This is a genomic window from Pseudomonas khavaziana (genome assembly GCF_019145205.1).
GTDB classification, from domain to species: domain Bacteria; phylum Pseudomonadota; class Gammaproteobacteria; order Pseudomonadales; family Pseudomonadaceae; genus Aquipseudomonas; species Aquipseudomonas khavaziana.
Genome location: NZ_JAHSTT010000006.1, coordinates 345,738 through 392,569 on the forward strand (window position 1 = coordinate 345,738; position 46,832 = coordinate 392,569).

Here is a 46,832-nt window from a genome sequence, read left to right on the forward strand (position 1 = left end):
ATCAACATGACCCAGTTCTTCGGCCACAACTACATCGGCGGCCAGCGCAGCGCCAACGGCAACGTCAAGCTGCAAAGCGTCGATGCCACCAGCGGTGAAGCCTTGCCGCAGGATTTCTACCAGGCCACACCGCAAGAGGTCGATGCCGCCGCCAAGGCCGCCGCCGCTGCGTATCCGGCGTTCCGTGCGCTGAGTGCCGCGCGCCGTGCGCAGTTCCTGGACGCGATAGCCGACGAGCTGGATGCCCTGAGCGATAACTTCATCGATTTGGTCTGCCGCGAAACCGCGCTGCCTGCCGCCCGCATCAAAGGCGAGCGCGGGCGCACCAGCGGCCAGATGCGCCTGTTCGCCACGGTGCTGCGCCGTGGCGATTTCTACGGGGCGCGTATCGATAAAGCCTTGCCGGATCGCCAGCCGCTGCCACGCCCGGACCTACGCCAATACCGTATCGGCCTGGGCCCGGTGGCGGTGTTCGGTGCCAGCAACTTCCCCCTGGCCTTTTCCACGGCCGGTGGCGATACCGCCGCTGCATTGGCCGCAGGCTGCCCCGTGGTGTTCAAGGCCCACAGCGGGCACATGGCGACGGCCGAGCAGGTGGCCGATGCGATCATCCGCGCGGCCGAGGCTACCGAGATGCCCGCGGGGGTATTTAACATGATCTTCGGCGGCGGCGTCGGCGAAGCCCTGGTCAAGCATCCGGCGATCCAGGCCGTGGGGTTCACCGGCTCGCTCAAGGGCGGTCGCGCCCTGTGCGACATGGCCGCGGCACGCCCGCAACCGATCCCGGTGTTCGCCGAGATGTCGAGCATCAACCCGGTGATCGTACTGCCCCAGGCCTTGCACGCCCGCGCCGAAAGCGTGGCCCGCGACCTGACCGCCTCCGTGGTGCAGGGCTGCGGCCAGTTCTGCACCAACCCCGGCCTGGTCATCGGTATCGCGTCGCCACAATTCACGGCGTTCACTCAACAGGTCGCGCAATTGATCGGCGCGCAACCGGCGCAGACCATGCTCAACGCCGGCACTTTGGGCAGCTATGGCAAGGGCCTGGAAAAACTGTTGGCTCACCCAGGCATCCAGCACCTGGCGGGTAACGCGCAATCGGGCAACCAGGCTCAACCGCAGCTGTTCAAGGCGGATGTACGCCTGTTGATCGACGGCGACGAAGTGCTACAGGAAGAAGTGTTCGGCCCCACCACGGTGTTCGTCGAAGTTGCCGACCAGGCTCAGCTCAGCACCGCCTTGCAGGGGTTGCACGGGCAATTGACCGCCACCATCATCGGCGAACCGGCTGACCTGCAACAGTTCGCCGAACTCACGCCGCTGCTGGAGCAGAAAGTCGGGCGCATCCTGCTCAACGGTTATCCCACTGGCGTCGAAGTCTGCGATTCGATGGTGCACGGCGGGCCGTATCCGGCAACGTCCGACGCCCGCGGCACGTCGGTCGGCACCCTGGCCATCGACCGCTTCCTGCGCCCGGTGTGCTTCCAGAACTACCCTGATAGCCTGCTGCCCGAGGCGTTGAAAAACGCCAACCCGTTGCGTATCCAGCGGCTGGTGGATGGCACGCCATCCCGCGATTCGCTGTAAGTCACCAGGAGGCTTCATGACAGTGAATGCAGTGACCCCACACCGTGCCCGGTTGGGCGAGGGGCCGTTCTGGGATGTTCGATCCCAGGCGCTTTATTGGGTGGATATCGCCGCCAAACAGGCCCTGCGCCTGATGGGCGGTGAGTTGCAGGTCTGGCAATTGCCCGAGCATGTCTCGGCATTCATCCCCTGTGAAAGCGGCGATGCGCTGGTGACCTTGAGCAGCGGCGTGTATCGCCTGGACCTGACCACCGAAGCGCTGACCCTGCTGTGCGTCGCCGACCCGCAACCCGGCAACCGCGGCAATGAAGCGCGCTGCGATGCCCAGGGCCGGCTGTGGCTGGGCACCATGCAGAACAATATCGGTGAGCAAGGCGAGGACCTGCCTATCACCCGGCGTTCCGGAGGATTGTTCCGCATCGATGCCGATGCCACGGTCACGCCGCTGCTCAGCGGCCTGGGTATTCCCAACACACTGCTCTGGAGTGAAGACGGTGGTCACGTGCATTTCGGCGACAGCATGGACGGCACGCTGTACCACCATGCAATTCAGCCTGACGGCCAACTCGATCCCGCGCGGGTGTGGTTCGGGCCACACGAGCGGGGCGGCCCGGACGGTTCGGCCATGGACGCCGAAGGCTACATCTGGAATGCCCGTTGGGACGGCAGTTGCCTGCTGCGCCTGACCTCCCTTGGCAAGGTGGACCGAATCATCGAACTGCCCGTCAGCCGTCCCACCAGTTGCGTGTTCGGTGGGCCCGACCTGACCACGTTGTATATCACCAGCGCCGCCAGCCCCTTGGGTCACCCCCTTGATGGTGCGGTATTGGCCATTGAGGTCGACGTGCCAGGTAAGCCCTGTCACCGCTTCGCCGGATAACCTGTAGGAGCGGGCTTGCCCGCGAAAAACGTCAACGATAACGCGGTCATGCTGGATGAACGCGTCGCCCTCGGGCTTTTCGCGAGCAAGCTCGCTCCTACAAAGTTCTACGTATGCCCCAAAACAACAACAAGGAGTCACCCGTATGAATCGTCGTCGTGGTTTGCGTTCCCTATGCTGCGCCGCTGTGGCGGTCTCGGCCATGAGCTTGAGCGGCCTGTTGCTTGCCGCTGAAGAAGTAAAGATCGGTTTTTTGGTCAAGCAGGCCGAGGAGCCCTGGTTCCAGACCGAATGGGCCTTCGCCGAAAAAGCCGGCAAGGAACACGGTTTCACCGTGATCAAGATCGCCGTGCCCGACGGCGAGAAAACCCTCTCGGCCATCGATAGTCTGGCCGCCAACGGCGCCAAGGGTTTTGTGATCTGCCCGCCGGACGTGTCCCTGGGCCCGGCCATCGTCGCCAAGGCCAAGGTCAATGACCTGAAAGTGATGGCCGTGGATGACCGCTTTGTCGACGCCAAGGGCAACTTCATGGAGGACGTGCCGTACCTGGGCATGGCCGCCTTTGAAGTGGGTCAGAAGCAGGGCGCCGCCATGGCCGCCGAGGCGAAGAAACGCGGTTGGGACTGGAAGGACACCTATGCGGTGATCAACACCTTCAACGAGCTCGACACCGGTAAAAAGCGCACCGACGGCTCGATCAAATCCCTGGAAGAAGCCGGCATTCCCAAGGATCACATCCTCACCGCCGCGCTTAAAACCCTCGACGTTCCCGGCAGCATGGACGCCACCAACTCGGCCCTGGTCAAGCTGCCCAGTGGCGCGAAAAACCTGATCATCGGCGGCATGAACGACAACACCGTGCTCGGCGGCGTGCGCGCCACTGAAAGCGCCGGCTTCAAGGCGGCCAACGTGATTGGCATCGGCATCAATGGCACCGATGCCATCGGCGAATTGAAGAAAGCCGACAGCGGTTTCTTCGGCTCCATGCTGCCGAGCCCGCATATCGAGGGCTACAACACCGCGCTGGCGATGTACGAATGGGTCACCAAAGGCAAGGAACCTGCTAAGTACACCGCCATGGACGAAGTCACCCTGATCACCCGCGAAAACTTCCAGGAAGAACTGACCAAGATCGGGCTGTGGAAATGACCGCTGCGGCCCTGCGTTTCGACGCGATCGGCAAAACCTTTCCCGGGGTCAAGGCGCTGGATGGCATCAGCTTCACCGCCCACCCGGGGCAGGTGCATGCCTTGATGGGCGAGAACGGTGCGGGCAAGTCGACGCTGCTGAAGATCCTCGGCGGCGCCTACATCCCCAGCAGCGGCAGCGTGCAGATCGGCGCGCAGGTCATGGCGTTCAAAAATGCCGCCGACAGCATCGCCAGCGGCGTCGCGGTGATCCACCAGGAACTGCACCTGGTGCCGGAAATGAGCGTCGCCGAGAACCTGTTCCTCGGGCACCTGCCGACGCGCCTGGGCGTGGTCAATCGCGGCTTGCTGCGCCAGCAGGCGCTGGCGTGCCTCAAGGGCCTGGCCGATGAGATCGACCCCGACGAGAAGCTCGGGCGCCTGTCCCTGGGCCAGCGCCAACTGGTGGAAATCGCCAAGGCGCTGTCCCGTGGTGCCAACGTGATCGCCTTCGATGAGCCCACCAGCAGCTTGTCGGCGCGGGAAATCGACCGGCTGATGGCGATCATCGCGCGCCTGCGGGATGAGGGCAAAGTGGTGCTTTACGTGTCGCACCGCATGGAAGAGGTGTTCCGTATCTGCGACGCGGTGACGGTGTTCAAGGACGGTCGCTATGTGCGCACCTTCGAAGACATGAGCAGCCTGACCCACGATCAGTTGGTGACCTGCATGGTCGGCCGCGATATCCAGGACATCTACGACTACCGCGCGCGGGAGCAGGGCGAGGTGGCGCTCAAGGTCGACGGCCTGCTCGGCCCGGGGCTGCGTGAGCCGATCAGTTTCCAGGTGCGCAAGGGCGAAATCCTGGGCCTGTTCGGGCTGGTGGGCGCGGGGCGCACCGAGCTGTTTCGTTTGCTCAGTGGCCTGGAGCGCGCCAGCGCCGGCAGCCTGGCGCTGTGCGGGCAAGCGCTGCAGTTGCGCTCACCCCGCGACGCCATCGCCGCCGGCGTGTTGCTGTGCCCGGAGGACCGCAAGAAAGAAGGCATCATCCCACTGGCCAGCGTTGCCGAAAACATCAACATCAGTGCCCGCGCGGCGCATTCCACCTTTGGCTGGCTGCTGCGCGACGGCTGGGAAAAAGGCAACGCCGACCGGCAGATCCAGGCGATGCGGGTCAAAACCCCGAACGCCGCCCAGAAGATCATGTACCTGTCCGGCGGCAACCAACAGAAGGCCATTCTTGGTCGCTGGCTGTCGATGCCGATGAAGGTGCTGCTGCTGGACGAACCCACCCGTGGCATCGATATCGGCGCCAAGTCAGAGATCTACCAGATCATCCATAACCTGGCGGCCAGCGGCATTGCGGTGATCGTGGTGTCCAGCGACCTGATGGAAGTGATGGGCATTTCCGACCGCATTCTGGTGCTGTGCGAAGGTGCCCTGCGTGGCGAACAACGGCGTGAACACGCCACCGAATCCAACCTGCTGCAACTGGCTTTGCCACGCGGCGCGGCGAACTGAGAGAAGACGATGACAACCCAACCCAACGCGTTGCCCTCGGCACGCAAACCCCTCGATATGCGCGCATTGCTCGACAACTGGGCGATGCTGTTGGCGGCAGTGGGCATCTTTGTGCTGTGCGCCTTGCTGATTGATAACTTCCTGTCGCCGCTGAACATGCGCGGCCTGGGCCTGGCGATTTCCACCGTCGGTATTGCCGCGTGCACCATGCTGTTCTGCCTGGCCTCGGGGCACTTCGACTTGTCGGTGGGCTCGGTGATCGCCTGTGCCGGTGTGGTCGCGGCGATTGTGATGCGCGATACCGACAGCGTGATGCTGGGCATTGGCGCGGCGTTGCTGATGGGCCTGATGGTGGGGCTGATCAATGGCATCGTGATCGCCAAGCTACGGGTCAATGCCTTGATCACCACCTTGGCGACCATGCAGATCGTGCGCGGCCTGGCGTACATTTTTGCCGACGGCAAGGCAGTAGGGGTGTCCGAGGAGCAGTTTTTCGTCTTCGGCAACGGCCAACTGTTCGGCGTGCCGGTGCCGATCCTGATCACCATCGTCTGCTTCCTGTTCTTCGGCTGGCTGCTCAACTACACCACCTACGGGCGCAACACCATGGCCATCGGCGGCAACCCGGAAGCGGCGCTGTTGGCCGGGGTCAACGTGGACCGCACCAAGATCCTGATCTTCGCCGTCCATGGCCTGATCGGCGCGCTGGCCGGGGTGATCCTCGCCTCGCGCATGACCTCCGGCCAACCGATGATCGGCCAGGGCTTCGAGCTGACGGTGATCTCTGCGTGCGTACTGGGCGGGGTATCGCTGAGCGGCGGCATCGGCATGATCCGCCATGTGATTGCGGGTGTGCTGATCCTGGCGATCATCGAGAACGCGATGAACCTTAAAAACATCGACACGTTTTACCAGTACGTAATTCGCGGCTCGATCCTGCTCCTGGCCGTCGTCATCGACCGCATGAAACAACGCTAACCCGAGCCATACGAAGATCCAATGTGGGAGGGGGCAAGTCGAATCGTCGCACCGCCCCTCCCACAGTTTTAATCGGCGGAGAACTTGAAGAGGGTGTGTTGGGTATAGGTCTGCCCAGGATTCAAACGAGTTGATGCAAAGCCTGGCTGATTAGGCGCATCCGGAAAATGCTGGGTCTCCAGGGTAAACCCGCTCCAGTGCTGATAGGTCTTGCCCGCCTTGCCCTTCACCGAGCCATCGAGGAAGTTGCTGGTATAGAACTGCACACCCGGTTCGCTGGTGTAGAGCTGCAAGCGCCGGCCCGACTCAGGGTCATGCACGTCCGCGGCGAGCTGCTTGATGTCACCCTTGGTGTCCAGCGCCCAGTTGAAATCGAACCCACCCTGTTTCGGTTCGGCGAACTTGAGCTGCGGATGGTCCGCCTTGATGTGCTGGCCGATAGGCGTGGGCTTCAGGAAGTCCATTGGCGTGCCCTTGACTGGCGCCAGTTCACCGGTGGGGATCAGGGTAGCGTTCACGGGGGTGTAGTGGCTGGCATGCAGGGTGGCGACCTGCTTGAGAATGTCGCCGTTACCCGCGCCGGCGAGGTTGAAGTAGCTGTGGTTGGTCAGGTTGAGCACCGTCGGTTTGTCGGTGGTGGCCTTGTAGTCGATGTGCAGTTCGTTGTTGTCGTTGAGGCGGTAAGTGACTTCGGTCTTCAGGTTACCGGGGAAGCCCATTTCACCGTCCTTGGACAGGTAGGTGAGGGTGACGCCCACCGAGTCCTTGTCCTTGACCGGCTGGGCTTGCCATACCTGCTTGTCGAAGCCTTGGGCGCCGCCATGCAGGGAGTTGGGACCGTCGTTGAGCGGCACCTGGTAGCGTTTGCCATCGAGTTCGAAGGCGCCGCCGGCCAGGCGGTTGCCGAAACGGCCGATGGTCGCGCCAAAAAATGCCGTGCCGGCCTGATAGCCCTGCACGTCATCGAAGCCCAGCACCACGTCGTCGACCTTGCCGTGTTTGTCCGGCACCTTCAACGACTGCAATACGCCGCCGTAGGTGATTACCGTGGCTTGCATGCCATGGCTGTTGCGCAATATGTACTGTTCGACGGCGGTGCCGTCATTGGTTTTGCCGAAGGGTTTGTGTTCGCTGGTCAGGCCGGCGGCCTGGGTGCCGCCGCTGGCGACCAGCATGGACAGCGCCAGACCGGACAGCAGGTAACGAGGGTGCTTCATGGTCGAACTTCCTTTTGTTGTTTTGGATGGAATAGTTCTACTAATTTGAGATATTTTGTCGTAATGACCCCGGATTTATAGCCTTTAACGGCGTGTTTGCAAAATAAAATAAGACTAATTAAGCAGAGCGATCACTGATATGACTACCCAGCAAGCGATTTATCCCGACCTCAAGGACAAAACCGTGCTGATTTCCGGCGGTGCCTCGGGGATTGGCGAGTTCATGGTGCGCGCCTTTGCTGCCCAAGGCGCCAAGGTGGGTTTCGTGGACCGTGCGCAAAGCCAGGGCGAACGCTTGGCCGCGCTGTTGAATTCCCAAGGGCTTACCGTGGAGTTCGAGTGCTGCGACATCACCGACGAAATTGGCTACCGCGCCGCCATCGGGCGCTTCGAGCAGTCGCTGGGGCCGATCACGGTGCTGGTGAACAATGCGGCCAATGACGTGCGCCACAGCCTGGAAGAAATCGACTCGCAAATGTTCGACCGGCTGATTGCGGTCAACCTCAAGCACGCTTTCTTCGCCGCCAAGGCGGTAGTACCGATGATGAAAGAGGCCGGTGGGGGCTCGATCATCAACCTGGGCTCGGTCGGCTGGATGATGGCCTCGGCCGGTTACCCGGTGTACGCCGCCAGCAAGGCCGCGGCCCACGGCATGACCCGCGGCCTGGCGCGGGAACTGGGGCCCAGCCATATCCGCGTCAATACGCTGGTGCCGGGCTGGGTGATGACGGAAAAGCAACTGGCCATGTGGGTTGACGATGCGGCCAGGGAACTCATTGCCCGCAGCCAATGCATGCCCGGCAGTGTGATGCCGGAACATATCGCCAATATGGCGTTGTTTTTGGCCTCGGACGCCTCGGCGATGTGTTCGGCGCAGAACTTCATCGTTGACGGCGGCTGGGTATAAAACGCGATTTTCAGAATGACGCACATCGAGTGTGGGAGCGGGCTTGCTCGCGAAGGCGGTGTGCCAGTGAACTTATTGGGTTCTGACACACCGCCTTCGCGAGCAAGCCCGCTCCCACATTTAAATTGTGGTGTTCACTCGATGGGGTAACGCCTGAACGCCGGGTGCTGCTCCAGGCGTTCAGCATGGCGCTTGAGGTTGGGGAATGCATCGGCCTTCACCACCGAGGTCACGGTGAACTGGCTGAACGACCAGGCGACCGCTGCGGTCAGGGAGGCCTGGGTCAGCGCTTCATTGCTCGCCAGTTGCTTGTCCAGTAACGCATAGGCCGCCAGCAATTGCCCGCTGACGCGCTCAAGCCACGGCGCATGCAGCTTTTCGGCTGGTCGCAGGTTGTGTTCATAGACGATCTGCACGCTTTTTTCACAGGCCGCCAGCGCCAGGCCGAGTAGTTGCAGGTCATGGGCGCGAGCGGCCGGTTGTTGGGGCAGCAGCTTCTTGTCAGCCGGCGCCAGCGCTTCCAGGTAATCGAGGATCAGGCTCGAATCCATCAACACTGTCCCGTCATCCAGCACCAGGGTAGGCGCCTTGACCACGGGGTTGACCTGGGAAAACTCCGCGAAGGTGCTGAACACCGACAGCGGCCCATGCACAAACTCCATCCCATACAGGTCCAGGGAAATCGCCACGCGGCGTACGTAGGGCGAGTCCAGCATTCCGACCAGTTTCATGCAGCCTCCATTGCTTTCGCGGTGTGAATGGCTGACGAGATTAAGGCTTCATGATCAGGGTGCGCAATACTTGAAGGGGCGGTTGCTACATTGAACTGCGGGCCGCTCCGGGCGGTTGCCCGGTGATGCGCTTGAAGGCACGGCTGAACGCCGCCTGGGAGGTGTAGCCGAGGCGTTGCGCGACGGTTTCGATGGGCATGCGCTCCAGCGTCAGCCACTGGCTGGCCAGGCGCATGCGCAGCTCCGTGGCGTAGCGTAATGGCGGTATGCCGAGGATCGCCTGGAAGCGATCGGCAAATACCGAGCGCGAGGTATGGCACTGCGCGGCCAGTTGCGCCACGCTCCAGTCGCGGCCCGGTTGCTGGTGCAGGGCGAGGAGGGCGCGGGCCAGGCGTGGGTCGCGTAGCGCCGCCACCAGGCCCGAGGTGTTGCCACAGGCGCATTCGACCCAGCCGCGTACGATCATCGCCGCCACCACATCGGCCAGGCGCGCCAGGATGCCGGCGAAGCCGATGCGGGCCGTGGAGACTTCCCGTTCCATCACCGCCAGGATCGGCATCAGGCCAGGGTAACGCTGGCCCCCGGCATCGATCAGCATCAGCGCCGGCATCAGGTTGCCGAGCCCCTGGATGCTGCCGAGTTCGAACTCCATGCAGGCACTGAACAGCAAAGTGTTGGGGACGGTCTCGGGTGACGCATCCACGGCGCAGACGGCGTCTCCCAGCGGTGCGCTGTCGAAATCGCCGATGTCTTGCACATCGATGCTCGCGTCGGATAACAGTGCATGCGCGCCGCCATGGGCGATGAACACCGCATTGCCCGCCGACAGTTCGAAAAGGTCGCCATCCTCGCCGCGCAAGGTCACGTGGCCGGCCGCGAGAAAGTGGAAATAGGCATGGCCGGGCTTGGCGCCAAATCCCATGCCGAAGGCCGGCCCGGCCTGGATGCGCCGGTACTGCACACCGCGCAGGCGCATACCACGCAACAGTTCATTGATCAGGTCGGAAGACAGGGTAAAAGCATCCGCGGCAGTCATGTTCGGGGTTTCGGTCAAAAACTCAAGGGTTTGCATCATAGATCATCCTGCCAGGCAAACCTAGACTGGCCGCCTTGCTAATGATCTGAGGATGACCTGTGATGAGTGAATATGCAGTCCAAGCCCCTGCCGGGGTGGTGACGGAGCCGGCGTGGCTTGCGGTATTTTCTTTGGCAATGGGGGTGTTCGGTTTGCTGACGGCGGAATACCTGCCGGCCAGTTTGTTGACCCCCATGGCCTTGGACCTGGGTGTTTCGGAAGCGCTGGCCGGCCAGGCGGTGACGGTGACGGCGGTGGTGGCGTTGTTTGCCGGCTTGCTGGTGCCCGGCCTGACCCGAAGCATCGACCGGCGCGTGGTGCTGCTGGGGTTCTCCACGCTGATGATCGCCTCCAACTTGCTGGTGGCGCTGTCTTCCAGCCTGACCGTGCTGTTGTTGATGCGCATCCTGTTGGGCATCGCCTTGGGCGGTTTCTGGAGCATGGCGGCGGCAGTGGCCATGCGCCTGGTGCCGGCGGCTTCCCTGCCGCGGGCGCTGTCGATCATCTTCAGCGGGATTGCGGCGGGCACGGTGGTCGCCGTGCCGCTGGGCAGCTACTTGGGTGGCCTGTACGGCTGGCGCAGTGCGTTTATCGCGGCGGCTGCCGTGGGTGGGGTGACCCTGGCGTTCCAGGCGTTCACCCTGCCGCGCCTGGTGCCCAACGGCACCGCGCGCCTGCGCACCGTGCTGGAGGTGTTGCTGCGCCCGGGCATCGCCATGGGCATGTTCGGCTGCGTACTGGTACATACCGCGCATTTCGCGCTGTTCACCTATATTCGTCCGTTCCTGGAAAGCACCACCGGCGTCGACACCCAAGGGCTGGCCCTGATGCTGCTGGGTTTTGGCGCGGCGAATTTTGTCGGCACCTTGCTCGCCGGTTGGCTGCTGGTGCGCCACCCGCGTGGGACGTTGGTGTTGATGCCGGTGCTGGTAGGCATTGCGGCACTGGCCCTGGTCTGGCTGCCGGTGTCACTGCCGGGCCAGGCGTTGCTCCTGGCGCTGTGGGGCATGGCGTTCGGCGGCGTACCGGTGGCATGGTCCAATTGGGTCGCCCGCGCCGTGCCGGACCAGGCCGAAAGTGCCGGCGGCATGGTGGTCGCCTCAGTGCAGTCGGCGATTGCCGCAGGGGCTGCCGGTGGCGGGTTGATGTTCAGCGTCAGCGGCATTGGTGGGGTATTTGTGGGCGCGGGCGTGTTGATGTTGCTCGCGGCCTTGCTTATTGCCCTGCGCGTACAGGTGCCTCGACGAGACGGGGAAGCCGGTGTGACGCACCACCCGTCTTTGGTTTAGTCTGGAACGCTTCGTTGATCACAATCCCTGAGGAGCAGTGGCATGGCTGACTATCTACCCCCAAAGGTCTGGACCTGGGACACCGAGAGCGGCGGCACCTTCGCCAGTATCAACCGGCCCATCGCCGGTGCTACCCACGATAAAGAGCTGCCGATCGGCAAGCATCCGCTGCAGCTGTATTCCCTGGCCACGCCCAACGGGCAGAAGGTCACGATCCTGCTCGAAGAGTTGCTGGCCCTCGGGCACACCGGCGCCGAATACGACGCCTGGCTGATCAAGATCGGCGACGGCGACCAGTTCGGCAGTGGCTTCGTGGCGGTGAATCCAAACTCGAAGATCCCGGCCCTGATGGACCACAGCGGTGCCACGCCGATTCGGGTATTCGAGTCCGGGGCGATCCTGCAGTACCTGGCCGAGAAATTCGGCGCGTTCTTGCCCAGCGAGCCTGCAGCCCGGGCTGAATGCCTGTCATGGTTGTTCTGGCAGATGGGCAGCGCGCCTTACCTGGGGGGTGGCTTCGGGCATTTCTATGCCTATGCGCCGAGCAAGATGGAGTACCCGATCAACCGCTTTGCCATGGAAGCCAAGCGCCAGCTGGATGTGCTGGACAAGCGCCTGGCGGTGAGCGAGTACATCGCCGGCGATGAGTACACCATTGCCGATATCGCCATCTGGCCCTGGTACGGCGGGCTGGTCAAGGGCCGTTTGTATGGCGACTCGGCGGAGTTTCTCTCGGTGCATGAATACAAGCACGTGCTGCGCTGGGCCGACGCAATTGACGCCCGGCCGGCGGTGCAGCGCGGGCGGCGGGTGAATCGGGTGTCGGGTGAGGAGCAGTTGCCTGAACGGCATGATGCGAGTGACCTGGACTGATTCAGATCCAGTATTGGAGGGTGCAAGCCCTAATGCCAGTCAGTTAAGGCTTTTTTGTAGGCGCGGGCTTGCTCGCGAAAAACTTACAGGCGCCGCGTGCATTCAGCAAACACGCGTTATCGTTGACGTTTTCGCGAGCAGGCTCGCTCCTACAGAAGGCGATGACCGCTTAACTGACTGGCATTAGGGCAAGCCCCCTCCCACATTTGGATATCCTTAGCCTCGGTTTACTTGTAGCGCTGTTCGAATACCGCCACCTGTTCGGGCTTGATCAGTTCAAACGGCACCCACACTTCGGCTTCAATCGGTTCGCCCTTGATCATCTTGATCGCCGCTTGTACCGCCTGGGTCGCCTGGGCCTTGGGGTCCTGGAACACTGAGGCAGCAAGCAGCCCACGCTTGATCGCCGCCAAACCGTCGGGCAAACCGTCGATGCCGACGATCGCAATCTCGCCCTTGGCCTTGCCCGCCTGCTGCAACGCCATGGCCGCACCGATTGCCATTTCATCGTTGTTGGCCACGATCGCATCGAACTGCGTGCCTGCCAGCAGCCAGTTGCTGGTCAGGTCCATGCCTTTGTTGCGTTGCCACTCGGCGCTTTGCTGCTCGACGATCTTGATACCGGGAAAGTCCTTTAGCACCTGCCTGGCGCCTTCGGTGCGGTCATGGGTGGCGTTCTGCGCAAGGTCGCCCATGATGATCGCCACGCTGCCCTGGCCGCCGAGTTTTTCCGCGAGGTAGCGCATCTGCAGTTGCCCGGCCTCGATGTCGTTGGACGCCACCGTAACCACGCCCTTGGGCAGCGTGCGTTCATCCGGGTGGCGGTTGACGTACACCAGTGGCGTCTTGGCCGCCACGGCGGCGCGGGTGATGTTGGCAGTGGCAGCCGTGTCGACCGGCAGTACGATCACCGCATCGACTTTCTGGTTGAGAAAACCTTCGACCTGGTTGAGCTGGCGCACCACATCGCCCTGGGCGTCTTCGAACTGGATCTGCACGTCCTGCTGTTTCGCCGCGGCCTCCAGACCGCCACGTACATAGGTCATGAAGTTATCGTCGACCCGGGCGATGCTCACGCCAATGCGGTACGCGGCGAAAGTCCATTGGCTGAACAGCAACAGCAGCGCGGCCACTAGCAATGAATAACGATGCATAAGGGTGTTCCTTTTATTGTTATAGGGTGAATGCCTGGCGGAAGCGCTCCAGGGCCAATTCGCTGGTGCCGCTGGCCCAGCCCTCCAGGCCGATTACGCCGGTGTAGCCCATGGCGTGCAGCGCACGGGCAATCGCCGGGTAGTGGATTTCGCCGGTGCCGGGCTCCTTGCGCCCGGGCACGTCGGCCACCTGGATTTCACCAATGGCGCTGCCGGCGCGCTGGATCAATTCGATCAGGTTTCCTTCGCCGATCTGCGCGTGGTACAGGTCCAGGTTCATCTTCAGGTGCGGGCTGCCCACGGCTTCGACCAGCGCCAGGGTCTCGTCGGCGCGGGCGAACGGCGTGCCGGGGTGATCGACGGCGGTGTTGAGGTTTTCCAGCAGGAACACGCGGCCAGCGTCTTCCCCCAGGCGCGCGATTTTTTCCAGGGTCTTGCAGGCGCTCAGCCACATGCGCCCCGAGGTCTGGCTGACCGGCTGCACCGGCAAACCGCCGTCGCCCAGGCCGGTGCCGTGCAGGTTGAGGCTGGGGCAATTGAGGCGCTCGGCGATGCCCAGGGATTCGCGGGCGCTGTCGAGCAGTTGGCGGCTGCCTTCGGGGTCGGTGAGGGTGCCGCTGATGTAGCCGGTCATCGAGGTGAAGTTCGCGCCGGTCGCGGCCAGGGCGTCGATGTTCTTGTCGGTCCAGCTCCAGATTTCGGCGCTGAACCCCAGGGCGTGGATACGTTTGACCCGTTCGATGAAGGGCAAGTCGAGGAATACCATCTCGGCGCTGACGGCCAATGTGAACGGCATCATGGCCGCGCCCCTTGCACGGCCACAGACTTGCCGGTTTCGTACGACTCGATGCAAGCGCGCGCAATCGCCAGGGCTGCGCGCGCATCTTCACCGCTGGCCAGGGGCTTGGCACCGCTGCGCAGGCAGTCGACAAAGTGGTTGAGCTCGGCAACATAGGCGTCGTGTAGCAGGTCAGTGTCCATTCGCTGGGTATCGGCCTGGATGCCCTCGGCCAGGTATCGCACGAGGTCGCAGTGATTGAGGCTGCCCATGCTCAGCATGCCTTCGCTGCCGAACACTTCACCGCGCACATCGTAGCCATACACCGCCTGGAAATTGGCCTCGGCGGTGGCGATGGCGCCGTTGTCGAAGCGGATCGTGACCACGGCGGTGTCGAGCAAGCCTTGGCTTTTATACGCAGGGGCGATCAGCGCGTCGGCCATCACATATACCTGCACCGCTTCGGCGCCGGGGTTGAGGTAGCGCAGGGTGTCGAAGTCGTGGATCAGGGTCTCCAGGAAGATCACCCATTGTGGTGAAGCGGCTGGGTTGTTCAGCGCCGGGTCGCGGGTCAGCGAACGCAGCAATTGCGGCGTGCCGATGCGACCGGCGGCGACGTCGAGATGGGCGGTACGGAAGCTCTTGGCGAAACGCCGATTGAAACCGACCTGCAACGGCACGCGGGCGTCGGCGGCAGCGGCGATGGCGCGATCGGCTTCGTCCAGGGTGATCGCCATGGGTTTTTCGCAAAAGATACCCTTGCCGGCGCGGGCGGCGCTGATCACCAGTTCGGCGTGGCTGCGGGCGGGGGCGGCAATGAGTACGCCGTCGATGTCCGGGTCGTCCACCAGCTGTTGCGGGTCGGTATAGACCTTGTTCACCCCCAGCTCTGCTGCCAGGCGTGCGGCCTGGCCGGGTGTGGGGTCGGCGATGGCGGCAAGGCAGGCGCCGGGGATGTGGCGGGCCGCCGTAAGGCCGTGGAAGCTGCCCATGCGACCGGCACCGATCAAACCCAGGCGGATGTTCTGTGTACTCATGAAAAGACCCCTTTTTATTGTTGGCCCGCAGGAAAATTCTGGCTGGCATAGGGGAAGGAGCAAGGGTTATGCCAACTCATAACTCACTGATTTGTAATGTGTTATTAAAATAAATAAACAAAATGTGTTCATTCGGATGACATGTCTATACTGACATGTCAAAAATGTGAACATGGATGCCTTAATGAGCCTTACATTCAGCGTGCAAGACCTCGAATACCTCACTGCTCTTGGGCCTGCTGCGCTGAATGACGGCCCCGTCGCTGCGTTGGAGCAGGGCTGGCGAGCGTGTCTGTCTGGCCAGCTCGAACGCCCGGCCGAGGTACGCCAGGTCATCTGGGATTCCTGGCGACGCAGCGTCGAGGCAGGTATCGATCCCGAGGACAGCCACTACCGTTTCGTGGCCGCCGAAGCGCTGGCGGCAACACTGGCCAATCACCGCGTATTGATCGCCGCCGCCGCGCAAGTCATGCACGGCTTGCTGGCCTATAACCCACGTGGCCATATCAACCTTACCGATGCCGAGGGCACCACCTTGTATTTCTGCGGGCTGGATATCACCCCCGTCGGCAGTCGCCTGTTGGAATCGGTACAGGGCACCAACTGTACCGGGTTGGCGCTGGCCGAAGACCGTCTGATGTACGTGTTGGCCGAGGAGAATTTCGCCGGCGCCCTGCGTCAGCGTCGCATGCACTGCGCCGCTGCGCCGATCAAGGATGCCCAGGGCCAGACGCTGGCCATGCTCACGCTGACCGCCGAGCCCGGCTGGTTTCATTTCCATACCCTGGGCACCGTCCAGGCGGCGGCCGAAGCGGTGTCGCGACAGATGGCGCTGCAGGTGTTGCTGGATGAGCAGCACGCCGTGCTCGAAGTGCTGAACGAAGGCTTGGTGGTGCTGGATGAGCGCGGCTGCATCAAGGCGCTCAACCGTTATGCGCGGCAGTTGTTCGGGGTAGGGCTGGAACTGATCGGCAGTCCGTTCCAGCGCCTGGGGCGCAGTGAGTTGGGTGGCGCGCTGGGTGAGCCGGTGCGCGACCTCGATTGTACCTTCGAGCTGCACGACCGCAGCCAGCTCGCGTGCCTGGTCTCGGTATGCCCGCTGGAGCAGGGCGGGGTGATCGTGTCGGTACGCGAAAACCGTCGCATCCGCGAAATCACCCGGCGCCTTATCGGCACCCAGGCTCGCTACACCTTCGATACCATCCAGGGCACCTCGCGGGCGATCCAGGACGCGTTGCACCTGGGGCGCATTGCCAGTCGCGGCGACGCCACCACCTTGATCCTCGGCGAAAGCGGCACCGGCAAGGAGCTGTTTGCCCAGGCCATTCATAACGCCAGCGAGCGTTGCAGCGGCCCGTTCGTGGCGGTCAACTGCGGCGCCATCCCCCGTGACTTGGTGCAGAGCGAACTGTTTGGCCATGTCGAAGGCGCGTTCACCGGCTCGGCACGGGGTGGGTCGGCGGGCAAATTTGAATTGGCCGATGGCGGCACCATCTTCCTGGATGAAATTGGCGATATGTCCTTCGATGCCCAGGTCAGCCTGTTGCGGGTGTTGCAAGAGGGAGAAGTGACCCGCGTGGGCGCGAAAAATTCGCGGCCAGTGGACGTGCGCATCATCGCCGCCACCCATCGCAACTTGAGCCAGGCAGTGGCCGAAGGTGCGTTTCGTGAGGATCTTTACTACCGCCTCAATGTGTTGAACCTCACCGTGCCGCCGTTGCGTATGCGTCGCGAGGATATTCCGCTGTTGGCACGGCATTTCCTGCAGCGCTGTGTGCGTTCGTTGCGTAAGCCAGTGCAGGGTTTCTCGCCGGAGGCGCTGGCGCTGCTGTCAGCCCATGGCTGGCCGGGCAATGTGCGTGAACTGGAAAACGCCATCGAGCGGGCGACCAACCTGGCGATGGGGGAGTTGATCCAGCCGGCTGATTTGCCGCTGGAAACCCAGCAACGGGAGACGCTGCGCCTTTACCAGCCCCAGCCCGCCCAGGATCTGAGCAGCCATGAACTGCACGCCATCGTCGCCGCGCTGAAAAACACGGGTGGCAATATTCGCCTGGCGGCCCGGCAACTTAACGTGTCGCGGGGTGGGCTGTATAACAAGATGAGTCGGTTTGGCTTGGATGCAGGGGATTTTCGCGGGCGGTGAATGATTGCCCGTGTGCAGATTAAAGGTGGGGGCTTCGATGGCGGCCTGACAGCCGACCGCTAACCAACGTATGCCCCGCGATCCAAATGTGGGAGGGGGCTTGCCCCCGATGGCGGCCTGACAGCCGACCTGGATGTTGGATTGGGCCGAGTACATATCCGTTATTTGGGTAACGGCCACTATGGGTTCCGCTCTTACAGCGGGTCACTTTTGAAAAGCGCAAAAGTAACCAAAACGCTCTTGCCCCACCACTCGGCACCTCGCTTAGGCTCGGTGTGCCCGTAATCCGACCTGGATTTGGGGGGCCGCCGCCACGCGCCATCCATGGCGCGGGGCGGCTAAACCGGCATCCCTGCCGGTTTACCCCCCAAATCCAGGTCGGATTACGGCCAGCGTGGTTTGACGGGGCGCCTAAGATCAAAAGCAGATCAAGATCAAGAGCGGCTCGCTCCGCATCGTGGTTACTGGGGGCTGCTACAGAGTTGTGTAGTTATCCATGCTGCGCTAGCGGTGTGTCAGCCTCTGAGTTTTTGGCGGGGCCGTCGCCATCGGGGTAGGTCGAATCTTCGCACTGTCCCTCTCACATTGTGTTCTTTGTGTCTCAAGTGCCCATGTTTTCCGGGGTCACTATCTGCGGTGGTATATGCACCCGATGCCGCACAGGATCGAAGCCTTCGTCATTCAGCAACTGCACCAGCAGTTGCACCAATGCCTGCGCCGTCTGACGCGGCTGCGAGTCCATCACTACATCGATCAAGCCGCGGCTCAACGCTTGGCGTGACAGTTCGGTCGACTCCTGCAGAATGCAACACAGCGCCGGGCGCTTGGGGAGTTGCGCCAGGGCGTTGATCACGCCGTCACCGCCGCCGCCCACCACGCACAGGCCGCGCAGGTCGGTGTGGCGGGCGAGCAGGTCGAGGGTGGCTTCTTCGGTGATGTCGCAGTTATCCAGGTTGATCAGCGGCTCCAACGGCTTGAGGCCCGGTGCGTGCTCGGCCAGGTAGCTGTGCAAGCCTTTGACCCGTGCCTGGTGCCCGAGGAAACGATGGCCGCCAAGTAAAATGCCAACGCTGCCTTTGCGTGCGCCGCAGGTGTGTGCCAGCAGCCAGCCCATGGTGCGCCCGACGACGTGGTTGTCCTGGCCCACATAGGGTTCGAGGGCCTGTTCATGGATATCCGAGAGCAGGGCAACCACCGGCACGCCGGCGTCACGGATCTGCGTCAGGCAGGCGTTGATCAGCGGATGGGCGAAGCTGACCACCGCCAGGGCGTCGCACTGCACCGCCAGTTGCTCGATCTGCGCCACGATGGCACTCGGGGAACGGTCGTTGATGTAGTCGAACTGGCAGCTCAGGTTGGCGCTGGCGTGATGCTGCGCGGCATCGCTGATGGACTGGGCGAGGTTGGCATAGAAGGCCTGGGCGGTGCCCAGCAACAACACGCCGAATCGGTAGGTGGGCCGGCGTTCGCGAATGCGCTGGCCGATCAGTCGCGCGGCGAAGTAGCCCACGGCTTCGGCGGCCTGGAACACCTGTTCGGCCGTGCCCGGGTTGACCGGGGCGCGGGCGTTCAAGACCCGGTCGACGGTGGCCACGCTGAGCCCCGCGTGGGCGGCGACGGTGGCGATGGTTGGGCGTTTATGGTTGTGCATTGGCAGGCCCCTTGAGCGTCTTGATAGAAAACTATCAAGCCCCGCTGGGGCTGGATGATAGCTTGATAGGGAATGGATTCAAGGCCTTGAGGGTGATTTGGCTGCGCTCTATGGTGGGTTCCGCAAAGCACCTGAAACCTCACGCTTGCGGAGAACAATAACAATGCCTGAACACACCGCTTACCGCGCCCGGCGCGACTACAGCCTCACTGGTCCCGAAGCGGCACGTGCCGCCGAAAAGGGCCTGGTCTCGGCCAGCTGGTATCAGTCGCCTATCTCGCGCAAACGTATGAAAGAACTGATGCAGCGCCGCGACGGCCCGGCCTTGCTCGATACGGCCATATGGGTTTCGACGCTATTGGTCACAGGCTTTGGTGGTTACTGGTTCTGGGGCTCCTGGGCCTGTGTGCCATTCTTCCTGGCTTATGGCGTGCTCTACGGCACCGCGTCCAACCCGCGCTGGCATGAAACCGGCCACGGCACCGCGTTCAAGACCCGCTGGATGAACGATGGGCTGTACCAGGTCGCGTGCTTCATGTGCCTGTTCGAACCCCACGTCTGGCGCTGGAGCCATGCCCGTCATCACACCGACACCATTGTCGTCGGCCGCGACCCGGAGATCGTCGAGCCGCGCCCGCCGAGCCTGTGGATGATGGCCCTCAGCCTGTTCAACCTGCCGCTGGCCTGGAAGACCTTCAGCGGCGTGGCTCGCCATGCGGTGGGCCGGATGAGTGCCCAGGAGCAGGACTTTATCCCCGAAACCGAGTGGCCCAAGGTGTTCCGTGCCGCACGTATATGGATTGGGGTTTATGCGTTGATCATCGGCACCGCGTTGTACCTGCACAGCTGGCTACCGCTGATGCTGGTGGGCCTGCCCAGTCTCTATGGTGCCTGGCTCGGCTACCTGTTTGGGCTCAGCCAGCATGTGGGCCTGGCCGAAGATGTGCTCGACCACCGCAGCAACTGCCGCACCATCTACATGAACCGGGTGCTGCGCTTTATCTACATGAACATGAACTACCACCTCGAACACCACATGTATCCGATGGTGCCTTACCACGCACTTGAACAACTGCACGAAGAAATCCGCAGCGACTGCCCGCCGCCGTACGCCAACCTGTTCGAGGCCTACAGGGAAATCATCGCGACGATCCGCAAACAACGCAGCGACCCGAGCTATTTCGTCCAGCGTCCGATTCGCCCGCAGGCGCAATCCGCCCCTGCCGCTCTGCACGCAGAAGCCTCTGCTGGCTGATCTTCATCCTTCGTACAAGAGAACAATGCCATGAACGATCAATGGATCGATGTCTGCGCCGTGGGCGCAATAGACCCCGAAGACGTACTGCGCTTCGACCACGGCGCGCACACCTACGCGGTGTTCCGCTCTGCCGAGGATGAGTTCTTCGCCACCGCTGGCCTGTGCACCCACGAGAAAATCCACCTGGCGGACGGCCTGGTGATGGACCACGTGATCGAATGCCCCAAGCACAACGGACGCTTCGATTACCGTTCCGGCAAAGCCCTGGGCGCGCCGGTGTGCGTCAACCTCAAGACCTACCCGGTGCGGGTCGAAGCGGGGCGGGTATTGCTCGCCGTCACGGCCGAAAGATGAGCCAGGCCCTGATCATCGTCGGCGCCGGCCACGCCGGTGGCCGTGCTGCATTGACCTTGCGTGAAGAAGGCTACACCGGGCGCCTGATCCTGATCGGTGATGAAGCGCACTTGCCTTATGAACGGCCGCCGCTTTCCAAAGGTGTGCTGCAAGGCTCGATCGACCTGGCAGGCTGCAGCCTGTGCGACAACGCACGGCTGGCAGCGCTGGGCATCGAGCATATCGCCGGCAACCCGGTGAGCCGCCTGGACACGCAGCAACACCGGCTGCAACTGGCCGACGGCCAATGGTTGACCTATACCGGGTTGTTGCTGGCTACCGGCGGCCGGGCGCGGCGCTTGCCCGAGGCGCAGGCGCCTGTGCTTTACCTGCGTACCCACGATGAAGCCTTGGCCCTGCGTGACAGGTTACGTCCCGGCACCCGCCTGGTCGTGGTCGGCGGTGGTTTTATCGGCCTCGAGGTGGCTGCGACCGCACGGGGGTTGGGGTGTGAGGTCACGCTGCTTGAAGCCGGGCCACGCTTGGCGGGCCGGGTGTTGCCGGCGCCGATCAGTGCAGCGCTGCTGGCGCTGCATCGTGAGCAGGGTGTGGACGTGCGCTTGAACGTCGCCGTGGAATGCATCCACGTCGACGCCGTACAACTGGTCGATGGGCAACGGCTGCCTTGTGACCTGGTGGTGGCCGGCATCGGCATGCAACCCAATATCGAGCTGGCGGCGGCGGCAGGGCTGGAAGTCGGGCAGGGCATTCGTGTCGACGCGCAATTGCGCACCAGCGCGGCGGATATCTATGCGGCGGGGGATGTCTGCGAGTTTCGTCTCGCTGGCGTCTATCAGCGTCAGGAAACCTGGCGCAACGCCGAGGCCCAGGGGCGGCACGCCGCGTTGAACCTGCTGGGGCGAGCACTGCCATTCGAGACGCTCCCCGGTTTCTGGTCCGACCAATACGACTGGGGTTTGCAGACTGTCGGGGTAATGACTGCACGCACGGTCAGCCGCGCGCTGCCTGGCGCAGGCCTGCTGCTGTTTTACCTCGACGCCGATGCCCGGTTGCAAGGTGCCTGCGGCTGGGCGCCGGGCAACGGTGCGGCCAGGGACATCAAGCTGTGCGAACGCCTGATTGCGGCGGGCACGGTGCTCAACCCGGGCAGCCTGGCAGATGCCGATGTGTCTCTCAAACCACTGTTGCGAGGCTGATATGCGTCAACTTCTGGTATTCCAATCGATGTGGGCCATGCAAACCGAGCCCGGCAGCCTCGACACGCAGCTGGACCGCATCGCCGCCGCCGGTTTCGACGGCATCACCGACCATTACTGGACGCCCGCCGCCGTCCCGCGCCTGCACGCTGCCGCCACGGCCAGGGGTTTGCAGATCGAAGGCCAGTTGTTCCCGCAATCGGTGGATGACCTGGCCGCTGCACTGGAGGTGATCAGCCGCTACGGTTGCCACCACCTCACCCTGCAAGCCGATGTGCGTCCGCGTACCCAGGCCGAGGCGGCCAGGCTGATCGAAGGCTGGCAACGCCTGGCCGAACAGGTGGACTTTCCGATCCTGCTGGAAACCCACCGTTATCGACTGACCAATGATCTGTTGTTCACCCTCGAACTGCTGGCGCAGATGCCCGACCTGAAACTGCTCGCGGACCTGTCTCACTACGTCGTCGGCCGCGAGTTGCCAGAACCCGGCGCCTTGCAAGACGACGAGCAGATACGCACGATCCTGCGCCATAGCTGGGGTTTTCATGGCCGCATCGCCAGCAGCGAACAGGTGCAGGTGGGCCTGGATTTTCCTCAGCACCAGCCTTGGGTCGAGCGCTTTACCAGCTGGTGGCGCTATGGGATCGACGACTGGCTGACCCGCGCCGACACGCCCCGGAGCCTGTCCTTCACCTGCGAACTGGGCCCGCCACCCTATGCGATCACCGATGCAAAGGGTCGGGAACTCACTGATCGCTGGGCCGAGGCGCTCAAGATGAAAGCGCTGATTCGCCAGGTGTGGGCCAGTTGTCACGGCTGATCTGCTAACCTGCGTCGGTTCAAACCGACCTTAGCCTATGGATCTGCCTGATGAAAACCTGCCCTGTCCAGCCACCGCTCGAACCGCAGTCTGTGTGCCACCCGATTACCAGCAGCGCGATTTTCATGGTCGCCACCCTGGCCCCTGATGCGGTTGAAAACGTGCGTGAGTGGTGTGCCGACATTGCCGGCCTTGTGCGTTCGGTGGGCAAGCGCGTGCCGTCGGGCAACCTGACCTGCGTCTGCGGCTTTGGCTCGGATGCGTGGGACCGGCTGTTCGGCGCCCCGCGCCCGGCAGCACTGCACCCGTTTCGCGAATTCGGGGTAGAAGGGCGCAAAGCGGTGTCGACCCCTGGCGATATCCTCCTGCATATCCGTGCCGAGCAGATGGACTTGTGTTTCGAGCTGGCGACCCAGCTGATGGCCGCCTTGGGCGAGAGCGTCAAGGTGGTGGATGAGGTCCAGGGTTTCCGTTATTTCGATATGCGCAGCATCATCGGTTTTGTCGACGGCACTGAAAACCCGGTAGGGCGCAAGGCCGAAAGATTCACCCTGGTCGGTGACGAAGATCCTCAATTCGAGGGCGGCAGCTACGTGCTGGTGCAGAAATACCTGCACAACATGAACGCCTGGAATAGCTTGACGGTAGAAGCCCAGGAGAAGGTGATCGGGCGCACCAAGCTGGCGGATATCGAACTGGACGAAGAAGCCAAGCCGAGCAACTCCCACAGCGCCTTGACCGTCATCACCGACGAGAACGGTGAGGAAGTGAAGATCCTGCGCGACAACATGCCCTTCGGCCGCCCGGGCGCCGGCGAGTTCGGCACCTACTTCATCGGCTACGCGCGCTCGCCGCAGCCGCTGGAGCAGATGCTGGAAAACATGTTCGTCGGCCGCCCGGTCGGCAACTATGACCGCTTGCTCGACTTCAGTACCGCCGTGACTGGCGGCCTGTTTTTCGTGCCCTCGGCCGACCTGCTCGAAGAACTGGCTGACCGCCAGTAACCTGTAGGAGCGAGCTTGCTCGCGAAAAGCGTCAACGATAACGCGGGCATCCTGAATGTACGCGGTACCTTTGGATTTTTCGCGAGCAAGCTCGCTCCTACAAAAAATGATCGCGTCAGGTAAGCAACCCGGTGCTGACCGCCACAATCAGGAAGACCCCCAGCAGCGCACGGTAGATCACGAACGGCCAGGTGGAGAAGCGCTCCAGGAACTTCATCAGGCCCCAGATCGCGAAGAACGCCGAGATGCTCGCCACCACCAGGCCGAAGATCAAATGCGGCCAGGCGTGGGCGGGCATGTCGGCGTGCAGCAGCACCCACAGTTCTTTCAAACCGGCCAGGGCGATGGCCGGCAGACCCAGCAGGAAGGAAAACCGCGCCGCTTCTTCGCGTTTGAAATTCAGGAACAGCGCTGCGGTCAGCGTGGAGCCCGAACGCGACACCCCGGGAATCAGCGCGCCGATCTGCGCCACCCCCACGATCAGCGCATCGCGCAGGCGCATCTGGCCGACGTCGCGGGTGTGGCGGGCGCGCACTTCGGCCAGGGCCAGCAATATCGCCATCACCACACAGGCAATGCCGATCACCATCAGCCCGCGCAATGGCGAGTTGCAGGTATTCAAGGTCGAAGACAAGGCCAGGCCGGCAATGCCAATCGGGAGTGTCGCCAGCACAATCGCCACCGCCAGCTTGAACCACGGGTCGTTATAGTCGCCCCGGCGTACCGCACTGATGCTGCCGGTGGTGACCTGGCGCACATCCCGCCAGAAGTAACTGACCACCGCCGCCAGCGCCGCCAATTGCATGGCTGCGGAAAATGCCGAGCCCGGGTCTTGCCAGCCGAGCAGGGCGGGCACCACGCGCATATGCGCCGTGGACGATACCGGCAGCAATTCGGTAATGCCCTGGATCACCCCCAGGATGAAGATCTGCAGGTAATCCAGGGAGGCAAAGCCGACATCCAGGCCGGCGGTACAGACGTTGGTCAAAATACAAGTCCTTGAGCGAAAGGTGGAAATCGGCGAAGTTTATTCTAAATGTTTCAGGAAATTGGCCCGGGCAAGCGCTATCTGCAATCGGTTCAGCCAATAGAAAGGATTCGACAATCCATTGGCGTGACCGGCACTTTTGTGAACAATGGCGCCCTGCGTTTTTTCACCGAGAGCCCCATGCCTGAAACCACCGTTGAATTGATCCAGACCGGCCCCGAAGACGCCGAGCTGATCCGCAATCTCTACCAGTACTACGCCTACGAGTCTTCGGACTGGGAACAGGAAGATGTCGAGGCCGATGGCCGTTTCTATATCCATGACGAGCACCTGACGCGCTACTGGCACGACCCACAGTGGAGCGCCAACCTGTTGCTGGTCGATGGCTATATCGCCGGTTTCCTGTTGATCGAAGGCAGCGAACTGCCGGGCATCGACGCCTTGGAACTGGCCGACCTGTTTATCCTCAAGCGCTACCGCCGCAAGGGCATTGGCCGCGCCATCGCCAGCCAGGTGCTGTGCAGTGGCGAGTCCAATTGGCTGGTGCGTTTCTATGATCAGGACGAAGTGTCCCAGGCGTTCTGGCGCACCGTGCTGGATAACCTGCCGCGTCCGGTGCAGACGATTGAGCTGGAGGATGAGCCGCAGCTGGTGAGCTACCTGATTACCCGGGTTTCGCTGCATTGATGGGCGGGTTTTGCTGAGGTTGAAGGCTGCGCACCGTAATCAAAATGTGGGAGGGGGCTTGCTCCCGATAGCGGTGGGTCAGTCACCTGATGCTGGGACTGACCACCGCTATCGGGAGCAAGCCCCCTCCCACAGTTCGAACGCCAACAATTCGGCCACGCCCCTAGCCTGGATTGAACAGCACCTGCTGCATCGCCTGGGGCGGTTGCCCGAAGGCCCTGAGAAACGCCTGGCGCATGCGCTCGCGATCACCAAAGCCGGTTTCGCGGGCCACCACTTCCACGGGGTGGCGACTGGTTTCCATCATCGCCCGCGCCGCTTCCACCCGCAGGGCCTCGATGGCTTTGGCCGGGGTCTGCCCGGTTTCTTCGCGAAACACCCGGCTGAACTGGCGCGGGCTGAGGCGGGCGACGTCGGCCAGGGCTTCTACCGATAAATCGTGGGTGAGGTTCTCACGGGCATAGGCCAGGGCCAGTTGCACGCGATCGGACTTGGGGTCCAGTTCCAGCAAGGCCGACAGTTGCGATTGCTCGCTGCCACGGCGCTGGGCGATCACCAGCTTGCGTGCGATGCGCCGGGCGAGGTCGCTGCCCAGGTCGTTCTCGACCATGGCCAACGCCAGGTCGACCCCGGCGCTCATGCCGGCGCCGGTCCACACCTGGCCGTCCACCACGAACAGCTTGTCTTCTTCCAGGCGGATATCCGGGTAGCGCTTGCGAAACGCCGGCGCGTGGATCCAGTGGGTGGTAGTGCGCTTGCCTTCCAGCAAACCGGCCTCGGCCAGCACAAAAATACCCATGCACAAGGAGGCCACGCGCCGCGATTGAGCCGATGCCGCCTTGACCAGATCCAGCAGGTTGGCCTCCGGCAGGCGAAACTCCAGGTAACCGCTGACGATCAGGGTGTCGTAGCCCTTTGGCCGGATCGCCGTGGTGTTCACCGAAAAGCCCTGGGAGGTCATCACCGCGCCGCCGCTTTCCGACACCAGGTGAAACTCGTAGGCCGGCTCACCGCGCAGCAGGTTGGCGCACTCGAACACCGAGCCCAGGCTGAGGCTCAAGGATTGGAAATTCGGGTAAACCATCAGCGCAACGCTGTGCATTGCATCTCTCCAAGGGGCGGGGGAGAGGCAATTGTCGGCGTGTGCCAGGTAAACGGCAACCGACTTTGGCCCATGTCCGGAATCCTTGCGGATATGACATTGTGAGCGAATGCCTCGCTGCCTAACATGGCCCCAACGAACTAGACGACTGGTCTAATCGGATGAGGTCAAGCATGAACCACCCAAGCAAAAGTGCACGGCAGGCGATTCTGGAACGTGGGCAATCGATTGTCGGTGCCAAGGGATTTTCCGCAGTGGGCTTGAACGAAATCCTGCAGGCTGCCGAAGTGCCCAAGGGCTCCTTTTATCACTACTTCAATTCCAAGGATGCGTTCGGTGTGGTGTTGCTCGATACCTATTTCGACCATTACGTCCAAAGCATGCAGGATCTGTTCGATCAGCCGGGGTTATCCCACCACGCCAAGCTGATGCGCTATTGGCAATGCTGGATCGACAACCATACCGGCTGCACCGATGCCGGCAAATGCTTGGCGGTCAAACTGGGCGCCGAGGTCTCGGACTTGTCAGAGCCGATGCGGTTGGCCCTGCAACGCGGGACTGCACGCACCATCGAATTGCTCGCCGTAGCCCTGCAACGCGGCGTGGAAGACGGCTCGCTCACCTTCGGGCAAGCCCCCCAAAATCTTGCCCAACGCCTTTATGCGCTGTGGTTGGGAACCAGTGTCATGGCCAAGATTACCCGTACCACTGCGCCGTTCGCCGAGGCGCTGTTGCTGACCCGACAGTTGTTGGGTAGCTCTGAAAACCCTGTCATTCACTTTGATCGAGGCACTGGAAAATGAACGTATTAATGGTACTGACCTCTCACGACCAGCTTGGCGATACCGGGCGCAAGACCGGCTTCTGGCTCGAAGAATTTGCCGCACCCTACTATGCCTTCAAGGACGCCGGCGCCGAGGTGGTGCTGGCTTCCCCGGCCGGCGGCCAGCCGCCGCTGGACCCGGTCAGCGACCTGCCGGACTTCCAGACCGAGCAAACCCGTCGCTTCGCCGCTGACCCTGCGGCGCAACAGGCCCTGGCCAACACCGTCAAGTTGGACACCGTCAATGCCAACGACTTCGATACGGTGTTCTACCCAGGTGGCCACGGCCCGTTGTGGGATTTGGCGGAGTCGTCGGTGTCCATCGCGCTGATCGAGTCGTTCGAACGGGCCGGCAAGCCCATCGGCTTTGTCTGCCATGCCCCGGGTGCCTTGCGTCACGTCAAGGCGGTCAACGGTGAGCCGTTGATCAAGGGTCGCCGTGTGACCGGGTTCTCCAACTCGGAAGAAGCAGCGGTGGAGTTGACCGATGTGGTGCCGTTCCTGATTGAAGATGAATTCAAGAAGTTGGGCGGCAAGTATGAGAAGGGTAGCGACTGGCAATCCTTCGTGATCGTCGATGGCTTGCTGGTGACCGGGCAGAACCCTGGTAGCTCCAGCGAGGTGGCCAAGGCCCTGCTGACCCTCATCGCTTAAGTCAACCAACCGCTATGTGCATTTGGCGACTCCCAGGAGTCGCCACTGTTTTCGTTCGCCCTGAATTTGGAATAACCCATGCCTGACTGCATCTTGAATACCTCGATAAAACTGGGGCATCACCGCTTGAACAATCGCATCGTGCTGCCGCCCCTGACACGCCAGCGCAGCGCCCAACCGGGGGATATTGCCACCGACCTGATGGCCGAGTATTACCGCCAGCGCGCCAGTGCCGGCTTCATGGTCAGCGAGGGCACGCAGATCGAGCCCCGTGGCCAGGGTTACGCCTGGACGCCAGGTATCTACAGCCCGGCGCAGATCGATGGCTGGCGTAAGGTCACGACGGCGGTGCACGCCGAGGGCGGGGTGATCTTTGCGCAGTTGTGGCATGTAGGGCGGGTGTCCCATAACGCCTTGCAGCCCGATGGTGCGGCCCCGGTAGCCCCATCGGCGCTGCCGGCGCTGCAAGCCAAGGCCTTTATCGAAACCGGCCCGGGTGTCGGAGAACTGGTGCAACCGCCTGTGCCCCGGGCGCTGACGACGCTGGAGATCGAAGAGTTGGTCGGGCATTACGCCCAGGCCGCACGCAATGCCCTGGATGCCGGGTTCGATGGCGTGGAAATCCACGCGGCCAACGGCTACCTGGTCAACCAGTTCATTTCGGCCCATTCCAACAGTCGTGAAGACGAATACGGCGGTTCGCTGGACAATCGCCTGCGTTTGCTGCGCGAGATTGTTGAGGCCGTGTGCAAGGTGGTCGGGCCTGAGCGCCTGGGCGTGCGCTTTTCACCGTTGTTCAGTGGCACCGACCAGGACCGGGTCTACATCGGCCTGGTAGAAGAAGACCCGCATCACACCTACATCGAGGCGATCAAGGTGCTGGAAGCGTCGGGCATCGCCTATGTGTCCATCGCCGAAGCCGATTGGGAAAACGCCCCCGACCTGCCGGAGACCTTTCGCCAGGCGGTGCGCAGTACCTTCAGCGGCAGGATCATCTATGCCGGCCGCTACACCGCCGAGCGCGGTGCTCGACTGGTCGAGGCCGGGCTGGCGGACCTGATCGCGTTCGGCCGCCCGTTCATTGCCAATCCGGACTTGCCCCAGCGAATTTTCAATGGCTGGCCGTTGAATGCGTTGAAGGCAGAAGGGTTGTATGGCGGGACGCAGGCGGGGTATGTGGATTATCCGGTGTATGCCGAACCAGAGTGACACACGCATTATGTGGGAGGGGGCTTGCCCCCGATGACGGTGGGTCAGCCAACATCTTCGCGGGCAAGCCCTTTTTTGTAGGAGCGAGCTTGCTCGCGAAAAACTCACAGGCGCCGCATTCATTCAGCAAGCACGCGTGATCGTTGACGTTTTTCGCGAGCAAGCTCGCTCCTACAGAGGGCGATGTACGCTTAAGCCGGTCGCCAGGGATTGAGAAAGCACCTCACTCGACCCGCAACACAATCTTGCCAATATGATCCCCACCTTCCATCCGCGCATGGGCCTGGGCGGCGTCGGTGTATTCGTAGACCTTGTCGATGATCGGCAGGCAGCGTCCAGCGCTCAATACCGGCCATACGTATTCGCGCAGTTGCTCGGCAATCGCGGCCTTTTCGTCGCGGGTGCGGGCACGCAGCAGCGAGCCGGTGATCACTGCGCGTTTGGCCATGATGGTCAGCAGGTCGACGTCATGGGCCTTGCCGCCGCCGAGGAAGCCGAGCATCACCAGGTGACCGTCCATGCCCAGGGACTTCAGGTTGTCGTTCAGGTATGAGGCTCCCATGATGTCGAGGATCACATTCACGCCTTTGCCATCGGTCTGTTGGGCGATGACCTCGGCAAACGCCTGTTCGCGGTAGTTGATTGGCTCGGCTCCCAGCTTGGCAATCGCTGCGCATTTGTCAGCGCTGCCGGCGGTGGCAAACGCCTGGATACCGAACTCCTGGCAAAGCATCAGCGCGGTGGTGCCGATGCCGCTGGTGCCGCCGTGGATCAAGGCGCGCTGGCCTTTGTGCGCACCGCCCAGGCCAAACAGGTTGGCCCAGACCGTGAAAAAGGTTTCCGGCACGGCAGCCGCCTGGATCCAGTCCATGCCCGCCGGGATCGGCAGCGCCTGGCTGGCCGGCACCGCGCAAAACTGGGCATAGCCGCCGCCATTGGTCAGGGCGCACACCTTGTCGCCGAGGTGGTATTCGGTCACACCCGTACCCAGTGCCACCACCTCACCGGCCACTTCCAGCCCTGGAATCGGATTCATGCCCGGTTTCATCGGGTATTTGCCGGCGCGTTGCAGAGCGTCGGGGCGGTTGACCCCGGCGGCGTGCACGCGAATCAGAATCTCGCCAGGCCCGGCCACCGGCACGTCTGCTCGACGTGGCTGCAAGACTTCGGGGCCACCCGGGGTGGTGATTTCGATCAGGGTCATTTCTTGGGGAAGCGTCATGGAAGAGTTCCTGTAGCGATGAGCGTATGAGTTGGGACCGTGGCGCATAGTCGGCAGTTCAGCCAGATCATGCCGGGTTACGGTGGCAATGCAACCCTAGGGGGCGCACACGGGTGTCTTTCTTCGCTGCTTAGCATAGCGTGCTCTGGTGATGCAATAATGCAGCGAATAAGCAGCGCCATGCTGCAACTACGCATCGTTGGGGGGCGCTATGAATTGGGATGATGCGCGGGTGTTCCTGGCGGTGTGCCGTGCGACGACATCGCGCGGCGCCGCACGGGTGTTGGGGGTGGACGAGGCCACGGTAGGGCGACGGATCAATGCTTTGGAGAAATCCTTGGGTGCCACCTTGTTCCTGCGCACCAGCGACGGCTTTGCACTGACGGCTGTGGGGGAGGCCGCGTTGCGTTCGGTGGAGAAAATGGAGCGCTCAGCCCTGGACCTCGAGCGCCAGATCCAGGGCATGGATGACCGCCTCACCGGAACGGTGCGCGTCAGCACCACCGACTCCCTTGCCATTGATTTCCTGATCCCGGCCATTGCGCGGCTGCACGACCAGCATCCCGATGTGCGCGTGCAGCTGGACGCCTCCACCCAATTCCTCAGCCTGGCCAAGCGCGAGACCGATATCGCCGTACGCAACGCGCGCCCGGACAGCCCCGACCTGCTTGCCCGTCTTGTCGGGCGTTGGCCGGTGGGGTTGTTTGCCTCCCAGGCATATATCGACCGCCACGGCGCGCCGGAGCCGGGCAGCTTGTTCGATGGGCATGACCTGGTGGTTTACCAGCCGCACCTGCAAAGCCAGAAGGACCTGACCCTGGCGTGCGAACCTTTGGGTCGCGGGCGCATCGTCGCCGCTTTGAGTTCCAGCCTGTTGGTACGCCGCTCCATCGCCGCCGGGATCGGCATCGGTGAGCTGCCGATCCTCACCGGCGAGCGCGACGGCCTGGTACGCCTGTGGCCGCAACGCACGCGGCCGTTGCCCTATGACGTGTGGCTGGTCACCCACGCCGACCTGCGCCATACCGCGCGGGTGCGAGTGGTGATCGATGAAATTGTCGCGGGATTCGCGGCTGCGATGGTCTGAGGTCAGCACAAGCCTGCAAGCGCATGGGTGCGACTGTGGAGACACTGCGGTCAGTCATTGTCGACGGACACAGGTGGTCTATGAACGAAGCAAGAAATCAGGATATCGGGTTGTTGTTCCTGCGGGTCAGCGGGGCGCTGTTCCTGCTGTGGGTACATGGGTTGCCCAAATTGCTCAACTACGGCGAACAGTTGAAGCTGATCGAAGACCCGTTTCATCTTGGGGCCCAGGTCACCTTGCTGCTGGCGATTTTCGCCGAGGTGCTGTGCCCGCTGCTGATCATCGCGGGTGTGCTGGTGCGTCTGGCCTGCCTGCCGATCCTGGCGGTGCTGGTGATTGCCTTGCTGGTGGTGCACCCGGAGTGGACGCTGTTCGAGGGACAGTTCGGCTGGCTGCTGTTGATCATCTTTACCAGCATCCTCATTGCCGGGCCGGGCCGGCTGATAGTGGCTCAGCGTTTTGCCTGAGCAAAAAAAGGCCGGGCGAGCCCTAATGCCAGTCAGTTAAGCGGTCATCGCCTTCTGTAGGAGCGAGCTTGCTCGCGAAAAACGTCAACGATAACGCGTGTTTGCTGAATGAACGCGGCGCCTGTAAGTTTTTCGCGAGCAAGCTCGCTCCTACAAAAAAGCCTTAACTGACTGGCATTAGGGCGAGCCCGGCCAAACAAGGACAGGAGGTTTCAAGCGGTTCAGCGGTTCAGGAACGCCAGCAGGTCTTCATTGAGCTGCTGGGTGTGGGTCGCAGCAAACCCGTGGGGTGCATCCTTGTAGACCTTCAATTGCGCGTCTTGGATCATCTCGGCCGCGACCTTGCCGGTGGTCTCGAAAGGTACGATCTGGTCGCCGTCGCCATGGATCACCAGGGTCGGCACGTCGATCTTGGCCATGTCGGGACGGAAGTCGGTTTGCGAGAACGCGGTGACGCAGTCCACGGTGGATTTCAGCGAGGCTTGCAGGGCGATCTGCAGGGTTTGGGTGAGCACGCCCTCCGAGACTTCCTGGCCTTTGTTGAGGCCGAAGAACGGGGTGTTGAAATCGCTGATGAATTGCGCGCGATCTTTCAACAGGCCTGCCTTGATGCCATCGAATACGTCAGCGGGGACGCCCTGGGGGTAGTCGGGTTTCTGGCCAAAGATCGGCGTCACCGCCCCCAGCAGTACCAGGCCGGCGACACGGGCGCTGCCATGGCGGGCGATGTAGCGCGCCACATCACCGCCACCCATGGAAAAGCCCACCAGGGTCACGTCCTGCAGGTCCAGGTGTTCGATCAACTGGGCGATATCGTCGGCGAAGGTGTCGTAGTCATTACCGGTCCAGGGCTGGTCCGAGCGGCCGAAACCACGGCGGTCGAACGCAATGGTGCGAAAGCCGCGGCTGCTCAGGTATTCCATCTGGTATTCCCACATGTCGGCATCCAGCGGCCAGCCGTGGCTGAACAGCACGGGCTTGCCGCTGCCCCAGTCCTTGAAGTAGATCTGGGTACCGTCTTTGGCAACGAATGTGCTCATCTGAATCTCCTTGCTTGAGTGATAAGAGCAGTGAAAAATCCGCGTTACTATTGCCGTAAACCCAACCACAGGCTTGTACGGGTGTGCTTGCCTGGGCTTACCAACTGAACTTGAGCTCCATGCCCAGGTAGTTGCTGTCGTGCCCGCCGGCATCGCGCAGGGTCTGGCCGACGGCATAGTGCACAGCTTCGACTGCGCCGCTGAGGTTGGACGTAAAAGCGTAGTCGGTGCGCAGTTGACCGTAGGCGCCAGTCCAGCGTTCACCCTGGCCAGCGGTACCGGCGACGGCTAGGTTGGGCTGGGTGTAGACCGCGTCCGCGGTGGTCTGCCGCCAGAGCAGGCCGATGGCGGTTTGTACGCTGAGCTTGGCGATGGGCTTGACGGTGATCGACGGCTTGACGTGGATCAGGTTGCTGTAGCCCGTATAACCGGCCAGGGAAAAATAGTAGCCATTGGGGAACAGCGGGTTGAAGGTGCCGACGCGACCGTCACCGCTCTTGCGGTCACCGGAGGCAATATCCAGCTGCAGGCCGATGCGCGGTTTCCATGCCAGTGTGTCGAAGGTGTAGCCGGTGCGACTGCCGCCCGCCCAGGCACGGATAGTCTTGCTGCCCACCGAGCCCCTTTGCAGCATGGCTTCGATATCCCAGTCGAACCCTTGGGCCGCGCCACCCAGGCGTGTGTCGAGCAGCTGGCGGGTCTCGTCGCCGTCGGCGTCCAGGTAGTGCGCAGCCCTGCGTTCGTAGACGCCGTAATAGGCTGACAGCTCATTGCTGCCGCCCACCAGCCGCTCGACCCGCAGCATGTGAAAGCGCGCATCACGGTTGGATTTGTCATCGAAATGCCGGCCATCCTGGTACTGCACCGGTTGGCTGGCAATCCCGATAAAACGCCATTGCGGCGTTTCCCAGTCGGCCCACAACGCATCGAAGGACTGCCGCACATTCGGGCCGTCCCGTGACGAGATGAAGCGCTGCAAGTCGAAGGCAAAATCCTGGCGGCCAGCCCGTGCCTTGAACGTGCCGGCGCTGAAGGTCTTTACGTACTCGGCAAAGGCCAGGCGCAGGTCGACACGGTTCTGGTCGGCGCCGCCGATCGTAGTCTTGTCATAAGCCCGCACATCCTCCAGCTGGGTGAACAGCCGCCAGTGCTCGTCCAGATGCAAGTCGGCATGCACCTGGAAACGCTGGATCAGGTAGCGGTCACGCTGCACATCGCGCACACCGAACCCGCTGGCGTCGTTCATCTCGAAGCGTTCGCGCAACGTCGCACCCAAAGACAGATAGGTGAACGGGTTGGCGGCGGACAGCGGGATGTACTTGAGGTTGTCCAGCGGTTGCGTGCGCAGCGCCGGATCCTTGAGCACGGACCAATCCTCCTGCCAACGATTGGCCTTGATCGCCGGACGGGTCGGTTGCGCGTCGGCGTGGGCGCTGCCGGCAAGCAGCGGCCACAGCACGGCCAGGCCCCAGCCTGTACGGCGAATCATTTTGCCGCGGTGAGCTGGTGGATTTCCGCGACGTAACCGCCGGGAAATTCCACCAACGCGCTGCGCCGGCCTTTGCTGTCGAAGCTCGGCACCAGGACTTTGGCCCCGGAACCAGTGGCCTTGGCCAGCGTGGCGGTCAGGTCGGCCACCTGGTAACCGGTGGTTTCATGGCCAAAGGGGTAGGGCAGTTGGCCGTTGGTGACCAGCACCGTCATGCGCCCAAATGGCGACTCGATGTCGACGCGTCGGTACATACCGCTGGCCTGGCCGACGTCGACCCCGGGCGCCTGCTTGTCATCGGCAATGACTTTGCCATGGGAGAAGCCGACGAACGCCTTGATAAAGCGGTCGGCACGGTCTGCGCTGAGGTATACGCGGTTTTCCGGCACCGTCTGGAAGGCAGCGTAATCCGGGGTCTTGGTGTGCCAGTAGAGCTGCATGTTCACGCCGCCCGGCCACTGCACCACGGCGTCGCGACCGATAGGGTCGGGAAAGTCGCTGACGATCACCGCGGCACCGTTTTCCCGGGCGGCCTTGAGCGCTACGTCCATGTCCTTGACCAGGTAGCCATTGCGTTCCTGGCCAAACGGATGGGGAATGGGCGTGGTGAAGCCGAACAGCGACACCGTGCCGGCCGGGGTCTGCAACAGTTGCGAGGTGGTGCTGCTTGGCACCGGCAGCACATTGACCACCACCTGGGGCGTGCTCTTGCCGCCGAACGTAGCGAGGAAGCTCTGGGCAAAACGCTCCACATCCGCCGGTGCCACATACACATGGCTGGTGTCGTATTGCGGCGCTACGGCGACCATCGGCGTAGCTGCCCAGGTGTTGCCCATCATGGCCCCGGCCAGCAACGTCACTGCCAGGGATACCGCCCTCACTTGCCTACTCATGCCTAGTCTCCAGCGCTGTCAAGAAAGTCAAAAGCTTAGGGGCTCAGGCAGTGGTGCCGATTGTATGGGCGTGCTTGGTTGAACGGTTCAGCGTCTATGCGGGTCAACTGCTTCTCAACGTCAGATCACACAGGTGAACGAAATGGCCAAGACTTACAGCTATGCCGCGCAGAACGCCAAGGACACCCTCAAGCCCTACACCTTCGAGCGCCGCGCGCCGGGGGCTGACGATGTACAGATCGACATTCTCTATTGCGGGGTATGCCACTCCGACCTGCACACCGTGCGCAACGAGTGGCACAACACCCTTTACCCTTCGGTGCCCGGGCATGAAATTGTTGGCCGGGTGACGGCAGTCGGCGCCAATGTGAAGAAGTTCAAGGTCGGCGACCTGGCCGGTGTCGGCTGCATGGTCGACAGCTGCCAGCAGTGTGCATCCTGCGCCGAGGGCGAGGAGCAGTATTGCGAGAACGGCTTTACCGGCACCTATAACGGCCCGGTGTTCGGCGGCGAAAACACCTTCGGTGGCTACTCGGACAACATCGTGGTCAAGGAGCAGTTCGTACTGCGCATCTCCCACGATGCCTCGAACCTGGCGGCCGTGGCGCCGTTGCTGTGCGCGGGCATCACCACCTACTCGCCGCTGCACCACTGGAAGGTCGGCCCCGGCCAGAAAGTCGGCGTGGTCGGCCTTGGCGGGCTTGGGCATATGGCGGTCAAGATTGCCCACGCCATGGGCGCCCACGTGACGCTGTTCACCACCTCACCGAACAAACGCGAAGACGGTCTGCGCCTGGGTGCCGACCAGGTGGTGGTGTCCAAAAATTCGGATGAAATGGCCAAGGTCGCCAATAGCCTGGACTTCATCCTCAACACCGTCGCCGCACCCCATGACCTGGATGCCTTCCTCAACCTGCTCAAGCGCGACGGCACCATGACCCTGGTCGGCGCCCCCGACAGCCCGCACCCGTCGCCCACGGTATTCAACCTGATCTTCAAGCGCCGCAGCCTGGCCGGCTCGCTGATCGGCGGCATCCAGGAAACCCAGGAAATGCTGGACTTCTGCGCCAAGCACGGGATTGTCTCGGATGTGGAGATGATTGATATCCAGGGCATCAATGAAGCCTATGAGCGCATGCTCAAGGGTGATGTGAAGTATCGTTTTGTGATCGATATGGACAGCTTGAAGAGAGAAAACCACGCAGCCTGAAACGCCGCGGATCCAGTGTGGGAGGGGCGGTGCCCCAATGACCATGGGTATCTACACAACTTTGGTTACGCCGCTGGACCTGTGGGAGGGGGCTTGCTCCCGATAGCGGCCTCACAGCCGACGAGGATGTTGGACCCTGTACATATCCATTATGTAGGTAACGGCCGCCATCGGTTCCGCTCTTACAGCGGCTCACTTTTGGAAGGACCGGAATGCCGGCCCAGCCAAAAGTAAGCATAAGGTCCTCGCCCCACCACTCGGCACCTCGCCCAGGCTCGGTGTGCCCGTAATCCGACTTGGATTTGGGGGGCCGCCGCCACGCGCCATCCATGGCGCGGGGCGGCTAAACCGGCATCCCTGCCGGTTTACCCCCCAAATCCCTGTCGAATTCCGGCCAGCGTGGTTTGACGGGGCGCCTGAGATCAAAAGCAGATCAAGATCAAGAGCGGCTCGCTTCGCATCATGGTTACTGATGGTGGCTGCGTGAGTTGTGTAGATATTCATGAGCCGATGAGGGAGTGTCAGATGAACATATCTGAGGCTGTCCCAGCGTCATCGGGAGCAAGCCCCCTCCCACATTTTGACCGAGTAGGCTAAACAGCTCGCAGTTGGGTATCACGCCACCATAATGATCTTCGACACCAATTCCACCACGGTCTTGGCCTGCAGCTTCTTCATCAACCGCGCCCGATGCACCTCCACCGTGCGATGGGAAATCGACAGGCGCAGGGCGATTTCCTTGGACTTGAAGCCATTGACGATGTGCATGGCGATCTCGCGCTCCCGGGGTGTGAGGTCGCCGGTGCCCTGGTGCAGGCGGTCCAGGCGTTCGAAGTGCCAGATCATCAGTTTGAACGGATCTTTGGGGGTGAGGGTGTAGCCGTGGGACTTGGCCCAGAATACTTCGCCGTTATGGTGCTGCATGAAGCGCTCATCGGAGTAAAAGCCGTTGTCGCTGTCGAGCAGCCAGTCATGGCTGCGCTTGCCGATGGCGTGGTAGTCCGCCTGGGACGGGTAGATCAACAGGGTCAACTGATTGACCAGCGCTTCACGCGTATAGCCGAACAGCTTCAGGAAGGCGTCGTTGCAGTCGAGTATCACACGATTGCTCGTGACGATCTGGGGGGCAGGGGACAGCTTGAACGCCAGGCGTTCGAGGTCTTGGAATTGTCGTGCTAGCGCGTTCATGGGCGTCCTGCCTCGTTGTTCAATACCCTGGCGCGCTACTTACCTATGTAAGTAGTTACACGAATTGGCGCGCGACGAGGGGTGGGTCATTGTAGGTAAAGTCCGGATCAAGAACAGAAGAAATTGATTATGCCTGCTGATTGCGTGTCCATTGTTGCCGCTGGTCACTCCCGTTTCGGTCGCCTGGAAGGCACCACGCTGGAAGACTTGATCGTCCAGGTCACCCGTGAAGCCCTGAGCGACGCCGCGATTGACGCGTCGCAAATCGACGCGCTGTTCCTCGGCCATTTCAATTCGGGGCTGGTGCCCGATGGGTTTGCCGCCTCGTTGCTGTTGCAGGCCAACCCCGGGCTGCGCTTCAAACCCGCCACCCGCTGCGAAAACGCCTGCGCGTCCGGCTCGGCGGCGATCCAGGCGGGGGTCAATGCGATTCTTTCCGGCAGTGCCGAGCTGGTGCTGGTGGTGGGCGCCGAGAAGATGACCCACACCAGCACCGCCGCCGTCACCCAGGCCCTCGCTGGTGCCGGCTACCAGAATGACCCGGCCGAAGCCGGCCTGAGTTTCCCGCAACTGTTTGGCCGTGCTGCGCAGCAATATGCCGAGCGCTACCACTGCCCGCTGGGCTCGATGGCGGCCATCGCCACCAAGAACCACTCCAATGCCATGGCCAACCCGCTGGCGCAGATGCATCGGGAGATGAATTTCGAGCACTGCAACAACGTATCCCAAAGCAACCCGTTCGTGGCCGACTCCCTGCGCCTGACCGACTGCTCGCTGATCAGCGACGGCGCTGCCGCGATCATCCTGGCGTCGCCCAAGCGTGCGCGGGCATTTCGCCGCGATGTGCAGATCCGGGCGATGACCCAGGTCAACGACACCTTGCCCATCGCCCAGCGCGACATCCTGGCGTTTGAGGGCCCGCAGCGGGCGATCCATTCGGCCCTGCGCGGGGCGAATGTGACCCTGGCCGACCTGAGCTTTGCAGAAGTGCACGATTGCTTCACCATCGCCGAGTTGCTGATCTACGAAGCCATGGGCCTGGCGCCCAAGGGCGAGGGGCACCGCGTACTCGACAGCGGCGTGGTGCGCGCCGGCGGGCGCTTGCCGGTTAACCTCTCCGGCGGGCTCAAGGCCAAAGGGCACCCCGTCGGTGCCACCGGGGTTTCCATGCATGCCTTGGCGTTCCGGCAATTGACCGGCGAGCCGATTGGCCTGGCGGCGCCCAACCCGGAATTTGGCCTGGTGTTCAATATGGGCGGCATGGCGGTGGCCAACTATGCCTCGGTGCTGCAGGCACGCAGGAGCTGAGCCATGAACATTGCCAACTGGCTGCACGATACCCAGCGTCGTACCCCCCAACGCCCGGCGCTGTTCGACGGCCCCGTGCAAGTGGCCGACTACGCCACTTTCGCCGCCCATGTGCGCCAACGCGCTGCGCACTTGGTGGACCAGCACGGCCTGGTGCCGGGAGATGCGGTGGCACTGCTGATGAAAAACAGCTGCGACTACCTGGAATTGCTCTATGCCATCTGGTGGATGGGCGCCGTGGCGGTGCCGATCAACGCCAAGCTGCACCCCAGCGAAGCGGCGTGGATCGCGGACAACGCCGAGGCGCGGTTGATCTTTACCGATGGCGGCGGGGTGTTTTCATCGCGGGATTTGCCCCCGCGCTGCAAAGAACTGGACGGCCACCAGCGGCCGCCAGACCGTGGCTGGCCGACCCTGGAGCACCCGGTGCCGCGCCAGGATCAGGACCTTGCCTGGCTGTTCTACACGTCCGGCACCACCGGGCGCTCTAAAGGGGTGATGCTGTCCCATGGCAACCTGGTCGCCATGTCGCTGTGCTACGCCACCGATGTCGATGCGGTCAGCGCTGACGATGCGGCGGTGTATGCCGCGCCGATGTCCCACGGTGCCGGGCTGTACAACTTTATCCATGTGCGCTGCGGCGCACGGCATGTGGTGCCGGCCTCCCACGGCTTTGACGCCGCCGAGCTGTTCGGGCTGGCAGAGCAGGTGGGCCAGGTGTCGCTGTTTGCCGCACCGACCATGGTCAAGCGCATGGTCGAGCAGGCCCGACGCCAGGATTATCACGGCGCCGGCATCAAGACCATTGTGTATGGCGGTGGGCCGATGTATCTGGCGGACCTGCGTGATGCCGTCGACACCTTCGGCCCGCGCCTGGTGCAGATCTACGGCCAGGGCGAGAGCCCGATGACCATCAGCGTGTTGCCCCGTGCAGTGATCGCCGAACGCCAACGTCCCGACTGGGACAGCCTCGCCGCCTCGGTGGGCCATGCGCAAGCCTGTGTGGAAATCCGCATTCTCGATACCGAGCACCAGCCACTGCCCACGGGTGAACGCGGCGAAATCGCCGTACGTGGCGCCACGGTCATGCAAGGCTACTGGCGCAACCCGCAAGCTACGCGCCAGACCCTGGTGGACGGCTGGCTGCTGACCGGCGATATCGGCTACCTCGACGCGGCCGGCTACCTGACCCTGACGGATCGCTCCAAGGACGTGATCATCAGCGGCGGCAGCAATGTATACCCCCGCGAAGTCGAGGAAGTGCTGGCCCAGCATCCCGACGTATTTGAAGTGTGCGTAGTGGGCGAACCGGACGCGCAATGGGGCGAGTCGGTGGTGGCCTTCGTGGTGGCCCGCAGCGGCCATCCCCTGGATGAGGACGAGCTCACCGCCTGGTTCCTGGCGCGTATGGCTTCGTTCAAAAAACCGAAAAAGTATGTGTGGCGCAGCGAGCTGCCGAAGAACAGCTACGGCAAAATTCTCAAGACCGACTTGCGGCAGTGGTTGAAAGCAGCGAGTATCGCCGCGCTTTGACATGGATCGACAATCAGACAAGGAGTCCCCTCGATGGGCAATCCCGCACAAGACACTGTCCGCAAGCGCCGCCGTGCGTTTCTCGGTGCCACCTCCGGCCACTTGATCGAGTGGTACGACTACGGCGTCTACGGTTTTCTCGCCGTCTATATCGGCCAGGCGTTCTTCGTCTCCGATGACCCCACCACCAGCCTGTTGGCCAGCTTCGCTGCGTTTGCCTTGAGCTTTTTTATCCGCCCCCTGGGCGGGCTGTTCTTCGGCCCGCTGGCGGACAAGATCGGCCGGCGCAAAACCCTGATCATGGCGCTGGTGATGATGACCGGCTCCACGGTGATGCTCGGCCTGTTGCCGACCTACGCCAGCCTGGGCATTGCCGCGCCGATCCTGCTGATCCTGGTGCGCTGCGTACAAGGCTTCTCGGCCGGGGGTGAGATCGGCACCGTCACCAGCTTTATCTCCGAATACGCCGGCCCCGGCCGTCGCGGTTTCGCCACCTGCTGGTTGATGGTCACCGCCGTGCTTGGCCTGCTGCTGGGCGGCGCCGTGGCCAATGGCATGACCTGGGTGCTGGGCGCCGACGTCATGCAGGACTGGGCCTGGCGCATCCCGTTCCTGATCGCCGCACCCCTGGGCTTTATTTCCATGTACATCCGCCTCAAGCTCGAAGACAGCCCCGAGTTTTTAGCCCTGCAACGCGCCGGGCAAACCTCGCGGGCTCCACTGCGGGACGTGTGGCAGTACAAGCGTGCGATTGCCCTGGTGTTCTTTATCATCACCCTGCACAGCTCGATCTTTTACCTGGTGCTGACCTTCGCCTCGACCTACATGGCCAAGATCCTCAAGTTCGACAGTGGTACGACCTTGCTCTACGTGTTCGTCGCCAGCTTCTCGGCGGCCTTCGTGATGCCGTTTGGCGGGGCATTTACCGATAAGTACGGGCGCAAGCCGTTTCTGATGGTGATCGGTACATTGGCGACCCTGGCGATGTTCTGGCTGTTCAAATCGGCCCCCACCGCCACCCCTGCGTCGTTCTTCGCGCCGTTGATGGCGGTGGCGATTTTGTTCGGACTGTATGCGTCGTCGACCTATGCGTTGATGAGCGAGCTGCTGCCGACGCGTATTCGCTCCACCGGAATTGCGGTGGCGTATAACGTGCCGGTGGCGGTATTTGGCGGCAGTGCGCCGTTGATTTCCACCTGGTTGATCAAGGTAACGGGGGATATTACCTCGCCGTGGTATTTCTACGTGGCAACCGGGGTGGTGTCGCTGGTGGCGCTGGTGGTGTTGCGCAAGGAGGACTTCGTCGCCAGCAGTCTGCCAGTTGCAGTGCCGGCGGATGCGGCATTGGCCTGATGCCAAAATGTGGGAGGGGGCTTGCTCCCGATGGCGGTGAGTCAGTCACGGATGCACTTACTGACACGTCCTCATCGGGAGCAAGCCCCCTCCCACATTTTGAGCTGCATACGTCTGGTTAATGGTTAATAGTGGGCATGCTGTAACCTACCGAAAACCGAGTGAGTTGCGATGCTGGCTACCCGTCTGACCCTGATCTGCCACGCCGTCACCCCCCTGCAAAAACAGGGGTGTTTTCCTGACGACGAATCCGTGGCCATGGACTGGCAGGGCGCGGCATTATCCCTGGCTGGGTGCTATAAAAAACAGCCACGCCTGCTCTGCGGCCCTGAGGCCAGGGCTCGTCAGACCGCCAGCTTGTTCGGCACTAACGCTGATGTTGAGATGGCGCTGCGCGATGCTGATTTCGGCTCATGGAAAGGCCAGGCCATCAGCCAACTCGATAGCGAAGCCTTGATAGCCTGGAGCACCGACAGCACCAGCGCACCCCACGGCGGCGAGTCGGTGGAGCAGCTTTGCGTGCGCGTGGGCCAATGGCTCAAATCCCTCGAAACCCATCCCGGCCACGTAGTCGCCGTGACCCACCCGTTTGTCATCCGCGCAGCGCTGCTTCACGTCATGCAATTCCCTATCTCGATGTTCTACCTGATCGACGTTGAGCCATTGTCGTCGGTTGAGTTGCGATTCAATGGGCGTTGGCGGTTGCGGTTAATGGCGTGAAGCACCAATGCCATACCGCTGAGTACAGGCGTGTGGCAAAATGGCATCACTCGTCGGCGCCAGTGCCTGGTCCATGAGATACGATTTTTTGAATTGGCCTAATGATTGACGGGTTGCGTAAAGGATTCTATGCAGATGAACAAGTTGATTGCGGTCAAGACAGGTACGAATAAATTTGAATTCGAAAATGAAGAAAGCCTGAAATGGAATGGCTTTTTCGATGTGGATACGATTCGGTTGATTCTGGGTAATAACGGCTCTGGTAAAACCGCCTTATTGTGTGACATGGCAGCGTATATTTCATCGCCTGTCTCTTCCCCTCGAAGAGCCGTATATGATGATCGAGAAACATCGTCGGAGAAACTGTCTGACGAAGAGCTTGAACGTATTGGTGTGATTTACTTCTCTCCTGTTCCCTACCGCCGCAGGCTACCGTTTCGTAACCGATTCTTCGATGCTTCGCCTCGGTTTGGAAAGGTAGAAGACTCTGCGCGAGTCGAGCAGTTCTACCAAGTGGCCAGTGATCTGGAACTGAACACAAGCTTGAGGGCAGAAGTATGTTATGAGTTTGAGCTGTTCAAGACCGTGTTGGCCCCTGCGCTTATCGCCATGAGTAAGCTTGCCGGTTTTCATACAGCGCATGAGCCGGTGACGACATTTTTATCTGATTACGCAAAGATTCTAAAAAAGCGCCAGTTTTTCGGCTCGGATTACTATGAAAATGAACGCTTGAACATCCAGATTGAGCGTTTGCTTGATACTTGTGTGCTTAGGTTGGAGCGGTTTGTTCTGTCGAAACTTCCCCGCGCCAGAAGCAAAAAATTAGTCATGCTCGCTGCCTTAACGTCAGTCGCAAAGAGAATTCCTGATCATATTCGTATTGGGCGATTTTTCTTTAATTATTTAGAGCTCGCCAGCGATGTGCGGTACGAACAAGATGAGGAAGTGTTCGATTTGCTGATGGCGACTTGTCGCGCCACGTTTAAGTCTATAAAGGATGGAGCCAAGGATGATGTTCGCAAACACCCGCGTTCCTATTCTTTTGCTATAAATTCGGCAGAAGAAATCAAGCAAATAAAAATGTCGACCGCTGCGGTGGAAGTACGTTGGACAGATCAAAGCTCGGGTGTAAGAGCTTTGGTTGACCAGTTTTTTTTGCTCCGCCAAGGTTTTGTAATCATGGCCGGTAAAAAATTAAACCACGTCATGGTGCTTATCGATGAGGGCGATGCCTATCTTCATCTGGAATGGCAGCGCCGTTATATTTATTTGCTGAATAAATTCTTGGCGGGGGTGAAATCGGAGTTTGGCTTGGAAATTGTGCAGGTAGTGGTTGCTACGCATTCCCCGGTGATAACAGGTGATTTTCCAGCGTGTATGGTCACTAACCTGGATCAGAAGGTCACGCCTCAGAATACGTTCGCGGCTCCATTGGAAGACATCATCCTGAACTCTTTTGGTACTGCTGCCATTGGTGAGTTTGCGGCGGAAAAGATAAATGCACTCAATGAGCGTCTTGAACAGGGCGTTTCTTCGGCATTGGATAAACTATTGCTTGAGAGCATTGGCGATATTGGCATCAAGAACGCGTTATATCGTGCTCCGGAGAGGCGATATTTATGATTATTAATATTGCGCGGGTGTGGGAGGATATCGCGGTCAGGCACAGGTTGTTCATGCAATGGAAGCTGCAACGGCTGACTGATGTCCTAAGGGAATTCGTCGGGCCGGGCATGATTCAGCATCGTCTTGTCGAGTTCTTGGATAAACACCGGGGCGCCATATGTGGGTGTGACCCCGTGCCGCTGCCGGGTGTGATTGTTGCCTTCAACCAGACTTTTACTCGTAGGGTTGATATTGACTATGTAAATGGGTTTTTCAAAAAACATCTGTGCTACAAGGAGTTTTCAGCCAAAGAGAAGGTTGTCTTGTTAAAAAGATGGGATGCCTACGCGTTGCTTATAACCAACCGATCAAGAATTTGTCCTTACTGCCATATATCACCCATTGATACTTATGTCAGTCCTGATGGGTTGAAAGCGTACAGGCCAAATATTGATCACTATTACCCGCACGCCGAATTTCCTTTGCTGGCATTAACCATGGGGAATTTTATTCCCTGCTGCGAAAAGTGTAACGGGCCGCAAATGAAAGGCACTACCCGGTTTGACTTGACACCTCACCTGCACCCCTTGGTGGATCCGGAGAACATATCTTTCAGGCTTGCCCATAAGGGCGGGAAGTTGGACTTGAATAAATTAAGACTTCAGGCCGACAGTACGTCCTATGAAATTGAGGTGATGGCAACCCATGGCACCTGCCAGAAGGTGGACAATTCAATCGCGACCTTTCGCTTAGTCCCTCGTTATCAGGTCTGCGTACCCGATGCGCTATTTGTGGCGAAACTCTCCAGGCTAGGGGGCAGATACAGGATGTTGACCAAGATACTGACCAAACTGAATTTCTCTGACAAACACCCCCTGGGCTTTAATGAAGCGGATGACAGTTATAAGAACGTGATCGCGGGTAAGCTCAAACTTGACATCGCCCGGCAGTTCAAGGTGATTTGACCCAGCAGGGCAACCCAGTAACATGGCAGCATTTTCACGCCCGGCACTGAGAGCACCCCATGAAACGCATCCTGATCATCGGCATTGGCGCCGGCAACCCTGACTACATCACGATGCAGGCCGTGAAGGCGCTGAACCGTACCGACGTGTTCTTCCTGATGGACAAGGGCCAGAGCAAGGACAAGCTGATCGACCTGCGCCGTGAAATCTGCGAGACCTACATCACCGAGCCCGGCTACCGATTTGTCGAGGCCGACTGCCCTGAGCGTGTGCGTGGCGAGGTCGACTACACCACTGCCGTGCAGGACCTTAACCGCGATAAGCAGCAGACTTTCGAACGCATGATCAACGAGGAAATGGCCGACGGTGAAGTGGGCGCATTCCTGGCCTGGGGCGATCCTGCACTGTACGACAGCACCATCCGCATTCTGCAGGCGATCCTTGCCAGTGGCCGTTGCGCGTTCGAATTCGAAGTGATCCCCGGTATCACCAGTGTGCAGGCCCTGGCGGCCCAGCATAAGGTGCCGTTGAACCGCATCGGCAAGTCCATCGAGATCACCACCGGGCGTCGCCTGGCGGCGGGGCAGGCGAGTGATGCCGATACCCTGGTGGTGATGCTCGACGCCGAAGACTCCTACCGCAGCGTGGTCGACCAGGACCTGGATATCTTTTGGGGCGCCTACCTGGGCACGCCGGACGAGATCCTGATCAGCGGCAAAGTCGCTGAAGTGGCGCAAGAGATCGAACGGGTACGCAAGGCCGCGCGCCTGGCCAATGGCTGGATCATGGACACTTATCTGTTGCGCAAACCCTGAGGACCCTTCCCCATGCTCAAACTGTTTGCCCTGGCGCTGACCTTGGTCGCAAGTGCCGTCCACGCCGATTCCACCTTGCACACCGACTTGCCGCTGGCGTACCTGGAACAGACCCAGGGCGATGCGCGCAACCAGCCGTTGGTGATTTTTCTCCATGGTTTTGGCAGCAATGAGGAAGATCTGTTTGGCATCAAGGACGCATTGCCTTCCACCTGGACCTACTTGTCGGTGCGCGCGCCGATGCCAGTGGAACCTCGGGGTTATCGCTGGTTTACCAAGACGCCCGGTGATGGTGAGTACGACGGAGTGCCCGCAGACTTGCAGAGCAGCGCCAGGCTGATCGGGGAATTTGTTACGAAGGCCACGGCTAAATACCACACACAAAGCGACCGGGTGTTTTTGGTGGGGTTCAGTCAGGGCGCGATCATGTCTTACGAAGTGGCGCTGCGTGATCCGGAGTTGGTACGCGGTATTGCGGCGCTCAGCGGCAGTGTGCTGCCCATGCTCAAGTCTGCGCTCAAGCCGGATGAGTCCATGGGCAAACTGGCGATCTTTATTGGCCACGGCACGTTGGACCAGGCGCTGCCATATACGTCAGCCACTCGCGCCTATGAGGTGCTGGCGGCGCTGGGCTTGAAGCCGGAGTTTCATGGTTATCCGGGGATGAATCACACGATCAGCGAGGCGGAAGTGCTGGATCTGAAAGCCTGGCTAGAGAAAAACTTGAAGTGAAATGCGGTTAAAAATGTGGGAATCCCCACCACATCTTCGATGTGACGCTGTCGCGCAGCAAACTAGGGAGCTTGCTCCCGTGGCGGCCTGACAGCCGAGCAGGATGTTGGTTTTCGTCCTCGGTACATATCCGTTATTTGGGCAACGGCCACTTAGGA

43 protein-coding genes are annotated in these 46,832 nt (G+C 61.5%); 29 read left to right on the forward strand and 14 right to left on the reverse strand.

The genetic code is table 11. The features are described from left to right. The first annotated feature begins 6 nt into the window (after positions 1–6). From KVH01_RS17425 to araH, 5 genes are all read left to right on the forward strand, one after another. Positions 7–1,587: an aldehyde dehydrogenase (NADP(+)) gene (locus KVH01_RS17425; RefSeq protein ID WP_217882231.1), complete on the forward strand. Its 1,581-nt coding sequence runs from the start codon at positions 7–9 to the stop codon at positions 1,585–1,587. A 16-nt stretch (positions 1,588–1,603) separates the two neighbouring features. After that, the gene (locus KVH01_RS17430) at positions 1,604–2,467 is read left to right on the forward strand and encodes an SMP-30/gluconolactonase/LRE family protein (protein WP_217882232.1); all 864 of its coding nucleotides are present in this window, start codon (positions 1,604–1,606) and stop codon (positions 2,465–2,467) included. 145 nt (positions 2,468–2,612) lie between these two features. Continuing rightward, positions 2,613–3,617, forward strand: coding sequence for a substrate-binding domain-containing protein (locus KVH01_RS17435; RefSeq protein ID WP_217882233.1), 1,005 nt, complete (start codon positions 2,613–2,615; stop codon positions 3,615–3,617). Then, positions 3,614–5,116: an L-arabinose ABC transporter ATP-binding protein AraG gene (gene araG / locus KVH01_RS17440; protein ID WP_217882234.1), complete on the forward strand. Its 1,503-nt coding sequence runs from the start codon at positions 3,614–3,616 to the stop codon at positions 5,114–5,116. The genes KVH01_RS17435 and araG overlap by 4 nt, the downstream gene beginning before the upstream one ends. 9 nt (positions 5,117–5,125) lie before the next feature. Beyond that, positions 5,126–6,094 (forward strand): L-arabinose ABC transporter permease AraH, encoded by a 969-nt coding sequence (gene araH / locus KVH01_RS17445; protein ID WP_057011311.1) that lies wholly within the window; start codon positions 5,126–5,128, stop codon positions 6,092–6,094. 68 nt (positions 6,095–6,162) lie between these two features. Here the strand turns inward: araH and KVH01_RS17450 are convergent, their stop codons facing one another. Beyond that, complete coding sequence (locus tag KVH01_RS17450) at positions 6,163–7,311, reverse strand: aldose epimerase family protein (RefSeq protein WP_217882235.1); 1,149 nt, start codon at positions 7,309–7,311, stop codon at positions 6,163–6,165. Positions 7,312–7,450: 139 nt separating this feature from the next. On the opposite strand from KVH01_RS17450, the gene KVH01_RS17455 reads away from it, so the two are divergent. Continuing rightward, positions 7,451–8,218 (forward strand): SDR family NAD(P)-dependent oxidoreductase, encoded by a 768-nt coding sequence (locus tag KVH01_RS17455; protein ID WP_217882236.1) that lies wholly within the window; start codon positions 7,451–7,453, stop codon positions 8,216–8,218. Between the two features lie 134 nt (positions 8,219–8,352). Here KVH01_RS17455 and KVH01_RS17460 read toward each other — a convergent pair whose 3' ends face one another. After that, positions 8,353–8,949 (reverse strand): glutathione S-transferase family protein, encoded by a 597-nt coding sequence (locus KVH01_RS17460; protein WP_217882237.1) that lies wholly within the window; start codon positions 8,947–8,949, stop codon positions 8,353–8,355. An 85-nt stretch (positions 8,950–9,034) separates the two neighbouring features. Continuing rightward, entirely contained in the window at positions 9,035–10,021 is a 987-nt protein-coding gene (locus KVH01_RS17465) for an AraC family transcriptional regulator (RefSeq protein ID WP_217882276.1), read from the reverse strand. Positions 10,022–10,086: 65 nt separating this feature from the next. On the opposite strand from KVH01_RS17465, the gene KVH01_RS17470 reads away from it, so the two are divergent. Together KVH01_RS17470 and yghU are read left to right on the forward strand one after the other, a co-directional pair. Further along, a complete protein-coding gene (locus tag KVH01_RS17470) occupies positions 10,087–11,313 on the forward strand; it encodes an MFS transporter (protein WP_217882238.1) in 1,227 nt (408 codons plus the stop codon). 42 nt (positions 11,314–11,355) lie between these two features. Then, positions 11,356–12,186, forward strand: a complete 831-nt coding sequence (yghU, locus tag KVH01_RS17475; protein ID WP_217882239.1) for a glutathione-dependent disulfide-bond oxidoreductase — start codon at positions 11,356–11,358, stop codon at positions 12,184–12,186. 227 nt (positions 12,187–12,413) lie between these two features. Here yghU and KVH01_RS17480 read toward each other — a convergent pair whose 3' ends face one another. Genes KVH01_RS17480 through KVH01_RS17490 form a run of 3 tightly spaced genes read right to left on the reverse strand, consistent with a single transcriptional unit; the run spans position 12,414 to position 15,155 of the window. Further along, entirely contained in the window at positions 12,414–13,340 is a 927-nt protein-coding gene (locus KVH01_RS17480) for a sugar ABC transporter substrate-binding protein (RefSeq protein ID WP_217882240.1), read from the reverse strand. 19 nt (positions 13,341–13,359) lie between these two features. After that, on the reverse strand, positions 13,360–14,139 hold the full coding sequence (locus KVH01_RS17485) for a TIM barrel protein (protein WP_217882241.1): 780 nt from the start codon (positions 14,137–14,139) through the stop codon (positions 13,360–13,362). Continuing rightward, positions 14,136–15,155, reverse strand: a complete 1,020-nt coding sequence (locus KVH01_RS17490; protein WP_217882242.1) for a Gfo/Idh/MocA family oxidoreductase — start codon at positions 15,153–15,155, stop codon at positions 14,136–14,138. Before KVH01_RS17490 ends, KVH01_RS17485 begins: the two co-directional genes overlap by 4 nt. A 184-nt stretch (positions 15,156–15,339) precedes the next feature. Here KVH01_RS17490 and KVH01_RS17495 point away from each other — a divergent pair, with 184 nt between their 5' ends. Continuing rightward, complete coding sequence (locus KVH01_RS17495) at positions 15,340–17,301, forward strand: sigma-54 interaction domain-containing protein (RefSeq protein WP_217882243.1); 1,962 nt, start codon at positions 15,340–15,342, stop codon at positions 17,299–17,301. A gap of 601 nt (positions 17,302–17,902) precedes the next feature. Here the strand turns inward: KVH01_RS17495 and KVH01_RS17500 are convergent. Continuing rightward, positions 17,903–18,952: a LacI family DNA-binding transcriptional regulator gene (locus KVH01_RS17500; protein WP_217882244.1), complete on the reverse strand. Its 1,050-nt coding sequence runs from the start codon at positions 18,950–18,952 to the stop codon at positions 17,903–17,905. Positions 18,953–19,115: 163 nt separating this feature from the next. Here KVH01_RS17500 and KVH01_RS17505 point away from each other — a divergent pair, with 163 nt between their 5' ends. The 5 genes from KVH01_RS17505 to KVH01_RS17525 are packed head-to-tail and all read left to right on the forward strand — an operon-like array spanning position 19,116 to position 23,584. Beyond that, a complete protein-coding gene (locus tag KVH01_RS17505) occupies positions 19,116–20,207 on the forward strand; it encodes a fatty acid desaturase family protein (protein WP_217882245.1) in 1,092 nt (363 codons plus the stop codon). 30 nt (positions 20,208–20,237) lie between these two features. Continuing rightward, positions 20,238–20,564, forward strand: a complete 327-nt coding sequence (locus KVH01_RS17510; protein WP_043051773.1) for a MocE family 2Fe-2S type ferredoxin — start codon at positions 20,238–20,240, stop codon at positions 20,562–20,564. Then, on the forward strand, positions 20,561–21,760 hold the full coding sequence (locus KVH01_RS17515; RefSeq protein ID WP_217882246.1) for an NAD(P)/FAD-dependent oxidoreductase: 1,200 nt from the start codon (positions 20,561–20,563) through the stop codon (positions 21,758–21,760). Before KVH01_RS17510 ends, KVH01_RS17515 begins: the two co-directional genes overlap by 4 nt. Position 21,761: 1 nt before the next feature. After that, positions 21,762–22,580 carry a sugar phosphate isomerase/epimerase family protein gene (locus tag KVH01_RS17520; RefSeq protein WP_217882247.1) on the forward strand — a complete coding sequence of 273 codons (819 nt, stop codon included), beginning with the start codon at positions 21,762–21,764 and terminating at the stop codon, positions 22,578–22,580. A gap of 50 nt (positions 22,581–22,630) precedes the next feature. Next, complete coding sequence (locus tag KVH01_RS17525) at positions 22,631–23,584, forward strand: Dyp-type peroxidase (RefSeq protein ID WP_217882248.1); 954 nt, start codon at positions 22,631–22,633, stop codon at positions 23,582–23,584. Positions 23,585–23,699: 115 nt separating this feature from the next. Here the strand turns inward: KVH01_RS17525 and KVH01_RS17530 are convergent, their stop codons facing one another. After that, entirely contained in the window at positions 23,700–24,572 is an 873-nt protein-coding gene (locus tag KVH01_RS17530; RefSeq protein ID WP_217882249.1) for an undecaprenyl-diphosphate phosphatase, read from the reverse strand. 48 nt (positions 24,573–24,620) lie between these two features. Between KVH01_RS17530 and KVH01_RS17535 the strand changes: the two genes are divergently transcribed. Further along, on the forward strand, positions 24,621–25,259 hold the full coding sequence (locus tag KVH01_RS17535) for a GNAT family N-acetyltransferase (protein WP_043051768.1): 639 nt from the start codon (positions 24,621–24,623) through the stop codon (positions 25,257–25,259). Between the two features lie 163 nt (positions 25,260–25,422). Here the strand turns inward: KVH01_RS17535 and KVH01_RS17540 are convergent, their stop codons facing one another. Continuing rightward, positions 25,423–26,361: a GlxA family transcriptional regulator gene (locus KVH01_RS17540; protein ID WP_217882250.1), complete on the reverse strand. Its 939-nt coding sequence runs from the start codon at positions 26,359–26,361 to the stop codon at positions 25,423–25,425. A 173-nt stretch (positions 26,362–26,534) separates the two neighbouring features. Here KVH01_RS17540 and KVH01_RS17545 point away from each other — a divergent pair, with 173 nt between their 5' ends. The 3 genes from KVH01_RS17545 (at position 26,535) to KVH01_RS17555 (ending at position 29,047) form a co-directional block, all read left to right on the forward strand. Next, a complete protein-coding gene (locus tag KVH01_RS17545; RefSeq protein WP_217882251.1) occupies positions 26,535–27,164 on the forward strand; it encodes a TetR/AcrR family transcriptional regulator in 630 nt (209 codons plus the stop codon). Next, complete coding sequence (locus KVH01_RS17550) at positions 27,161–27,838, forward strand: type 1 glutamine amidotransferase domain-containing protein (protein ID WP_217882252.1); 678 nt, start codon at positions 27,161–27,163, stop codon at positions 27,836–27,838. Before KVH01_RS17545 ends, KVH01_RS17550 begins: the two co-directional genes overlap by 4 nt. Positions 27,839–27,916: 78 nt before the next feature. Next, positions 27,917–29,047: an alkene reductase gene (locus KVH01_RS17555; protein ID WP_043051589.1), complete on the forward strand. Its 1,131-nt coding sequence runs from the start codon at positions 27,917–27,919 to the stop codon at positions 29,045–29,047. A 223-nt stretch (positions 29,048–29,270) separates the two neighbouring features. Here the strand turns inward: KVH01_RS17555 and KVH01_RS17560 are convergent, their stop codons facing one another. Further along, a complete protein-coding gene (locus KVH01_RS17560) occupies positions 29,271–30,269 on the reverse strand; it encodes an NAD(P)H-quinone oxidoreductase (RefSeq protein WP_217882253.1) in 999 nt (332 codons plus the stop codon). Between the two features lie 211 nt (positions 30,270–30,480). On the opposite strand from KVH01_RS17560, the gene KVH01_RS17565 reads away from it, so the two are divergent. Both KVH01_RS17565 and KVH01_RS17570 read left to right on the forward strand, forming a co-directional pair. Then, positions 30,481–31,356 carry a LysR family transcriptional regulator gene (locus KVH01_RS17565; protein ID WP_217882254.1) on the forward strand — a complete coding sequence of 292 codons (876 nt, stop codon included), beginning with the start codon at positions 30,481–30,483 and terminating at the stop codon, positions 31,354–31,356. 80 nt (positions 31,357–31,436) lie between these two features. After that, positions 31,437–31,823, forward strand: a complete 387-nt coding sequence (locus KVH01_RS17570) for a DoxX family protein (protein WP_043051592.1) — start codon at positions 31,437–31,439, stop codon at positions 31,821–31,823. Between the two features lie 221 nt (positions 31,824–32,044). Here the strand turns inward: KVH01_RS17570 and KVH01_RS17575 are convergent, their stop codons facing one another. From KVH01_RS17575 to KVH01_RS17585, 3 genes are all read right to left on the reverse strand, one after another. Next, a complete protein-coding gene (locus KVH01_RS17575; RefSeq protein WP_043051593.1) occupies positions 32,045–32,863 on the reverse strand; it encodes an alpha/beta fold hydrolase in 819 nt (272 codons plus the stop codon). A 97-nt stretch (positions 32,864–32,960) separates the two neighbouring features. Next, positions 32,961–34,352 (reverse strand): alginate export family protein, encoded by a 1,392-nt coding sequence (locus KVH01_RS17580; protein WP_043051594.1) that lies wholly within the window; start codon positions 34,350–34,352, stop codon positions 32,961–32,963. After that, the gene (locus tag KVH01_RS17585; RefSeq protein ID WP_217882255.1) at positions 34,349–35,245 is read right to left on the reverse strand and encodes a VOC family protein; all 897 of its coding nucleotides are present in this window, start codon (positions 35,243–35,245) and stop codon (positions 34,349–34,351) included. The genes KVH01_RS17580 and KVH01_RS17585 overlap by 4 nt, the downstream gene beginning before the upstream one ends. A 142-nt stretch (positions 35,246–35,387) precedes the next feature. On the opposite strand from KVH01_RS17585, the gene KVH01_RS17590 reads away from it, so the two are divergent. Further along, on the forward strand, positions 35,388–36,455 hold the full coding sequence (locus tag KVH01_RS17590; RefSeq protein ID WP_217882256.1) for an NAD(P)-dependent alcohol dehydrogenase: 1,068 nt from the start codon (positions 35,388–35,390) through the stop codon (positions 36,453–36,455). 615 nt (positions 36,456–37,070) lie between these two features. On the opposite strand, the gene KVH01_RS17595 is transcribed toward KVH01_RS17590, so the two are convergent. Continuing rightward, positions 37,071–37,643 carry a LuxR C-terminal-related transcriptional regulator gene (locus KVH01_RS17595; protein ID WP_217882257.1) on the reverse strand — a complete coding sequence of 191 codons (573 nt, stop codon included), beginning with the start codon at positions 37,641–37,643 and terminating at the stop codon, positions 37,071–37,073. A 129-nt stretch (positions 37,644–37,772) separates the two neighbouring features. Here KVH01_RS17595 and KVH01_RS17600 point away from each other — a divergent pair, with 129 nt between their 5' ends. The 8 genes from KVH01_RS17600 to KVH01_RS17635 all read left to right on the forward strand — a co-directional run bounded on the left by KVH01_RS17600 (position 37,773) and on the right by KVH01_RS17635 (position 46,674). Next, the gene (locus tag KVH01_RS17600; RefSeq protein ID WP_217882258.1) at positions 37,773–38,951 is read left to right on the forward strand and encodes an acetyl-CoA acetyltransferase; all 1,179 of its coding nucleotides are present in this window, start codon (positions 37,773–37,775) and stop codon (positions 38,949–38,951) included. A 3-nt stretch (positions 38,952–38,954) separates the two neighbouring features. Further along, positions 38,955–40,484 carry a class I adenylate-forming enzyme family protein gene (locus tag KVH01_RS17605; protein ID WP_217882259.1) on the forward strand — a complete coding sequence of 510 codons (1,530 nt, stop codon included), beginning with the start codon at positions 38,955–38,957 and terminating at the stop codon, positions 40,482–40,484. A gap of 33 nt (positions 40,485–40,517) precedes the next feature. Further along, on the forward strand, positions 40,518–41,837 hold the full coding sequence (locus KVH01_RS17610; protein ID WP_217882260.1) for an MFS transporter: 1,320 nt from the start codon (positions 40,518–40,520) through the stop codon (positions 41,835–41,837). A 171-nt stretch (positions 41,838–42,008) separates the two neighbouring features. Next, positions 42,009–42,557 (forward strand): histidine phosphatase family protein, encoded by a 549-nt coding sequence (locus tag KVH01_RS17615; RefSeq protein ID WP_217882261.1) that lies wholly within the window; start codon positions 42,009–42,011, stop codon positions 42,555–42,557. 135 nt (positions 42,558–42,692) lie between these two features. After that, a complete protein-coding gene (locus KVH01_RS17620; RefSeq protein WP_217882262.1) occupies positions 42,693–44,180 on the forward strand; it encodes a hypothetical protein in 1,488 nt (495 codons plus the stop codon). After that, entirely contained in the window at positions 44,177–45,127 is a 951-nt protein-coding gene (locus KVH01_RS17625) for a hypothetical protein (RefSeq protein WP_217882263.1), read from the forward strand. The genes KVH01_RS17620 and KVH01_RS17625 overlap by 4 nt, the downstream gene beginning before the upstream one ends. A gap of 59 nt (positions 45,128–45,186) precedes the next feature. Then, on the forward strand, positions 45,187–45,942 hold the full coding sequence (gene cobF / locus KVH01_RS17630; protein WP_217882264.1) for a precorrin-6A synthase (deacetylating): 756 nt from the start codon (positions 45,187–45,189) through the stop codon (positions 45,940–45,942). A gap of 12 nt (positions 45,943–45,954) precedes the next feature. Then, entirely contained in the window at positions 45,955–46,674 is a 720-nt protein-coding gene (locus KVH01_RS17635) for an alpha/beta hydrolase (protein WP_217882265.1), read from the forward strand. Positions 46,675–46,832 lie beyond the last annotated feature (158 nt).

Coding starts and splice junctions, on each gene's coding strand:
- KVH01_RS17425 (WP_217882231.1), top strand. CDS start 7: ATGACCCAGTTCTTCGGCCACAACTACATCGGCGGCCAGCGCAGCGCC.
- KVH01_RS17430 (WP_217882232.1), top strand. CDS start 1,604: ATGACAGTGAATGCAGTGACCCCACACCGTGCCCGGTTGGGCGAGGGG.
- KVH01_RS17435 (WP_217882233.1), top strand. CDS start 2,613: ATGAATCGTCGTCGTGGTTTGCGTTCCCTATGCTGCGCCGCTGTGGCG.
- araG (WP_217882234.1), top strand. CDS start 3,614: ATGACCGCTGCGGCCCTGCGTTTCGACGCGATCGGCAAAACCTTTCCC.
- araH (WP_057011311.1), top strand. CDS start 5,126: ATGACAACCCAACCCAACGCGTTGCCCTCGGCACGCAAACCCCTCGAT.
- KVH01_RS17450 (WP_217882235.1), bottom strand. CDS start 7,311: ATGAAGCACCCTCGTTACCTGCTGTCCGGTCTGGCGCTGTCCATGCTG.
- KVH01_RS17455 (WP_217882236.1), top strand. CDS start 7,451: ATGACTACCCAGCAAGCGATTTATCCCGACCTCAAGGACAAAACCGTG.
- KVH01_RS17460 (WP_217882237.1), bottom strand. CDS start 8,949: ATGAAACTGGTCGGAATGCTGGACTCGCCCTACGTACGCCGCGTGGCG.
- KVH01_RS17465 (WP_217882276.1), bottom strand. CDS start 10,021: ATGCAAACCCTTGAGTTTTTGACCGAAACCCCGAACATGACTGCCGCG.
- KVH01_RS17470 (WP_217882238.1), top strand. CDS start 10,087: ATGAGTGAATATGCAGTCCAAGCCCCTGCCGGGGTGGTGACGGAGCCG.
- yghU (WP_217882239.1), top strand. CDS start 11,356: ATGGCTGACTATCTACCCCCAAAGGTCTGGACCTGGGACACCGAGAGC.
- KVH01_RS17480 (WP_217882240.1), bottom strand. CDS start 13,340: ATGCATCGTTATTCATTGCTAGTGGCCGCGCTGCTGTTGCTGTTCAGC.
- KVH01_RS17485 (WP_217882241.1), bottom strand. CDS start 14,139: ATGATGCCGTTCACATTGGCCGTCAGCGCCGAGATGGTATTCCTCGAC.
- KVH01_RS17490 (WP_217882242.1), bottom strand. CDS start 15,155: ATGAGTACACAGAACATCCGCCTGGGTTTGATCGGTGCCGGTCGCATG.
- KVH01_RS17495 (WP_217882243.1), top strand. CDS start 15,340: ATGAGCCTTACATTCAGCGTGCAAGACCTCGAATACCTCACTGCTCTT.
- KVH01_RS17500 (WP_217882244.1), bottom strand. CDS start 18,952: ATGCACAACCATAAACGCCCAACCATCGCCACCGTCGCCGCCCACGCG.
- KVH01_RS17505 (WP_217882245.1), top strand. CDS start 19,116: ATGCCTGAACACACCGCTTACCGCGCCCGGCGCGACTACAGCCTCACT.
- KVH01_RS17510 (WP_043051773.1), top strand. CDS start 20,238: ATGAACGATCAATGGATCGATGTCTGCGCCGTGGGCGCAATAGACCCC.
- KVH01_RS17515 (WP_217882246.1), top strand. CDS start 20,561: ATGAGCCAGGCCCTGATCATCGTCGGCGCCGGCCACGCCGGTGGCCGT.
- KVH01_RS17520 (WP_217882247.1), top strand. CDS start 21,762: ATGCGTCAACTTCTGGTATTCCAATCGATGTGGGCCATGCAAACCGAG.
- KVH01_RS17525 (WP_217882248.1), top strand. CDS start 22,631: ATGAAAACCTGCCCTGTCCAGCCACCGCTCGAACCGCAGTCTGTGTGC.
- KVH01_RS17535 (WP_043051768.1), top strand. CDS start 24,621: ATGTTTCAGGAAATTGGCCCGGGCAAGCGCTATCTGCAATCGGTTCAG.
- KVH01_RS17540 (WP_217882250.1), bottom strand. CDS start 26,361: ATGCACAGCGTTGCGCTGATGGTTTACCCGAATTTCCAATCCTTGAGC.
- KVH01_RS17545 (WP_217882251.1), top strand. CDS start 26,535: ATGAACCACCCAAGCAAAAGTGCACGGCAGGCGATTCTGGAACGTGGG.
- KVH01_RS17550 (WP_217882252.1), top strand. CDS start 27,161: ATGAACGTATTAATGGTACTGACCTCTCACGACCAGCTTGGCGATACC.
- KVH01_RS17555 (WP_043051589.1), top strand. CDS start 27,917: ATGCCTGACTGCATCTTGAATACCTCGATAAAACTGGGGCATCACCGC.
- KVH01_RS17560 (WP_217882253.1), bottom strand. CDS start 30,269: ATGACGCTTCCCCAAGAAATGACCCTGATCGAAATCACCACCCCGGGT.
- KVH01_RS17565 (WP_217882254.1), top strand. CDS start 30,481: ATGAATTGGGATGATGCGCGGGTGTTCCTGGCGGTGTGCCGTGCGACG.
- KVH01_RS17570 (WP_043051592.1), top strand. CDS start 31,437: ATGAACGAAGCAAGAAATCAGGATATCGGGTTGTTGTTCCTGCGGGTC.
- KVH01_RS17575 (WP_043051593.1), bottom strand. CDS start 32,863: ATGAGCACATTCGTTGCCAAAGACGGTACCCAGATCTACTTCAAGGAC.
- KVH01_RS17580 (WP_043051594.1), bottom strand. CDS start 34,352: ATGATTCGCCGTACAGGCTGGGGCCTGGCCGTGCTGTGGCCGCTGCTT.
- KVH01_RS17585 (WP_217882255.1), bottom strand. CDS start 35,245: ATGAGTAGGCAAGTGAGGGCGGTATCCCTGGCAGTGACGTTGCTGGCC.
- KVH01_RS17590 (WP_217882256.1), top strand. CDS start 35,388: ATGGCCAAGACTTACAGCTATGCCGCGCAGAACGCCAAGGACACCCTC.
- KVH01_RS17595 (WP_217882257.1), bottom strand. CDS start 37,643: ATGAACGCGCTAGCACGACAATTCCAAGACCTCGAACGCCTGGCGTTC.
- KVH01_RS17600 (WP_217882258.1), top strand. CDS start 37,773: ATGCCTGCTGATTGCGTGTCCATTGTTGCCGCTGGTCACTCCCGTTTC.
- KVH01_RS17605 (WP_217882259.1), top strand. CDS start 38,955: ATGAACATTGCCAACTGGCTGCACGATACCCAGCGTCGTACCCCCCAA.
- KVH01_RS17610 (WP_217882260.1), top strand. CDS start 40,518: ATGGGCAATCCCGCACAAGACACTGTCCGCAAGCGCCGCCGTGCGTTT.
- KVH01_RS17615 (WP_217882261.1), top strand. CDS start 42,009: ATGCTGGCTACCCGTCTGACCCTGATCTGCCACGCCGTCACCCCCCTG.
- KVH01_RS17620 (WP_217882262.1), top strand. CDS start 42,693: ATGAACAAGTTGATTGCGGTCAAGACAGGTACGAATAAATTTGAATTC.
- KVH01_RS17625 (WP_217882263.1), top strand. CDS start 44,177: ATGATTATTAATATTGCGCGGGTGTGGGAGGATATCGCGGTCAGGCAC.
- cobF (WP_217882264.1), top strand. CDS start 45,187: ATGAAACGCATCCTGATCATCGGCATTGGCGCCGGCAACCCTGACTAC.
- KVH01_RS17635 (WP_217882265.1), top strand. CDS start 45,955: ATGCTCAAACTGTTTGCCCTGGCGCTGACCTTGGTCGCAAGTGCCGTC.